51 protein-coding genes (2 of these 51 running past the window's edge) are annotated in these 56717 nt (G+C 69.6%); 21 read left to right on the top strand and 30 right to left on the bottom strand.

The features are described from left to right. The 3 genes from ligD to ACGFNN_RS00750 all read right to left on the bottom strand — a co-directional run. Positions 1-36, bottom strand: the 5' end (the start) of a protein-coding gene (ligD, locus tag ACGFNN_RS00740; protein WP_393551575.1) for a non-homologous end-joining DNA ligase. It extends 924 nt beyond the left edge of the window; the window shows 36 of its 960 coding nt (coding positions 1-36); it begins with the start codon at positions 34-36; the stop codon falls past the left edge of the window. Between the two features lie 53 nt (positions 37-89). Continuing rightward, positions 90-1427 (bottom strand): SGNH/GDSL hydrolase family protein, encoded by a 1338-nt coding sequence (locus ACGFNN_RS00745; protein WP_393552868.1) that lies wholly within the window; start codon positions 1425-1427, stop codon positions 90-92. 174 nt (positions 1428-1601) lie between these two features. Then, entirely contained in the window at positions 1602-2186 is a 585-nt protein-coding gene (locus ACGFNN_RS00750; protein ID WP_393551577.1) for a cysteine hydrolase family protein, read from the bottom strand. Between the two features lie 130 nt (positions 2187-2316). Between ACGFNN_RS00750 and ACGFNN_RS00755 the strand changes: the two genes are divergently transcribed. Beyond that, positions 2317-2865 (top strand): DUF1707 domain-containing protein, encoded by a 549-nt coding sequence (locus ACGFNN_RS00755; protein WP_393551579.1) that lies wholly within the window; start codon positions 2317-2319, stop codon positions 2863-2865. Between the two features lie 81 nt (positions 2866-2946). On the opposite strand, the gene ACGFNN_RS00760 is transcribed toward ACGFNN_RS00755, so the two are convergent. The 3 genes from ACGFNN_RS00760 to ACGFNN_RS00770 form a co-directional block, all read right to left on the bottom strand. Further along, the gene (locus tag ACGFNN_RS00760) at positions 2947-3237 is read right to left on the bottom strand and encodes a hypothetical protein (RefSeq protein WP_393551581.1); all 291 of its coding nucleotides are present in this window, start codon (positions 3235-3237) and stop codon (positions 2947-2949) included. Positions 3238-3305: 68 nt separating this feature from the next. Then, positions 3306-4988: a cellulase family glycosylhydrolase gene (locus tag ACGFNN_RS00765; RefSeq protein ID WP_393551582.1), complete on the bottom strand. Its 1683-nt coding sequence runs from the start codon at positions 4986-4988 to the stop codon at positions 3306-3308. 244 nt (positions 4989-5232) lie between these two features. Then, positions 5233-5877: a hypothetical protein gene (locus ACGFNN_RS00770; protein WP_393551584.1), complete on the bottom strand. Its 645-nt coding sequence runs from the start codon at positions 5875-5877 to the stop codon at positions 5233-5235. A 237-nt stretch (positions 5878-6114) separates the two neighbouring features. Between ACGFNN_RS00770 and ACGFNN_RS00775 the strand changes: the two genes are divergently transcribed. Further along, positions 6115-8070 carry a protein kinase gene (locus ACGFNN_RS00775; RefSeq protein ID WP_393551586.1) on the top strand — a complete coding sequence of 652 codons (1956 nt, stop codon included), beginning with the start codon at positions 6115-6117 and terminating at the stop codon, positions 8068-8070. A 76-nt stretch (positions 8071-8146) separates the two neighbouring features. Here ACGFNN_RS00775 and ACGFNN_RS00780 read toward each other — a convergent pair whose 3' ends face one another. After that, a complete protein-coding gene (locus ACGFNN_RS00780; protein ID WP_393551588.1) occupies positions 8147-8491 on the bottom strand; it encodes a toxin-antitoxin system YwqK family antitoxin in 345 nt (114 codons plus the stop codon). Positions 8492-8523: 32 nt separating this feature from the next. Here ACGFNN_RS00780 and aac(3) point away from each other — a divergent pair, with 32 nt between their 5' ends. Further along, entirely contained in the window at positions 8524-9426 is a 903-nt protein-coding gene (aac(3), locus tag ACGFNN_RS00785; protein WP_393551590.1) for an aminoglycoside 3-N-acetyltransferase, read from the top strand. 26 nt (positions 9427-9452) lie between these two features. Here the strand turns inward: aac(3) and ACGFNN_RS00790 are convergent, their stop codons facing one another. The 3 genes from ACGFNN_RS00790 to ACGFNN_RS00800 all read right to left on the bottom strand — a co-directional run bounded on the left by ACGFNN_RS00790 (position 9453) and on the right by ACGFNN_RS00800 (position 12391). Next, on the bottom strand, positions 9453-10526 hold the full coding sequence (locus ACGFNN_RS00790; protein WP_393551592.1) for a hypothetical protein: 1074 nt from the start codon (positions 10524-10526) through the stop codon (positions 9453-9455). Between the two features lie 110 nt (positions 10527-10636). Further along, complete coding sequence (locus ACGFNN_RS00795; RefSeq protein ID WP_393551594.1) at positions 10637-11707, bottom strand: HEAT repeat domain-containing protein; 1071 nt, start codon at positions 11705-11707, stop codon at positions 10637-10639. A 6-nt stretch (positions 11708-11713) separates the two neighbouring features. Next, positions 11714-12391, bottom strand: a complete 678-nt coding sequence (locus tag ACGFNN_RS00800; protein WP_393551596.1) for a HEAT repeat domain-containing protein — start codon at positions 12389-12391, stop codon at positions 11714-11716. A 159-nt stretch (positions 12392-12550) separates the two neighbouring features. Between ACGFNN_RS00800 and ACGFNN_RS00805 the strand changes: the two genes are divergently transcribed. Then, positions 12551-13633 carry a tyrosine-protein phosphatase gene (locus tag ACGFNN_RS00805; protein WP_393551598.1) on the top strand — a complete coding sequence of 361 codons (1083 nt, stop codon included), beginning with the start codon at positions 12551-12553 and terminating at the stop codon, positions 13631-13633. An 85-nt stretch (positions 13634-13718) separates the two neighbouring features. Here the strand turns inward: ACGFNN_RS00805 and ACGFNN_RS00810 are convergent, their stop codons facing one another. The 5 genes from ACGFNN_RS00810 to ACGFNN_RS00830 all read right to left on the bottom strand — a co-directional run bounded on the left by ACGFNN_RS00810 (position 13719) and on the right by ACGFNN_RS00830 (position 19526). Then, complete coding sequence (locus ACGFNN_RS00810) at positions 13719-13946, bottom strand: hypothetical protein (RefSeq protein ID WP_362670124.1); 228 nt, start codon at positions 13944-13946, stop codon at positions 13719-13721. 108 nt (positions 13947-14054) lie between these two features. Next, positions 14055-15158, bottom strand: coding sequence for a MarR family transcriptional regulator (locus ACGFNN_RS00815; RefSeq protein WP_393552871.1), 1104 nt, complete (start codon positions 15156-15158; stop codon positions 14055-14057). 517 nt (positions 15159-15675) lie between these two features. Then, on the bottom strand, positions 15676-17886 hold the full coding sequence (locus tag ACGFNN_RS00820) for a HelD family protein (protein ID WP_393552873.1): 2211 nt from the start codon (positions 17884-17886) through the stop codon (positions 15676-15678). A 155-nt stretch (positions 17887-18041) separates the two neighbouring features. After that, on the bottom strand, positions 18042-18845 hold the full coding sequence (locus tag ACGFNN_RS00825; protein ID WP_393551600.1) for a DUF1963 domain-containing protein: 804 nt from the start codon (positions 18843-18845) through the stop codon (positions 18042-18044). A gap of 102 nt (positions 18846-18947) precedes the next feature. Beyond that, positions 18948-19526, bottom strand: a complete 579-nt coding sequence (locus ACGFNN_RS00830) for a TetR/AcrR family transcriptional regulator (protein ID WP_393551602.1) — start codon at positions 19524-19526, stop codon at positions 18948-18950. A gap of 91 nt (positions 19527-19617) precedes the next feature. On the opposite strand from ACGFNN_RS00830, the gene ACGFNN_RS00835 reads away from it, so the two are divergent. After that, the gene (locus tag ACGFNN_RS00835) at positions 19618-20064 is read left to right on the top strand and encodes an anthrone oxygenase family protein (protein ID WP_393551604.1); all 447 of its coding nucleotides are present in this window, start codon (positions 19618-19620) and stop codon (positions 20062-20064) included. 69 nt (positions 20065-20133) lie between these two features. After that, a complete protein-coding gene (locus tag ACGFNN_RS00840; protein ID WP_393551606.1) occupies positions 20134-20562 on the top strand; it encodes a DUF4267 domain-containing protein in 429 nt (142 codons plus the stop codon). A gap of 121 nt (positions 20563-20683) precedes the next feature. On the opposite strand, the gene ACGFNN_RS00845 is transcribed toward ACGFNN_RS00840, so the two are convergent. Beyond that, a complete protein-coding gene (locus ACGFNN_RS00845; RefSeq protein ID WP_393551608.1) occupies positions 20684-21481 on the bottom strand; it encodes a VOC family protein in 798 nt (265 codons plus the stop codon). A gap of 250 nt (positions 21482-21731) precedes the next feature. Here ACGFNN_RS00845 and ACGFNN_RS00850 point away from each other — a divergent pair, with 250 nt between their 5' ends. Then, positions 21732-22676 carry an SDR family oxidoreductase gene (locus ACGFNN_RS00850; RefSeq protein WP_393551610.1) on the top strand — a complete coding sequence of 315 codons (945 nt, stop codon included), beginning with the start codon at positions 21732-21734 and terminating at the stop codon, positions 22674-22676. 381 nt (positions 22677-23057) lie between these two features. Here ACGFNN_RS00850 and ACGFNN_RS00855 read toward each other — a convergent pair whose 3' ends face one another. Continuing rightward, positions 23058-23756: a hypothetical protein gene (locus ACGFNN_RS00855; protein ID WP_393551612.1), complete on the bottom strand. Its 699-nt coding sequence runs from the start codon at positions 23754-23756 to the stop codon at positions 23058-23060. Positions 23757-24121: 365 nt separating this feature from the next. On the opposite strand from ACGFNN_RS00855, the gene ACGFNN_RS00860 reads away from it, so the two are divergent. After that, positions 24122-25438 carry an MFS transporter gene (locus ACGFNN_RS00860; RefSeq protein ID WP_393551614.1) on the top strand — a complete coding sequence of 439 codons (1317 nt, stop codon included), beginning with the start codon at positions 24122-24124 and terminating at the stop codon, positions 25436-25438. A 50-nt stretch (positions 25439-25488) separates the two neighbouring features. Here the strand turns inward: ACGFNN_RS00860 and ACGFNN_RS00865 are convergent, their stop codons facing one another. Both ACGFNN_RS00865 and ACGFNN_RS00870 read right to left on the bottom strand, forming a co-directional pair. Beyond that, positions 25489-26595, bottom strand: a complete 1107-nt coding sequence (locus tag ACGFNN_RS00865) for a hypothetical protein (protein WP_393551616.1) — start codon at positions 26593-26595, stop codon at positions 25489-25491. Between the two features lie 162 nt (positions 26596-26757). Further along, positions 26758-27210 (bottom strand): ATP-binding protein, encoded by a 453-nt coding sequence (locus ACGFNN_RS00870; protein ID WP_393551618.1) that lies wholly within the window; start codon positions 27208-27210, stop codon positions 26758-26760. 167 nt (positions 27211-27377) lie between these two features. Between ACGFNN_RS00870 and ACGFNN_RS00875 the strand changes: the two genes are divergently transcribed. The 7 genes from ACGFNN_RS00875 to ACGFNN_RS00905 all read left to right on the top strand — a co-directional run bounded on the left by ACGFNN_RS00875 (position 27378) and on the right by ACGFNN_RS00905 (position 35760). Further along, positions 27378-28229, top strand: a complete 852-nt coding sequence (locus ACGFNN_RS00875) for a helix-turn-helix domain-containing protein (protein WP_393551619.1) — start codon at positions 27378-27380, stop codon at positions 28227-28229. Beyond that, positions 28226-28417: a DUF397 domain-containing protein gene (locus ACGFNN_RS00880; RefSeq protein WP_393551621.1), complete on the top strand. Its 192-nt coding sequence runs from the start codon at positions 28226-28228 to the stop codon at positions 28415-28417. Before ACGFNN_RS00875 ends, ACGFNN_RS00880 begins: the two co-directional genes overlap by 4 nt. A gap of 1063 nt (positions 28418-29480) precedes the next feature. Beyond that, positions 29481-30155 carry an HNH endonuclease gene (locus ACGFNN_RS00885; protein WP_393551623.1) on the top strand — a complete coding sequence of 225 codons (675 nt, stop codon included), beginning with the start codon at positions 29481-29483 and terminating at the stop codon, positions 30153-30155. Between the two features lie 86 nt (positions 30156-30241). After that, positions 30242-31666 (top strand): transcriptional regulator, encoded by a 1425-nt coding sequence (locus tag ACGFNN_RS00890; protein WP_393551625.1) that lies wholly within the window; start codon positions 30242-30244, stop codon positions 31664-31666. Continuing rightward, on the top strand, positions 31663-33495 hold the full coding sequence (locus ACGFNN_RS00895; RefSeq protein WP_393551627.1) for a DEAD/DEAH box helicase: 1833 nt from the start codon (positions 31663-31665) through the stop codon (positions 33493-33495). Before ACGFNN_RS00890 ends, ACGFNN_RS00895 begins: the two co-directional genes overlap by 4 nt. 151 nt (positions 33496-33646) lie before the next feature. Beyond that, entirely contained in the window at positions 33647-34360 is a 714-nt protein-coding gene (locus ACGFNN_RS00900; RefSeq protein WP_393551629.1) for a protein NO VEIN domain-containing protein, read from the top strand. Between the two features lie 146 nt (positions 34361-34506). Then, a complete protein-coding gene (locus ACGFNN_RS00905) occupies positions 34507-35760 on the top strand; it encodes a DNA cytosine methyltransferase (protein ID WP_393551631.1) in 1254 nt (417 codons plus the stop codon). Here the strand turns inward: ACGFNN_RS00905 and ACGFNN_RS00910 are convergent, their stop codons facing one another. The 3 genes from ACGFNN_RS00910 to ACGFNN_RS00920 all read right to left on the bottom strand — a co-directional run bounded on the left by ACGFNN_RS00910 (position 35761) and on the right by ACGFNN_RS00920 (position 40925). Further along, a complete protein-coding gene (locus tag ACGFNN_RS00910) occupies positions 35761-36216 on the bottom strand; it encodes a very short patch repair endonuclease (RefSeq protein WP_393551633.1) in 456 nt (151 codons plus the stop codon). Positions 36217-36414: 198 nt separating this feature from the next. Continuing rightward, positions 36415-39345: a Z1 domain-containing protein gene (locus ACGFNN_RS00915; protein WP_393551635.1), complete on the bottom strand. Its 2931-nt coding sequence runs from the start codon at positions 39343-39345 to the stop codon at positions 36415-36417. Between the two features lie 50 nt (positions 39346-39395). Continuing rightward, a complete protein-coding gene (locus ACGFNN_RS00920; RefSeq protein ID WP_393551637.1) occupies positions 39396-40925 on the bottom strand; it encodes an ATP-binding protein in 1530 nt (509 codons plus the stop codon). Positions 40926-41242: 317 nt separating this feature from the next. Between ACGFNN_RS00920 and ACGFNN_RS00925 the strand changes: the two genes are divergently transcribed. Together ACGFNN_RS00925 and ACGFNN_RS00930 are read left to right on the top strand one after the other, a co-directional pair. Beyond that, positions 41243-41407, top strand: coding sequence for a hypothetical protein (locus tag ACGFNN_RS00925; protein ID WP_393551639.1), 165 nt, complete (start codon positions 41243-41245; stop codon positions 41405-41407). 273 nt (positions 41408-41680) lie between these two features. Beyond that, a complete protein-coding gene (locus ACGFNN_RS00930) occupies positions 41681-44068 on the top strand; it encodes a SpoIIE family protein phosphatase (RefSeq protein WP_393551641.1) in 2388 nt (795 codons plus the stop codon). A 99-nt stretch (positions 44069-44167) separates the two neighbouring features. Here ACGFNN_RS00930 and ACGFNN_RS00935 read toward each other — a convergent pair whose 3' ends face one another. From ACGFNN_RS00935 to ACGFNN_RS00945, 3 genes are all read right to left on the bottom strand, one after another. Continuing rightward, on the bottom strand, positions 44168-44374 hold the full coding sequence (locus ACGFNN_RS00935) for a DUF4287 domain-containing protein (RefSeq protein ID WP_393551643.1): 207 nt from the start codon (positions 44372-44374) through the stop codon (positions 44168-44170). Positions 44375-44567: 193 nt separating this feature from the next. Further along, entirely contained in the window at positions 44568-45575 is a 1008-nt protein-coding gene (locus ACGFNN_RS00940) for an SEC-C domain-containing protein (protein WP_393551645.1), read from the bottom strand. A gap of 73 nt (positions 45576-45648) precedes the next feature. Further along, positions 45649-47052 carry an MFS transporter gene (locus tag ACGFNN_RS00945; protein ID WP_393551647.1) on the bottom strand — a complete coding sequence of 468 codons (1404 nt, stop codon included), beginning with the start codon at positions 47050-47052 and terminating at the stop codon, positions 45649-45651. A gap of 130 nt (positions 47053-47182) precedes the next feature. Between ACGFNN_RS00945 and ACGFNN_RS00950 the strand changes: the two genes are divergently transcribed. The 4 genes from ACGFNN_RS00950 to ACGFNN_RS00965 all read left to right on the top strand — a co-directional run bounded on the left by ACGFNN_RS00950 (position 47183) and on the right by ACGFNN_RS00965 (position 49936). After that, positions 47183-47716 (top strand): helix-turn-helix domain-containing protein, encoded by a 534-nt coding sequence (locus tag ACGFNN_RS00950; RefSeq protein ID WP_362547096.1) that lies wholly within the window; start codon positions 47183-47185, stop codon positions 47714-47716. Positions 47717-47758: 42 nt separating this feature from the next. Then, positions 47759-48091 (top strand): DUF6412 domain-containing protein, encoded by a 333-nt coding sequence (locus ACGFNN_RS00955; RefSeq protein ID WP_393551649.1) that lies wholly within the window; start codon positions 47759-47761, stop codon positions 48089-48091. Positions 48092-48179: 88 nt separating this feature from the next. After that, positions 48180-48950, top strand: coding sequence for a YidC/Oxa1 family membrane protein insertase (locus ACGFNN_RS00960; protein ID WP_393551651.1), 771 nt, complete (start codon positions 48180-48182; stop codon positions 48948-48950). A 125-nt stretch (positions 48951-49075) separates the two neighbouring features. After that, the gene (locus ACGFNN_RS00965) at positions 49076-49936 is read left to right on the top strand and encodes a fumarylacetoacetate hydrolase family protein (protein ID WP_393551653.1); all 861 of its coding nucleotides are present in this window, start codon (positions 49076-49078) and stop codon (positions 49934-49936) included. Between the two features lie 105 nt (positions 49937-50041). On the opposite strand, the gene ACGFNN_RS00970 is transcribed toward ACGFNN_RS00965, so the two are convergent. The 5 genes from ACGFNN_RS00970 to ACGFNN_RS00990 form a co-directional block, all read right to left on the bottom strand. Further along, positions 50042-52414, bottom strand: coding sequence for a discoidin domain-containing protein (locus tag ACGFNN_RS00970; protein ID WP_393551655.1), 2373 nt, complete (start codon positions 52412-52414; stop codon positions 50042-50044). Continuing rightward, complete coding sequence (locus tag ACGFNN_RS00975) at positions 52411-53604, bottom strand: hypothetical protein (protein WP_393551657.1); 1194 nt, start codon at positions 53602-53604, stop codon at positions 52411-52413. The genes ACGFNN_RS00970 and ACGFNN_RS00975 overlap by 4 nt, the downstream gene beginning before the upstream one ends. Continuing rightward, a complete protein-coding gene (locus ACGFNN_RS00980) occupies positions 53601-55028 on the bottom strand; it encodes an alpha-L-fucosidase (protein WP_393551658.1) in 1428 nt (475 codons plus the stop codon). Before ACGFNN_RS00980 ends, ACGFNN_RS00975 begins: the two co-directional genes overlap by 4 nt. Further along, positions 55025-55204, bottom strand: coding sequence for a DUF6903 family protein (locus ACGFNN_RS00985; RefSeq protein WP_393551660.1), 180 nt, complete (start codon positions 55202-55204; stop codon positions 55025-55027). Before ACGFNN_RS00985 ends, ACGFNN_RS00980 begins: the two co-directional genes overlap by 4 nt. 723 nt (positions 55205-55927) lie before the next feature. Next, positions 55928-56717: the 3' portion of a LacI family DNA-binding transcriptional regulator gene (locus ACGFNN_RS00990; RefSeq protein ID WP_393552876.1), read on the bottom strand. 227 nt of this gene lie beyond the right edge of the window; the window shows 790 of its 1017 coding nt (coding positions 228-1017); its start codon lies beyond the right edge, outside the window — the gene reads right to left on this strand; its stop codon occupies positions 55928-55930.

Genomic DNA, 56717 nt, shown 5'->3' on the forward strand with positions numbered 1-56717 from the left:
GGCTAGCATCGGGTCGAACCGGGGCAGAGAGGCCATACGGGCAGCCTCTCAGCCCGGCCGCTCCGCTCCGGTCCGTCACGGCCGGTGGATCAGTTCCAGCCGAACCCCTTCGGCAGCGGCGCCTGCTGGAACAGGCGGGTGGGGACGGCCTCGGCCATCACCCGGTAGCCCGCGGGATTGAGGTGGAGGTGGTCGCCGGTGTCCAGGTCGGCCCGGAGCCGCCGGGGCGCCGCGGGGTCGCGTACGGCCCGGTCGAAGTCGATCACACTGTCGAAGCGGCCGCTCGTGCGGATCCACGTGTTGACGGTCTGCCGGGCCTCCTCGCGGTGACCCTCCGGGTCGTCGTACCCGGTGTTCCCGCCCATCGGGGTGAGCGTCGCCCCGTAGACGCGGATGCCGTGGGTATGGGCGCGGGTGATGATCTGCTCGTACGCGGCGATGACGTCGGCGGCGACCTGCTTCTGGGCGGCGGGGGTGGCCTCCGCCGTACCGATGTCGTTGACGCCCTCGAAGACGACCAGCCAGTCCACGCCGCTCTGCGCCAGTACGTCGCGGTCGAGGCGGGCCAGCCCGTTGGGGCCGAGGCCGTCGTCGAGCAGCCGGTTCCCGCCGGCCGCCTGGTTGACCACCGCGGTCTTCGACGTGGCGCCTCCCGAACTCAGCCGCTCGCGCAGCAGGTCCGGCCAGCGGTCGTTCATGTTGGTGGTGGACCCCCGGCCGTCGGTGAGCGAGTCGCCGAGGACGACCGCCGCCGAGCTGGTGCTCCTGGACCAGACCTCGACGCCACTGAGGAAGTACCAGTGGTCGGTGGGCGTCGCCCCGGGCAGGTCCGTGTCCGTCACATGGTCACCCGCCCGCAGGTACGAGGTCGTACGGGAGCCGGGGTGCGAGGTGATCGAGGTGGAGGCCTGGCCGTTCGCCAGGTACACGGTGGCGGTGAGGTTCGAACCCGCCGCGAGCGTGAAGTCCAGCGGGTCGGACACGGCCTGGGCGCCCGCCGGGACCGACACCGAGGGCCGGCCCTGGAAGGTGACCGTCCGGGTGCTCCCGGCCCTCACCGCGCTCGTCCCGGCCTTCCCGTCGAGCGGGAGGGCCACGGACACCTTGGTGATGGGCAGTACGGCGCCCCCGAAAGCATTCGAGAAGCGCAGCCTGATGTGCTCCCCGCCCGTGGAGACGTGGACGGTCTGACGCAGGGTCGCGTCGGTGAGCACGGAGTCCTCGGCGGTGAACGGCGCCGGGGGCATGTTGCCGGGCTCCGTCAGCTGCGGCATGGACGTCCAGGTGCTCACCCAGCGGGCGTTGCGCTCGCCGGGCGACGGCGAACTGCCCGGCCCGTGGCCGTCCCCGGCCCCGGTAGCGGGGGAGACGGCCACGACGGCGAGGGCCGCGGCGGCGAACAGGCTGAGGACGGTCGTTCTTCGGATCACGGTGGCGCTCCCTCTGGCTGGATGGGGGGAAGCAGGGTGAATCCATGGAGGTGGACAGCGTCTTCAGCGAGGTCCGGGGATTCGAGCGGCAGGCTAATGGCCCCGATAAATTTCGGTCAATACATCGAAACGTTCGAAAACTTTCGACGGTCCGCCCCCCGGTGGGCGTCCTCAGGCCGTGGCCGGAGCGGGCGCGGTGAAGGTGACGTCGGAGGTCCGGGCCGTGACGTCGGCGTCCCTGCTCAGCGGCCATGCCGCCACCCGGGAGACGGTCGCGGCGGGTACCGCGGCGCTGATGCCGGGCTCCGCCGGGATGTCGTGGGTCGCGTGGGCGTCCCACGGCAGCACGACGCGGTAGCCGAGCGCGACGGCCGTACGCGCGGTCGCCTGCACGCACATCTCCGACATGAGCCCGCAGACGACGAGCGACCGCACACCCGAAGCGGTCAGCAGGGCGCCGAGCGAGGTCTCCTGGAACGAGTCGTCGTGGGTCTTGCGGATCCGCACCTCGGTGGGCCCCGGCCGGACCGGGTGGTGGAGCTCCCAGCCGGGCGTGTGCGGCTCGTCCTCACCGCCGGCCGGCCCGTCGTTCTGGACGTGGACGACGTACGCCCCGGCCGCCCTGGCCCGCGCTATGAGCTCCGCCGTCCGGTCCACCAGGCGTGCCGCATCCGGCAGCGCACCGGCTCCCCTGACGAACGCTCGCTGGACGTCGACGACGACGAGGGCCTCCGCGGGGTTCACCCGTATGTTCATGCCGGACATCAGATCACGGCGGTCGTACGCGTCGTCGGGATCAACCACCGCTGGGTGAGCCTCACTTCACGGAGAAATCGTCTCCGGGTGTACGCGGCCGGTCGGGCGGGTCCCGGACTACAGTGAGCGGGTGACCTCTCCACGGGAAGACCGGCTGCCACTGCTCGGTGAGGACGACCGTGAGGCCGCCGTCCGGCGACTGCAGGAGGCGTACGCGTCCGAGCACCTCTCGCACGAGGAGATGGACCTGCGGCTCGGCCAGGCACTCGCGGCGAGGACGCGCGAGGAGCTGGCCACGGCCACGGAGTCGCTCCCGGAACCGGCGAAGGCCCCGGAGACCACGGCGACGATCGCGGCCGCCGGCGGTCGGATCCGCCGTGGCGGAGCGTGGCGGGTGCCCCGGTTCCTCAAGGTGCATTCGGCGTTCGGGAAGGTGAGGCTCGACCTGTCCCGTGCGGTCTTCGAGCACGGAGCCGTCGACATCGAACTGCAACTCGGCTCCGGCGGGGCCAGGATCACCGTCCCCCGCGACGCGGTGGTCGATGTCGAAGGGCTCAGCACGGGGTGGAAGGACCTGCGCTACAAGCCCCGGCGGGCCTCCCGGCCGGGCGGGCCGGAGATCCGTGTGACCGGGGCCTTGGGGTACGGACGGCTGAAGATCCGTCACGCGCGCCGCTGAGGCCGGGCCTCCGCCGTCAGGGGGTCGTTGCGTGCCCGGGCCTCCGCCGTCAGGAGGTAGTGCGTGCCCGGGCCCCCGCCGTCAGGAGGTCAGTGCGTGCCCGGGCAGCGACAGCCGCATCGCGCACTCGTCCTCGGCCTCGACCGTCACCGGGATCCCCCAGTGCTCGCCGAGCATCCGTCCGACGTCCACGAGGCGCCGGCGCTCCTCGGGGGTGTACGCGGGGAAGCGTGTCCAGCCCCGGTCGGCGATCGCGTTGCCCAACTCGGTGAACAGGGTCGCCCTGGCCCGCCGTTCCTCATCGGGTGTCAGCGGGGACGGTCCGGGGGCGGGCCCCACGGGGCGCACGTTGTAGAGGTCGCGATTCGTCACGCCACCATCATCGCGAACGTGCGCGGCCGGCAGGGGCGCGGACCCCTGCCGGCCGGTGACGGGCCCGGTCAGGCCGTGGTGCAGGAGGTGCCGTTGAGCGTGAACGCCTTGGGGGCGGTGTTGGTGGTGCCGGTCGTGGTACCGGTGAAGCCGACCGTCACGGACGCGTTCGCCGCGATGGACGCGGTGTAGCCGGCCGGGGCGACGCTGACCGTGGAGCCGCTCTGCGTGGGGGTCCCGCCCCACATGTTGGAGACGGTCTGGCCGTCGGCGAACGAGAAGCCGAGGTTCCAGCCGTTGATCACGGCGGTTCCGGTGTTGCGGAGGGTGATCTCACCCTGGAAGCCGCCCGGCCACTGGCCGATCACCTTGTAGCCGACGGAGCAGCCCACGCCCGGCGTGGGCGCGTTCTCGTCGGTGGTGACGGCCGCGGTCGCGGAGCGCGCCGAGCGGTTGCCGGCCGCGTCGCGGGCGTACACGGCGAAGGTGTACGCGGTGTCGGCGGTCAGGCCGGTCACCGTGACGCTGTTGCCGGTCGCGGAGGCGACGGTGGTCTCGGTGGAGCCGCTGACACGGACGACGTCGTAGCCGGTGACGGCGACGTTGTCGGTGGACGCGGCCCAGGTGAGGTTCGCGGAGGTGGCCGTCACCGCGGACGCGGCGGGGGTGCCGGGGGCGGTGGGTGCCTGGGTGTCGTCGGGGTCACCGCCGCCGCCGAAGACCGTGGCCTCCTTCGACGTCTGCGCGATGCCGTCGGCACCGTGGAAGATGCGCTCGCCCCAGGAACTCAGCCGGCTCGGGTCGAAGTCGATCGCCAGGTCGAGGATCGGGTCGGTGTTGCCGCTCCACGACCATGCCAGGTATCCGAGGCCGAGCTCCTCGGCCGTGGCCATCATGGTGTCCTCGTCCGGGTCGCCCCACTGGTCGGCGGGACCACCGAACTCGCCGATGAGCAGCGGGAGTCCGGCGTCGACGAAGGCGTTGAGGTAGTCGGTGACCGCCTGCGCCGTGTTGTAGACGCTGTACATGTGGATCGAGAAGATCAGGTTGCCGGTGGTGTCGGCGTCGTACACCGCCTGCGCGTTGGCGCGCATGACGCCCTGCCAGTCCTGACCCCAGTTGGGCGCGTCCACCATGATCGTGTGGGCGAATCCGGCACCGCGCAGCTTCTGGACGGCGGCGGTGGTCGGCGCGGTCCAGCCGGCCGGGTCGGTGTTGCCCCAGGGCTCGTTGCCGATGTTGATGATGACGTAGTCCTCCTGGCCCGCGAGGACGTCCTTCAGGCTGATCCAGTAGTCGGCCGCGTGGTCGAGCGTGCCCGCGGCGGCGTCCTCCCCGTAGCCGGTGGTGTCGTGCACCTCCAGTACGCAGATCAGGCGGTTCTTCTTGCAGTCGGCGATGATCCCGGCGACCTCGTCGGGGCCGTTCCTCGTCCAGCGGTGGCCGTCGGAGAGGACGACGCGGACGGTGTTCGCGCCGAAGGACTTGATGTCGGCCAGCGACTGCGTCTCACCTGGGTACCAGGTGTGCGCGTGGTTCACGCCGCGCATGATGAAGTCGTTGCCGTTGCCCTCGACCAGCCGGCCGTCGCTGATGTGCAGACCGGTGGCGGCGGCTTCCGCCCGTGCGGGGGCGGCCTGTGCCGCGGCGGGGCCCAGCGCGCCCAGGAGGGCGACGCCGAGAAGGGCGGCCAGACCTTTCATCAGGACGGCCAGGGGGCTCTTTCGCGCCGTGCTCGTTGCTGATCTCACTGCGACTCCAGAAGGTGGGTGCCGGGTGACGCAAACATCGGATGGGTCGTGGGAGCGCTCCCATAAAGCCACCTGGGCAGGGGCACGTCAAGACATCGCGCAGACTTCGCTGCATCGGCGGGCAGGGGTGTCCCCTTTGCCGCACCGGTGGCACGCCATCGGGGCCCGCGCGCGTGGCGACGAGCCCCGATGGGCGATCAGGTCAGACCTGATCAAACGTCAGATGTGTTGCGTGTAGCGCTTGTCATGCCTTCTTGGTGCAGATCGCGTTGTAGGGGCGGCCCGGGCTCGGGAAGAGCTCGATGGGGTTGTCGGCGTCCGCCGGGCATTCCTCGGGTGTCTTGGTCAGCGCCAGGACCTTGCTGCCTCCGCTCGCGCAGGCCACTTCCTTGGCCTGGTCGTCCACGCAGTCGCCGACCACGAGCTGTCCGCCGCCCGCACCCGCGTCACCGGGGTGGTCGCCCGAGAGGTTGCGCCCGCAGATCGTCTTGCTGGGGAGGCCCTTGCTCGCGTCGCCTCCGCCGATGGCCACCTTCACCGAGATGATCTCGTCGGTGCCTGCGGGGCATTCGACTGCCCCGGCGAAGAACTCCCCGTCCTTGACCTCCAGCGCCTTGATCGTCGCCTTGGGGTCGTCGCAGTCGAGCGCCTTGAACCCGTCCTTCGACTGGCTGGTGTCCGGCCCCGCGCAGTCGCCGACCTTCCACTCCTTGGCGGGCTGGTTGCCGCCGTTCGACGAGCCGCCGATGTCCGGGCCGCAAGCCGTGGCGCCGCCGAGCGCCAGCGCGAGGACCAGGGCCCCCTTCGCGTACCCGAGCCGCAGGGGCCGGGTGCGGCGGGTGTTCTCCGGGCGGCTGCCGGATGGTCGCGTGGTGCTGTACGTGTTCATGCTGCTCCTCGGTCACATGCGGTGTCCCGCACGACACCTTCTGTGAGCCGCGCGGTGGTTCGGCCGTGAGGACGGCAGGACCGGGTGGGGCGGTTCCCGGAGCGGCGGGTGAGGTGCACGGGGGCGGTGCGCCGATGCCTGCTTCGATCAACTCTGTTACGTCACCATGAAGTTGCTCTGGCAGACTGCGGACGGTCCAGCACGACCACGGCTGGACCGGCGACGGGGGTGGACACCATGCGGCGGGGCACGGTGCTGGGCGGGCGTTACGCCCTGACGGAACGGATCGGCAGCGGCGCCATGGGCGAGGTCTGGCGTGCGGACGACGCGGTGCTCTCCAGACAGGTCGCAGTGAAGATCCTTCGCACCGAACTGGCTTCCGAGGCAGCCTTCCTGGATCGCTTCCGACGCGAGGCGAAGGTCCTGGCCGCCCTCGACCATCCGGGCATCGTACGGGTCCACGACTACGGGGAAGCCGTCCCGGCCGAGCCCGCCGCTCCGGGGAGCACGAGCGACGCCGACGGCGACTCCGAACCTGTCAGGCCCGTCGCCTACTTCGCGATGGAACTCCTCGAAGGGCGCACCCTGGAGGACGTACGGGTGGAGGAGGGGCCGATGCCTCCGGAGCGGACGTTGCCCCTGGTCGCCCAGGTGCTCGACGCCCTGCACGTCGCCCACCTGCGTGACGTCGTCCACCGGGACATCAAGCCCGCGAACCTGATGCTCCGCAGCGACGGACGGATCGCCGTCACCGATTTCGGGATCGCGCGCCTTTCCGCCGGGACCAGGCTGACCGACTCGCACTCCGTGCTCGGGACCGCCCTCTACATGGCCCCTGAGCAGGCCGAGGGAGCGGGTGCCATTCCCGCGTCGGACCTCTACTCCCTCGGGGTCGTGACGTATCAACTCCTCACCGGAGAGCTGCCCTTCAACGGGGAGTCCGCCGTCGAGGTACTGCTGAAGCACATCCGTCAGCCGGCTCCGGACCTGCCCGACGACTTCCCGGAGCCGGTGCGCGTGTTCGTGGCCCGCGCCCTCGCCAAACGGCCGGAGGACCGGTTCACGGACGCCGCCACCATGGCGGTCATGGCCCGGCGTGCGGGGAAGGGCAAACCCGTCTCCGCAGGGCTCGGCGGTACGGGCGGGGGAGGGGAGAGCACCGAGCGGGACGGCGAGGAAGACAAGCGCGGCGGGGAGGCCGAGGACGGCAGGGAAGGCAAGGACGGCAAGGACGGCAGGGACCGCAAGGGTTCGGCACGGGGGGAGAAGGAGCGGAGCGGCCGACGCCGGCGCCGCCCGCTGATCGTGCCCGTCGGCATCGTGGTGGTGCTCGCCGTGGGTACGCCCGTTGTCCTCCAGATGGCACCGTGGCAGGAGGGGTCGCAGGCCGACTCACGAGGCGGAGGGCCGTCGGCCGCCGCGCCGTCCTTCCCGCCTTCGGGAGCGCCGAGTGCTCTCGGAACCACCGGGCCGACGGCGTCCGTCTCCCCGTCGGGGAGCGCAGGCGGGCCCTCCGGCGGCGACAAGGGCGCCACCGGGGGTGCCACCGGGGGGAGGGACGCCGGGGAAGCGCCGGGGACCTCCGGCGGTGCGGCGGTGGCAGGTGGAGGGAGCGGCGGTACGGGGACGAGTACATCGGGCGGCTCGTCGGGCGACGGCTCCGCGGGTGGTTCCTCCGGCGGTTCCTCCGGCGGTTCCTCGGGCGGCGGTTCCTCCGGGGGTTCTTCCTCCGGAGGCGGTTCCTCGACGACCTCGGGAGGCTCGTCGAGTTCCGGCGGTTCCTCCGGCGGAGGGTCGGACACCGGTCGTCCCTCCGACTGCGGGGGTGCCGGGTGGGGGCACATCGTGAACGTCGGTGACGGGCAGAAACTGGGGCTGGCGAGCGACAACGTCAAGGCCGGCGGCGGCCTGGCCATGGGCGGGGTGACCAAGTACGGCTGGGTGCGCACGAGCAAGGCCCATGACACCTTCCAGGTGTGCAACACCGAGGGCAGCGAACTGACGCGGACGTCACTGGGAGGGACGGTCCTCTCCTACGGCTCGCCCTACTGGTCGGTGGAGAGGGCGTCCTCGGGCACGTACCGGATCAAGGGCGGCCTGGACTGTCTCACGAGCCGCGGGGCCGGTACGCAGCCCATGCTCACCGACTGCGCCTCCGGGTACGACGCGCAGCTCTGGCGGATCCCCGGCTGAGCGCCGAGCCGGTCCGGGCGGGGCCTGCGCCGTGGTGCGAGGCGTTCCGACCGGGGCGTGCGAGCGGCGGCCGGCTTCAGCGGTGGTTGGTGCGCTTCGACTCGTTGCCGTCCTTGTCGTACGTCACCCACTCGCCGGTCTTCTTCCCGTGGGCGTAGGAGCCCTCGTCCAGCAGGTTGCCGTTGCTGTGCCAGCGCCGCCACGGGCCGTGCTGCTCGCCGTCGGCGAAGGCGCCCTCCTGGAGCTGCCCGCCGCCCTCGCGATGCCACACCCAGTGGCCTTCGAGCTGCCCGGCCTCGTAGACGCCCTGCGCCTTGACCCTGCCGTTGCGGAAGTAGAAGGTCCACGGTCCCTGCCGCTCACCGTCGGCGTACTCGCCCTCGCCTGACAGCTTCCCGTCCTTGAATCGTTCCTCGCCCATGGGGGAAGCATAGGAGGCTAGCGTCTGCTCCCATGGACCATGCTCTGCTCGCACGCGCCGACGGCCCTGTCACCCGTGCCCGGATCGCCCGCGATCTGACGGCGCTCGGTCTGGCCGACGGGGACACGGTGATGTTCCATACGCGGCTGTCCTCGCTCGGGTACGTCGCGGGTGGCCCGCCGACCCTGATCGGTGCGCTCCTGGACACCGTGGGGGAGCGGGGCACGCTCATGGTCACCTGTGGCTGGAACGACGCCCCGCCCTACGACTTCACCGATTGGCCCCAGCCCTGGCAGCACGCCGTACGGTCCGGTCATCCCGCGTACGACCCGGTGCTGAGCGAGGCGGACCACGACAACGGGCGGCTCCCCGAAGCCCTCCGCCGATGGCCGGGCGCCGTCCGCAGCCGTCATCCCGATGTGAGCTGCGCGGCGCTCGGCGCGGCGGCCGGTGAGCTGATGGCGGACCACCCGTGGGACGACCCGCACGGCCCCGGCAGCCCGCTCGCCAAACTGGTCGGACTCGGCGGCAGGGTGCTGATGCTGGGCGCACCGCTGGAGACCCTCACCCTGCTGCACCACGCGGAGGCGCTCGCGCAAGCACCCGGCAAACGGTTCGTGGAGTACGAGCAGCCTGTGCTGGAGGACGGGCGCCGGGTGTGGCGCCGCTTCCGCGACATCGACTCCTCCAAGGGGGCGTTCGACTACTCCCCGCTCACTCCCGCCGGTCAGGATCCGTTCGAGACGATCGGTCAGGACATGCTGGCGGCCGGGATCGGCCGCCGGGGCAAGGTGGGCGCGGCCGACAGCCACCTCTTCGAAGCAGCCGACGTCCTCGCTTTCGGGCGCACATGGATGGAGGAGAACATCGCCGGGTCCGCCGGTGCGGGGCGTTCTCCGCAGCCGCGCCAGGCCCCCGAGAACCCTCGCCGCTGAACCGCTCGGCTCGACAGGCCGAGGGATCACTGGATCAGGTCGGTGTGCGGATGTTCCGGGGAGTCCGGGCAGACGTATATCTGCATGTTGTCCGTGCTGCCCACCTCCACCTTCGTCGGCTGCGAAGGGTCCTGGCCCGCGTAGTGGGACGTGGCGCGGGCGTCGGACTGGTCCTCCTGCGGCGCCCAGCTGTGCCCGTCACCGCCGTCCCACTCCCAGGAGGCGATCGTCAGCAGCGGAACCATCCGCGCCTCGCACACGGCGCAGTGCCGCGGATACGGGTCGGTGCGGCCCCAGGGGGGCCAGCCGCCGGCCTTCCAGCCGGGAGCGTTGCCCAGGTGGGTGCGGTAGAAGTCGGGCGGATACTCGTCGTAGGGGCTGTCGAGCTCGACTCCGGCCGCCCGCCAGTTGTCCGGGTCCTCCAGCATCCGCCGCAGGTCCGGGCTCAGGTCCAGGCTGTTGGGGTACTCGGTGATCGCCTCCGGCGCCAGGACGCACGGCTCCGGCACATACCCCGGATAGTCCGCCTCGTACGGTTCGGGTGGCGCGGCGAGGACGTCGCCGACCTCCGCCGCCGACCTCCAGAACAGCGCGGTCGCCGGCTTGCAGTCCGGCTCGTGCTCGTACGGGCACCACAGGACCTGAAGCAGATCTGCCTGTCCGGGTGGCCGCAGCAGCGGTACGTCACGCAGGTACAGCTGAGCGACCGGCAGCATCGGGACCGGGTGTTCGGCGGGTGGAGCCCCGGCGTCGTACCGGTCGGCGAGCTGGGCGGCGCTGCGCTCCTTGAGGGCCTCCTCCTCGGGGGTGAGGGCGGGAGGCCGTTCGCCGGGGCGCCATCGCGACGCCAGGCGTCTCTGCAGCCGTATCGCGGTGGGTGACTCGCGGAACCCGGTGTCCAGATGCAGGTGCGAGTCCTCGCAGTGCGGCCATGGTTCGTCCGCCGGCCACAACAACGGTCCACCTGCCGAGCTCTCGCCGACCGAGGGCGACCCCGGACGCGGATGCAGCCGGACGGCCGGCCGCGCGAACGCGGCCAGCTCGGGGAAGGCCGCCGCCACATCGACCGGCCGAGGCGGAGTGGTACGTACGAAACTCATGCAGCAATGCTGGCACCCGGCTCTGACACTCCCTCACCGCCCGGCCGCCGTAAGGCCCCCACCGCGGCTTCAGGACCCGTACGGGGCCGCGCGGTGTCGAGCGGCGTCGCTCACCGCTGCCGTTCTTCGCGCAGGGTGAGGACGTAGGCCGCGGTGAGGGCCACGGCGCGGTCCTCGTCCTCGGCCAGGTCCGCCAGGGCGCGGGACGCCGTGTCCCCCGGGATCTCCGCGAGGGCCTGTGCGAGCCGTCGGCGTACGGCCGGACCGGTGTCCCGGCCGGTCAGGCGCCCGGCCAGCGCAGTGGCCACGAGGTCCGCCGCATCGGCCTGTTCATCATGGCCGGGCCGGTCACCGGGCGCCGGCCGGTGAGCCAGCGCCCGGAGTGCGTCCGCCGCGTCCACGTCGTTCACCCCGTCGGCAACCATGGCGACGAGCGTGGGCACGAGCGCGGGTACGGTCTCGGCATCGGCCGCGACCCGTGTCCCGAGCGCCAGGGCGGCGCACCTGCGGACCACGATGTCGGAGTCGTCGAGGGCGCCCCGCAGCGGTGCTACCACAGCGTCGCCCGGGATTCCGGCGAGCGAGCGGGCGGCACGGCGGCGTACGGCGGCCACCGGTGAGCCGAGGCCTTCCGCCAGCAGGGCCACCCCCGTGCCGCCGGAGCCGGACTGCGCCAGCGCCCACCGGAGGGCCCCGGCCACATGGGGGTCGCTCTCGTTCAGAGCCGCCTCGACCAGTGCCTCCACCGGCACCGGCGCTTCCTCCGCGGAGGACAGGGCCGCCCGCTGGCGCGTACCCGCACTCTCCGATCCAAGGCCGTGGAGGAGCGCGACGGTCTGCAGCACCTCCTCCCAGCCGGCCGGCTCCGCCGACCCGATCCGCCGCAACTTGGTGAGCAGCGCCGTCTCGGCGGCGATGCGCTCCTGTGTCCGTCGTACGAGGTCGTCGACGAGTCCGGCGGGCGTGAACGCGGGGTCGTCCAGCGCCCGTCCGACCTCGCGCAGCGACAGCCCCAGCGACCGCAGGCTCTCGATGTGGAAGATCCGCCGGATGTCCTCACCGGAGTACTCCCGGTATCCCCCGCCCGTACGGTCCGCGGGTGTCACCAGGCCCAGCGACTCGTAGTGCCGCAGCATGCGGGCACTGACCCCGGACCGCCGGGCCACCTCACCGATCAGCACTGCTTCTCATCCCTTCGCACCGTCCGGGCCGAGGGCCACGATCCGCTTCGCCTCCTCGACGGCGAACTCGTATCCCGCCTCCGGGTCGCGCAGCAGCCGCTCCGTGGCGAGAGCGTGCTGCCGGACCTCGGGGTCGGGGTCCTTCGCCGCGGTACGGAGCACCGGCCCGGCCGCTTCACCGAGCGCGATCAACGCCCGGCTCAGACTCAACCGCATCTCGCGCCCGCCGCGCCCCAACTGGGTCACCAGCACACCCGTGAGGTCCTCCTCCTCACCTTCGGGCACCAGCACCGTCGCCGCGCGCCAGGCGGAGCGTGCCACCTCGTCGTCCGCGTCGGTCAGCAGCTCCCGGGTGATCGCCGGCCACGCCCGCCGGTCCCCGGTCTTGGACAGCGTGTGCAGGGCCTGGCTCCGCGCCTGCGCCGACTCCGACCGGAGCTCACCGACGAGCACGGGGACCGTCGCCGAGCGCGCGTGACGGGTGAGGGCCCAGGTGAGCAGCTCGCGCACCTGGAAGTCCGGCTCGACCGCGCACCGGTCGACGAGCGTGCCGATGTACGACGGGTCCGGTGCCGTGCCCGCCGCCATCGCCGCCCGCAGCCGTACCGACGCTTCGTCCGCTCCGAGCGCCCGGAGCACTCGTGCCGTGCCGTTCACCTGATTCGCCTGATTCGCCGTGGTCATGGGAACCACCTCCTCGCCGACCAGTGGAGACGTTGTCACCGTGTCAAGGTCAAGCAGCCCTGCCCGGGTGGCTGAGGCGATCCTGGTGTTCGAGCCGGGTTCTCGGTGCGTTCACCGTTCATTACTCGGGGGATCGTCAGGCTCCCAGACGATCCGTGCATGAACCACATGACTCGTGTCAAGGCCTCCTCCTGCGCCCTGGCCGCCGCGCTCCTCGTAGGCATCACCGCCCCCGCCGTATCGGCCCACGGCGCCCCCTCGCACGCCGGGCGTGAGTCCCACGCACGTATCCCCTTCACCCAGGCCGAGGTCACCGCCCAGGACGACGGCTCGTACACCGTCGAGTGGAAGGCGCCCGGCATACGCCACGTCGCGATCAAGGCGAACGGGCGCACGGTGGCCTCGGGCGGGTCCACCGGCAAGGTCACCGTGCGCGGACTGCGCGCCGCCGACCGGCAGTGGTTCGATCTGGTGCCCGAGCGGGGTGGCTCGCTGCACCTCGCCGACCGGCTGATCAAGCTCGAAGGGTCCGTCAACTTCCGTGACGCGGGCGGCTACCGCACCACCGACGGCCACTGGGTGAAGATGGGCGAGGTCTACCGCTCCGACGCCCTGGACAAGCTGACCGACGGCGACCTGGCGAAGCTCCGCCGGCTGTCGATCCACACGGTCTACGACCTGCGCATGGAGTCCGAGCGCGCGGCGGGCGCCGACCGCGTCCCGGCCGGTGCGACCCATGTCGTGGCCGACGTCCTCGCCGGATCGTCGTCCATGACCACCATGCCGACGACGCCCGAGGAGGGCGTCGCGATGATGGTCGAGGGCGAGAAGTTCATGGTCAGCGGTGACACCGCCAAGACCGCCTACCGCACTGTCTTCGGCGGCATCGCGGACGACTCCTCGCGCGCCGTCGTCTTCCACTGCACGGCGGGCAAGGACCGTACGGGCTGGGCGAACGCCGCTCTGCTCACGGCGCTGGGCGTGCCGCGCTCCACGGTCATGGAGGACTACCTGGCCTCCAACGACTACCGCGCCGAGGCCAACGCCGCAGCCCTCGCGTCGATGCCGGCCGAGCAGGCCGCCGTCTACAAGCCCCTCATGGACGTGCGCCCCGAGTACCTCAACTCGGGCTACGACGAGGTCGCGAAGAAGTTCGGCTCGTTCGGCGCGTACGAGCGGCGGGCCCTCAGTCTGGACGCCAAGGACATCCGCGACCTGAAGCGGGACCTGCTCGTCGGCTGAGGCCGGCCTCAACGCTCGGTCGAGCGCTCCCGCGGCGTCCGTACGGGGAACCGGACGCCGCGGGAGCGGTCCTGGGCCCGGCCCTTCACCCCAGCAGTACGTCGTCGTCGCCGAGCCGCTTGACCTCGCGGTAGAGCACGGCGAGGCCGGTGACGACCTTCGCGGCCGAGACGACCGCGTCGACCAGCCGCAGGGTGTCGTTCTCCTCGCGGGCCAGCCTGGCCTCCCTCACGACGCCGAGCGCCCCGAAGGCGGTGGTCCCGATCGATATGTACAGCCGGGACCTGGACTTCTTCTTCATCTTCGAACTCATGGTTGTGAACCCTCCTCGGACACCGGCTGCCCAGCTTTCCGGGAAGGTCACCCCCGTGATCGCCCCGTTTCCGCACACCTGCCCGAGCGCGTCATGACCGGACGGCTCTCAGGGGGACTTGAGCATCGTCCTGATCCCGGCGGCGAGCGTGCGCACGTCCTCCTCGCTGGGACGGGCGGTCGCCGACGGTGAGGTCTCGTCCCGGTCGCCCGGCTCCCGGCAGGGGCGGCAGAGGCCGTCGGGGAGGGCTTCGGGGCGGCCCGGGGTGCCGCACCTGGTGCACTCCAGCATCACCCGGTGTACGGGCCCGCCCGGCGCGGGCGGCTGTGGCGCGGTGGGGGCGTGCGGCGGGATCTTGTCGACGAGGCGGCGGCGGACGAGACCGGCCGGTGAACTGACCGTCGCGGGGAGTCCCGCTGTCAGCGCCTGGGTGAGGTACTCGGTGTCCACACCGCGCGCCAGCCACTCGGCCGCCCGTGCCTCCAGAGCCGCGCAGTCGGCGGCGGAGAGCGCAAGCCGGGAGTCGATACGGCCGAGCTCCGCCAGAGCGCGGTACGCGGGGGAGTCCTGGGCGGGCTCCACCACGGCCGCCGGTTGCCGCTGCTGAGGTACGACGGGAGCGGGGGCAGCCTGCGCCGGTGCGGGAGGCTGCGGTACGGGCGTTCGCAGGGGCTCGGCCGGGAGTTCCGCCGTGTCCACCGTGTCTGTTGCGTCCGTCGTGGGCGGCCAGGGGTCCGGTTCGTCCGGCGCGAGGTCTGCGTACTCCGGTGCGGGGGCCGCCTCGGGAGTCCGGGGCGGCTGCGGCGTGACGGGCCCGGCCACAGCGGGAGCGACGGCCGCTGCCGGGACGTGCGGGGCGGGTGCGGCACTCGGCGTCGTGACCTCGGCGGCCGCCCACCACTCGTTGTCGTGGGCCGTTCGCGACCAGAACGTCCGCGAGACCCAGCGGACTTGGCCGAGATCGCCGACGAGGCACCGCACGCGTCGCAGATATCCGGCTGCGGCCAGCGCCTTGAGGGCCGAGGCGACGGCCTGCTGGCCGTACAGCGGCAGCTGCTTGGCGAGGCTCTTGACGTCCATCGAGGCGCCGTCGGGGAGTTGGTCGATGTACCCGGCGATGTACCGCTCGCGGGCGGGCAGCAGGGCGAAGTCATCGGCCCGCCGGGGGCGTTGCCCGGGCATCGAGCGCTTGCCGTAGCCGGGCTTGGCCATCGGGCAGGCGGTGCTCGTACGCGCGGTGCGCTCGACGGGGTGTGAGGGTGCGGTTCCGCGCACGGCGGAGATAACCTGCTGGGCAGCCACGGATCGACTTTCTCTCGATCTTGGGTGAGACCCCGGCCTGGTGTTGTCGCACCTCGTCGGGGTCGTTCGTTTCCGGCACCGTAAGCAGTCGCCACTCTCCGCCGCAAGTCGGTCACGATTAGTCATACTTGCTGGCCGTGACGGGTAGGGGAGGTGGGGAGGTCTTCCTGACCAACCTTCTTTTCCACCCGGTTGAAGGCATCGCTCGGGTCTCGGCTCTCGCGTCCCGGCCCTCGAATCCCGACGCCCGGATCCCGAAGCTCAAGCTTCGGGCGGACGACGGGATTTCGTCCCTCGAAGGGGTGAACAGATCAGGCCGGAGCTCGACTCCCGGAGCTTGAGCTCCAAGCTCCGGGACCCGAGCTTCGGGACGGGAGAGGGCGGCACGGCACTCACACCCAGGCCCCCTCCGCCCGCCCGCTCCCGCTCAGCGCAGCGAGTCCGGCAGCTCCTCGCGGTGGACGATGCCCAGGTGCTGGGTCGCCCGGGTCAGGGCCACGTACAGATCGCTGGACCCGAACCGTCCCGGCTCCACGACCAGCACGTTGTCGAACTCCAGCCCCTTCGCGTCGCGCGGTCCGAGCAGCACCACCACGCGCGTCAGGTCGGGTTCCTCGCCCGCGGTGACCCCGTCGATGCGCGCCGCGATCTCCTCGTGCAACTCGCGCGGGGCGATCACCGCGAGCCGGCCCTCCCGTGGCGTCAGTTCCTCGGTCGCCCGCGCGACCGCGCCCGCCAGATCCGTACCGGACTCCCGTGTCCACGGCTTCTCGCCCGTGGACCGCACCGATCCCGGCGGCTCGAACGACGGGTCCTCGGCCTGTATCACCCTCGCCGCCAGCTCCATGATCTCGGCGGGCGTACGGTAGTTGACCCCCAGCCGCACATGCTCGAACCGGTCGCCGACGTACGGTTCGAGGATCCGCTCCCAGGAGCCGACGCCCGCCTCCTCCGAGGTCTGCGCCGGGTCGCCGACCAGCGTCAGCGAACGCGTCGGCGAACGCCGCATCAGCAGCCGCCACGCCATCGGTGACAGCTCCTGCGCCTCGTCGACGATGATGTGCCCGAACGCCCATGTCCGGTCCGCGGCGGCGCGTTCGGCCGCGCTGCGGTGGTCGCCCTCCTCATGGCGCTCGGCCATCCGGTCGGCGTCGATGATGTCGTGGGCGGCCAGGACCTCCGAGTCCTCCTCATCCTCGAACTCGTACGTCTCCGAACCCCGCGACAGGTCCAGGACCCCCTGGGCGTAGGCGACCCGCTCCTGACGTACGGCCTCGGCGGCGGCCCGCTCGGCGCTGTCGTCGGAGCCGAGCAGCTCGGCCGACTCGTCGAGCAGCGGCACATCGGCCGGGGTCCACTCCCCGCCCGGCGCGCGACGGATCGCCGCCGCGTCCTCCTCGGACACGTACACCGGCTCGGCCAGGTAGTCGGTGACGAACTCCTCCGGAGTGAGCTGGGGCCACAGCTCACCGATCGCGGCGTGCACCTCCTCGCTCGCTGCGACGGCCTTGCCGATCTGCGCGACATCGTCCGCACCCAGGAAGTTGGGGCCGCCGTACGGGTCGGCGCCGATGCGCTCGGTGAGCTGGGCGGTGAGGGCGTCGATGACGTGGAAGGCGAAGTACGGCCGCGCGAGGTTGTGCGGGAGACGGGTCTCGCGGGCCGCCTGCCTGGCCTCGTAGGCGATCTCCCAGTCCAGCACGAGGTCACCGTCGTCGTGGGAGACGATCATCGGCGCACCCGGCTCGGGCAGCGCCTGCCGGTCGCGTACGGCCAGTGCCAGCGCCTCCGCCATGTCCGCGCCGCCCTTGACCGCCGCCGCGCGGGCGGTGTCGGTGCCCTGGGCGTGCACCCCGGGGAAGAGCTCGGCCTGCGTGGCCAGCATGACCCCGGTCTCGCCCAGAGCCGGCAGCACCTCGCCGATGTAGCGCAGGAACGCCGGGTTCGGGCCCACGACCAGGACGGCGCGCTTGGCGAGCAGCTCCCGGTGTTCGTAGAGCAGGAACGCCGCGCGGTGCAGCGCGACCGCCGTCTTGCCGGTGCCAGGGCCGCCCTCCACGACGAGGACCCCCCGGTGCGGGGCGCGGATGATGCGGTCCTGCTCCGCCTGGATCGTCCGCACGATGTCGCCCATGCGGCCGGTGCGGGCGGAGCTGAGCGCCGCGAGCAGCACCGCGTCGCCGCTCGGGTCCTCGAAGCCGGTGCGTTCGTCGTCGCCCAGGTCGAGGATCTCGTCGTGCAGCTCAGTCACCGTGCGGCCCTCGGTGGTGAGGTGTCTGCGGCGGCGAAGACCCATCGGCGTATGACCGGTCGCGAGATAGAAGGGCCGGGCGACCGGTGCCCGCCAGTCGATCAGGAGAGGCGTGTGCTCGGTGTCGTCCTCACGAATTCCGATACGGCCGATATGGTGCGCGGTGCCGTTCCGGAGATCGATACGGCCGAAACAGAGGGAGCCGTCCACCGCGTTCAGAGCGGCGAGCAGCCCCGAACGCTCCGAGACCAGCACATCCCGCTCCAGCCGGGCCTGCTGGCCCGTACCCACCGGCGTCAGCGCCTCCTCGACGCGCTGAGCCGTGTCGCCACGCAGCGCGTCGACGCGGGCGTAGAGCCGGTCGACGAATTCCTGCTCCTTCTGCAATTCGACGTTTTCGCGAGTTGACAAAATCGCTCCCTGCCGGATATGGTGTTTCTAGTGGCCCCCTTTGAGGGGCCTTTTCTGTGGGCGCACAGAAACACTCAATATACGTCAGGAAATCCCCGGTCCGCAATTGCGGCCGGGGATTTCCTGCTCGCTCAGTGCACGTCGAACTCGTAACCGTGCCGTATGTCCTCCGGGCAGCTGAAGACCCGCAGGTCGCCCCATCTGCCCACGGTGATCCCGGTGGTGTCGTCGCTGGCGACGGTGAACAGCAGTCTCATGGACGCGTCGCACTCCCGGCAGCGGATGTCCCTGGGGTCGGTCAGATGCCAGGTCGGCCAGCCGCCGAACTTGCAACCCGCGATGCGGGTGATGACGTCCCCGTCCTCCTCGTCGGCGGTCTCCTCCACCAGCCTGTTCACCGCTCCCCGAAGATCTTCCGGCAGTACGTCGGGGTAGGGGAAGTCCGTCAGCGGTACCGGAGTCAGTGCGCACGGCCGAGGAGTGAAGCCCTCGTCCTCGTCCGCCTGCCGCACGGGCACCGGGCCGCAGTGGGGTTGTTGGGACAGATCGGCGGCCCGGCGCCAGCGGATCTCCACGACCGGGCTGACATCGGCCTGCGGTGCTGGTGGGTCCCAGTGGGTGTTCGGGCACCACAGGAGCTGGAACACGTCGGTGTCCTCGGGCCACCAGTCGCCGGGCGCGTCACGCCGGAAGACCTGCGCCACCGGCAGCATCGCAACCGGCGGCAGCCCGGACGGCTCGAGTTCGTCCGGGGTGGAGCAGTGCGGCCAGGGTTCGTCCGCCGGCCAGAGCATCTGGCCGGCGATCGAACTGTCTTGGGCGCACGGTGCCCCGGGCGTCGGATGCAGGACGACCGCCGGCCGGCCGTAGGGCGCGAGGCCGGGCACGGCGGCGGCTATCGTCTCGGCGGACGGCCTGTTCGAGTAGGGGAGCATGGAGGGATCCTAGGCACCGCTCACCTGAGGCATTGCTCCCTGGCGGAAGCGTCGCCGCGGGCGGGGCCCGGGGCCCGGTGCAGTGCCCTCCGGGGCGGTGCGTCAGACCACGGCGAGCCGGCTCACCAGCAGTTCCACCCTCAGGGTGGTGTCCTCCGGCAGTAGCCGCCCCGACCGGGTCAGGGTCGCGAGGCCGTGCAGGGACGCCCAGAACACCTCGGTGAACAGCCCCGGGTGGACACCGTCCCCGGCTACCTCGCCCAGGCTCTCCAGCAGCGCCGCGAAGGCGTCCTTCAGCGGCTCCGGGGTGTCCTCCTGTGCGTACGCCAGGCCGCCGTCGAGCTGGAAGAGGGCGTCGTAGACCGCAGGGTTGCGTGCGGCGAAGTCGAGGTAGGTCCGGGCCAGCGCGGCGACCCGTTCGCGCGGGCCGTCCGCGGCCGAGGTCGCGGCCCGCACCGCCGCGGCCATCTCGGCGGCGCCCTGCAGGGCGACAGCGCCGATGATCTCGCGTTTGCCGCGGAAGTGGCTGTAGAGGACGGGCTGGCTGTACTCGATGCGCTCGGCCAGTCGGCGGGTGGTGACCGCGTCCCAGCCCTGCTGCTCGGCGAGTTCACGTGCCGTCGCCACGATGAGGCGCTCGCGCTCCGCCCGTTCACGCTGCTTGCGTTCTTGTACCGACATGGTTCGACCCTAGCACTGCTAGACAAGCGAGCAGTAGAAGGGTTAGCGTTGGCCCATCATCTAGCAGCGCTAGATCCCAGGAGGGGTCATCATGCTCAACGCACTCCAGGTGTTCACCACCGTGATCGTCGGCCTGATGGTGGGGGTGGAGTTCTCGGTCCTCTTCGTCGTGAACCGGATCCTCAACGCGCTCCCCGAGGACAGCAGCCAGCTCGGCCACGCCCACGGCGGCCGGATGCTCGGCGCCCTGATGCCGTTCTGGTACATCGGCTCGCTCATCCTCAGCGCGGTCTGGGCCGTCGCCGGGTGGCACCACGACGGGACCGGTCTCGTCGTCATCGCCGCCGCCCTGTTGATCGTCAGCGTGGTGATGTCGGTGCTGCTGCTCGTCCCGATCAACAACCGGGGCAAGACCTGGACCCCCGAGAACCGGCCCGCCGACTGGAGGGAGCAGCTGGACCGCTGGACTCGCTACCACTACGTCCGCGTCGCCGTCATCATCGCCGCCTTCACCTTCCTGGTCAGCGCGCTCGTCTGAGGCCGGTCGCCGGTCGCCGAATCCTCTGTCCCTATTCCCGTTTCCCGTGTCCCGCAAGGAGAAGCAACGATGCCGCTGAAGAAGATCAACACCGTCCTGGCAGCCGCCTTCATCCTCTTCATCCTCTGGTTCGGGTCGGAGTTCATCCTGCGCCCGGAGACGGTGGCGCCGGGCTTCGGCCTGCCGAGCTGGCCGCCCGGAGACGGCGGCGGCTTCCTGATCGTCAAGGGGACCCGCGACGTCGTCATGGCCCTGGTACTGGGGTTCCTGCTGGTGGCAGGCCACCGCCGGGCGCTGGGCGGAGCGATGCTGGTGGAGGCCCTCGCCGCGTACGGGGACATGGCCAACGTGCTGGCCCACCACGGCTCCGCGGCCACCGCGCTCGGCGTCCACGGGCTGACCGCGACACTGATGGCGGTCAACGGCCTGCTGATACTGCGCGAGACCCGCAAGGTCGCAGCTGCTCCGGCGACGCGCGGCGCGCCGCAGCCCGTCTGACGGGCAGCCCGCGGATACGCGGGCCCCGTCGCCCGCCCCCGCCTTGCCCCCGCCTTGCCCCCGCCTTGCCCCCGGCGACGGAGCCGCCGGAGGCAAGGCATGCTCGTCGCCCGTCGGGGCGTCAGCTCCCCGACGCCGCGAGCACCACGAACTCCGCGCCCCACGGGTCCAGGCACACCGCGAGCCGGCCGACGCCCTCGGCGTCGTCGGGCCCCATCTGGACCTTCCCCTTGTTGCCGGTCACCGCGGCGACCGCCTCGTCGCAGTCGGTGACGGCGAACACCGGGTGCCAGTACGGACGCCCGCCCGCCTGCGCGAGTTGCTGCTCGGGCAGCTCCATCAGACCGCCGTGCATCCGCTCCTCGGGGAGCCCGGCAGGCGTGATCATGGTGTACGTGCCACCTCCGCCCGGCATCTCCGTCTCGCTGTACTGCCAGCCCAGCACGGAGCCGTAGAAGCCCTTCGCCGCAGCCGCGTCGGTGGTGTACAACTCCGTCCACGACAGCGAGCCCGGAACGTCCACCACCTCCACACCCTTGGTGCTCCCCGGCTGCCAGACCGCGAACTGGCCGCCCTGGGGGTCGGTGTACTGGGCCATCCGGCCCCACTCGTCGAGATCCGTCGGCGCCACCCGGACCGTGCCGTTCGCGGCCTCCACCGCCCGGGTGGTGCTGTCGGCGTCGGCGACGCTGTAGTAGATCATCCAGGCGGACTTCGCGCCCTGCTCGGTGAGCTTGCCGAGCCCGGCGACGATCTTTCCGTCCTTCCGGAACATGCCGCCCTCGGGCTCATCGGGTGAGCCCATCGCCTCGAAGCTCCAGCCGAGGACCGAGCCGTAGAACGCGGCGGCGCCCTGGACGTCAGGGGTGCCGAGGTCCAGCCAGCAGGGCGAGCCGGGGACGAAATCGGTGGTGATCACAGCCATTCCCTTCCGGAGACGCTTTGTCCTCACCCTGGCACCGCCCACCGGACACCGCCCGTCGAACGCCTCCTCTCCGCCCGTCCCGTCGGGCCCGCCTCCGCCCGTCCCGTCGGGCGCCGACCCGGCCCGCCCACCTGGGAGCGTCGTCAGGTTGCGGTGACCCGCTCGCGGCCGGACGGTGGTGCGGTGACCGGGGCGGCGGTACCGCTGTCCGGGATGCCCCGGGGGCGGGAAGCGAGGAGAGACCATGCGCGACGCCCCCGGCAGCACGCGAACCCGCCGCCCCTCCCACCCCCTGCGCGGGCGGGTGGCGGTGGTCACCGGCGCCGCCCGTGGTGTGGGCGAAGCCCTCTCGCGAAGCCTCTCCGAGACCGGCATGCGGGTCGCCCTGCTCGGGAGGGAGAGGGAGACGCTGGAAGAGGTCGCTGCCTCCCTGCCCGGCCCGGCGCTCTGCATCGAGTCCGACATCACCGACCCTGCGACGCTCGCCGAGGCGGCCCGCCGGGTGGAGGCCGGACTCGGTCCCGCGAGCGTGGTCGTGGCCAACGCGGGCATCGCGGTGAGCGGCTCCTTCGCCGGCACGGCCCCCGAGCTCTGGCAGCGAGTGATCGACGTCAACCTCATCGGGTCCGCCGACACCGCCCGCGCGTTCCTGCCCCAGCTGACGGCGACCCGCGGGTACTTCCTGCAAATCGCCTCCACGGCCGCGTTCGGCTCCGCGCCGATGATGAGTGCCTACTGCGCCTCCAAGGCCGGAGTGGAGTCGTTCGCACTCGCCCTGCGCGGCGAGGTCGAGCCGGACGGAGTCCAGGTCGGCATCGCCTACCTCCACTGGACCCGTACCGACATGCTCGGCGGCATCGACGAAGACCCCGTCCTGCAATCCCTGCGGCGCAATCAGCCCCGCGTGGCCCGCCGGGTGCACACCGCCGGCCAGGTCGCCGAATGGCTCACCCGGGGCATCGAGCACCGGGCCCCGAACATCTACGCCCCACCGTGGCTCCGCTTGTGCCAGCCGCTGAGACCCCTGTTCCCGGCAGTCGTCGCCCGTACGGCCAGGCGCGAGCTGCGGCGACATCCACGCGGGACGATGACCTCCTCCGGGGCCCTGGGCGCGGGCGGACGCGCCGACTGGGACTCCTACCAGGCCACTCGCCCGTCGCCCGGACACGGGACGAGGCAGGGGCGCTGAGCCCGGGGCACCCGGCCGAACCCCGCCGAGGGCTACCGCCGCGCGGGGGAGACGTCGCGTCTCCGTCCGCCGTCCTTCACCGGCGGTCCGGGCTCCGCCCACAGCGCCAAGGGCAAGTGGCAGTGGTTTCCCCCTGCTTCCCGAGTCTCCTCCTGCTTCCCCGTGTCCCGTGCTTCCCCTGCACTCCGAGGGAGTGTGCGTTCGTACGTAACCCTGGTACCGCGTACCGGGCACCGCCCGTCGAACGCCTCCGTGTCGTGCGGCCAGTGCCCCCGTGCCTGCCGTCCCGAGGGCGTACCTCTGCGGCTCTCCGGACAGCCGCAGAGGTGCGTACGGGCGATCGCGTGCGGGAGGGCGCGAGTACGCCTACCGGGCCGGGGTTCAGCAGGCCTGCTGCGGTCCGGAGTTCACGGTGCCGACGCGCCCGACGACGGTGGTGTCGGCCAGACCCGTACCGGCGGCCCTGGAGACGTAGCAGGAGTAGCGGGTCTTGTTGATGACCTCGAGGTGTATATGGGCCCCGGAGTCGCCGTTCACCTGGTAGCAGGACGAGTAGCGGAACCGGCCGGTCTCACCGAGCTTCGTCCAGGGACCGACACCGGCTCCGACCGCGATCGCGGCGGGCTTGTTGTTGACGTGCATCACGTCGGCCCGGCCCACGACGACTCCGGTGCTCGCGTCCGTCGCCTCCAGCCCGATCCGGTAGCCGCCGTCGGCGAGGTTCCCGGTGGCGCAGCCCGGACGGACGGTCACGACCGTCACGTTCACCGGGTGCCCGCTCACCGTCTTGCTCCCGAACGGGGACACGACGGTGGCGCCGGGGTTCTGGTAGATGTCCACGGCCCAGTCGTTGACGTAGCCCCAGTTCGAGAAGACACGGTGGTGCGAGGAGGCCGGGGACTGGCCGAACCTGTCCCAGGTCGAGCTCCCCTGGATCGGCGGGTACACGCCGATGGTCTCGGCGGCGGCCACCTGTTCGGCCCGGGCGGACTGCGCCTGGGCGAGCGGAGCGGTCAGGAGCAACGACGAGGCCGCGAGGGCGGAAGCGATTCCGACGCAGGCGGAAGTGACGGGTCTCATGGTGCGTCCTCCGGGTGTGTGGGGGTCAGGCCACATGCCAGGTGTGACGGTGGCCGCTGGAGTGCCGTGCGTGACGCGGCATGAGTAAACACCAAGCGGTGACCGCCGTCGGCAGCTGGACGAAAACGTGATCCGATTGCATCAACTGCCTTGTTGAAAAGTTGAGTTGAAGGTCGTGTGAGGCGGTCGTCCCGTACAGGGGGCGTGCGGTGGCCGACGTTCGGCCGTCCTGGGGGTGAGGTGCGGGACAGGCTCGGATCGAGGTGCTCTTCCGTCACCCGGCGAAGGAGTGTACGTTCGTACGTACTACCGTGGGCCACCCAGTGGGGAGCCTCGCAACGATCTTCCGAAAGAGCTCGTCCCTGATGGACCTGGCCACACGTCGCCGCCGCACGGCGCTGTTCCTCTTCTTCCTCATCCCCGGCCTGTCGATCTCCTCCTGGGTGACACGGACACCGGACATCAGGGACCAACTGGGAGCCTCCACGACACAGATGGGCCTGATCCTCTTCGGCCTGTCCGTCGGCTCCATGCTGAGCATCCTCATGTCCGGGCCCCTGGTGGCACGCTTCGGCACCAGGCCGGTGATGGGCGTGGGCACGGCGCTGTTCGTCGTCAGCATCGCCGTCATCGGTGTCGGCACCCTGCTCTCCTCGGCGCCCATCGTCACCGCCGGGCTCGTCCTCTTCGGCATCGGCATGGGCGGCGGCGAGGTCGCCGTGAACGTCGACGGGGCCGAGGTCGAGAAGATCACCGGCCGCCCCGTGCTGCCCACCCTGCACGGGTTCTTCAGCCTCGGCACTGTCGTCGGCGCCTGCGCCGGAATCCTCTGCACGGCCGTCGAGTTCCCGGTGGAGTGGCACCTGGGCATCGTGGCCCTGCTCACCGCCGCCATGTTCGGCTACGGCATCCGCGCCATCCCCTCAGGCGTGGGGAAGGCCAAGGGCCCCCGGCCCGCCGACGGCGCCACCACCGGGGCCGGGGCGGTGGCAGGGGCGCCGGCCGGCGCGGTGGCAGGCGCGCCCGTCTGGAAGGACCGGCGCCTTCTGCTCATCGGCGGCATCATCCTCGCCATGGCACTCGCCGAAGGCGCCGCCAACGACTGGCTGCCCCTCCTCATGGTCGACGGCCACGGCGTGGATCCGGCCCTGGGCTCCACCGTCTACGCGGGCTTCGCCGCCGCCATGACCGTCGGACGCTTCTGCGGGAGTTTCCTCATCGACCGCTTCGGCCGTGCCCCGGTCGTACGGGCCAGCGCGATATCCGCCGCACTCGGCCTCACCCTCGTCATCTTCGCCGACTCGGCCGTACTCGCAGGTGCCGCGGTCTGCCTCTGGGGCCTGGGCGCCTCCCTCGGCTTCCCCGTCGCCCTCTCCGCGGCCGGCGACTCCGGCCCCGACTCGGCGGCCCGCGTCAGCCTGGTCGCGATGATCGGCTACGTGGCCTTCCTCGTCGGACCGCCCAGCCTCGGCTTCCTCGGCGACCACTACGGCCTGCGCCCCGCCATGCTCGTCGTCCTCGCCTTCGTCGCCGTGGCGGTGTTCCTGGCTCCGGCCATCGGGGGGCGCCGGGCGGGGGGTCAAGCCGGGACTCCGGCCGGTGTGCCTGTCGCCGGCCAAGCCGCTATTACCGACACCGACCGTGACGAGGGCCGCGCACCGGGGGTCGGACAGCGGCCCTGATCTCCTTGAGGTGTCGTCGACGACTTGGTTTCACAGCCGACGGCGGAGCGTCATCGGAGGGCTCCGCTCTTCCGGTCGAGTATCCACACGTAGCGCCATGTCCCGTTGTGCGCGCCGTGGGGCCCGCTCTCGACGCGTTCCCTGATCGATTGCCAGAACGTCTCGGGTGAAGCCGGACCCAGGGATCTCAACACGGGGTCTGCCACCGAACTCGCCACCGCGACGAGGAGAGCGGCGGTGGAGGTGGCCCTGGCGCCGGCCGCCGCCAAGGGGCCGCTCCTCACGGCGGAATCGATGTCAACTCGAAGCGCGCTGATCCGATCGTCAAACCCCGGACGCAGCTTGTTGATCTCGGACTGCGACTGCTCGGCGTTCAGCGCCGCGCTCATCGACAAGAGGAACGAGCGCAGGAAGTATTTGAACTGTTTGTGGCCTCTGAATTCTTCGGACATGATGCTGCTGAAATCTCTCGGATTGACACCTTGAACGGATGGCAGGTCGACCTGCAGTGCGGTCCTGACCAGGGGGTGCTGTGATGGCTCGGACCCCGACGAATCGATCAGCCTCCCGCCTCGCAGCACGTAGTCGACCACCGTGATCTGTTCCATCGGAGCACGATCAAAGGATGACCGGTTCGTCTGCCCTTTGTATTGCGACGAAAATTCTGATCGGGTCGAATAGCGTGGAAGATACCAGCAGAGCCCCGCGCGGATCATCGGTTCGTGTTCGATGACCCATGATCCGAGTGCGGAAAGATCTGGGCAATGCATCCCGTAGTGCACGGTCCGTTCGTCGCTGCCGTCACACTGCAAGGTGTCAGGATCCGTGTAGACGGTTTGTGTGTGAACCTTACCGAGGTGGCGATAGGGGGCATTCGTGCCGTGTGAGAGTATCAAGCTCTCCGATATCCAGGCGGATCGTTGCACCAAACCCCCGAAGTCGCCTTCTCCCATGGCGACGTCGAAATGTTTGCCCCTGAGATTCCGTTCCGCGAGAAACCGGGGGCGGCGTCGCTGTGCACCCGAGAACATCAACTGTCCGTACATCTCGGCGACCGCGACAGGATTACGGCGGACATCCGCAGGCAGGCGCTTCAGGGCCCTTCCCATCTGGCGGGCGACATCCTGATCACCGGGTACGTCCGGGCGTCTCCACATGGACGAAGTGTCAGGGATGCCTATCCGGCGTTCAAGGCCCCGGAGCGACGGCTGCGCCAAGTATGGAAACCCTTGGGGATGTTGCGGCGAGAGCGTCAGAATGGACAGGAGTGGAATCGGTGTGCGTCCGCGAAGCCACGATTCCTGCGCGGTGTGCACACCTCAGTGCGCCGCCCCGGCCCGGTCGGCCAACGAGCACTCGGCCCAGACCGTCTTGCCCGGTCCGGAGCGATCTCGTACGCCCCACCGCACGGCGAACGCGTCGACAAGCATCAGCCCGCGCCCTCCGTCCGTGTCATCCGCCGGCCTGCCGAGAACCGGGCGCGCATCATGGGTGTCCGCGACCTCGACGCGGACCACCTCCCGCACCCCGTCGTAGGTGAGCCGCAGTGCGAAGTCCCTGCCCGGGACCCGGCCGTGCAGCACGGCGTTGGAGGTCAGCTCGGCGACGACGGCCGTGGCCGCCTCATGGCCGTCGGCCCCCCGCACGAGCCCCCACTCGGCGAAGTGGAGCGCGGCGAGCAGCCGTGCGAGACGCGCCCCGCGGCGCGTGGACGAGAAGCGCTGGTCGAACGCGCTGAAGGTGCGACCCGGTTGGGAGTACAGCTCTGACATGGCGTCAGCGTGCACGGCAGCGAGGCCCCTGCGGCAGACACGGCACCCATACAGATCGGCTTGTACCGGTTCACCGAACGGACCGGGTCGGTCGCGGCCCGTAACCATCGGGGTGGCCCGACCGGTTACGGGTTATGGGCTGCGGCACGGAGAGATACGGGCGCGACATGGCAACGGAGTACGGCGGCGGGAACCACGGGGGCGGCGACCCTTCCCCCTCGGACGGTCTCAAGGCGTTCGGCGCGGTGCTGAAGGCTCTCCGGGAGGAATCGCAGCTCACGCAGGAACAGTTTGCGGCCCGGGTGCAGTACTCGGTGGCATACGTCGCCAAGATCGAGCAGGGCAAACGCTTCCCGCCCAGGGATCTGCTGACCCGCTCGGAGGACGTCCTCGGCGCGACCGCATCCCGGGTGCTCACCGCCGCAGCCGGCAGCCTGACCCGCAGGGCGGGCTTGGCCTCGTGGTTCCTGCAGTGGGCGGCGATCGAGGAGGAGGCGATCACGCTGTGCGCTTACGAGTGCCGGGCGATTCCCGGACTTCTGCAGCCCGAGGCGTACATCCGCGCAGTCTTCGAACGGCGACTGCCCCCGCTGTCGAGCGAGCAGATCGAGCGGCAGGTGTCCGCGCGGTTGGAACGTCAACATCTGCTCACTGAGCGGCCGAACACAGCCTTCAGCTTCGTCATCGAACAGGCTTTGCTGGAGAGGCACATGGGCGGGCCCGAAGTTACTCGAACGCTGATGGGGCATCTGTTGGAGCAGGGCGAGCGCCGGAACGTGGAGATCCAGGTGATGCCATTGCGTCAGTACGACCACGCCGGCATCGACGGGTTGATGTACCTCGCGGAGAGCCGTCAGCATGAATGGGTGGGTTACTCCGAGGGGCAGCAGTCCAGCGTCCTCATCACCTCGCCTCACGACGTGAGCGCGATGCTTCAGCGCTATGGCAAGCTGCGCTCGCAGGCCTTCGGGAGTGAGGCCACGGCAAGCCTGCTGGACCAGATGCGAGGAGCGCTATGACGACCACGGAACCGGTTTGGTTCAAGAGCAGCTACAGCGGCAGCTCCGGTGACAACTGCGTCGAGGTGGCATTCCGTCACGGGTCTGTGCTGGTCAGGGACTCCAAGGTCGTCCGCGGGCCCACGCTGGAGATTTCCCCCTGCGTCTGGGCTGCCTTTACGAGGCGGACCGCTGAGGCGCAGTCCTGAAGCAGCGGGGCGTGAAGGGTTCCGACCAGGGACGGTTCTTGATGGCGTCAGCTGGCGGCCCCGACGGCTGACCCCAGAAGGAAGGCGACGTCCTCGTGCCGGCCGGCACTGCTGAAGGTGGCGGCGATATTGAGAACCGCCTGCCTGTCTGGGCGTTCAGCCGCGTTAATCAGTATCGTCTCGGCCGCTGAGTCCAAGCCTGCCAAGCGGCAGGACCTCACTGCTTCCAGGACACCTTCGGCGGTGTAGGAAGTCCCTGCCCGCCAGAGCACAAGATCAGCCTCACGACCGCTTCCCGAGGCGAGAAGATCTTTTACCAGGACTGTCTCCGGCCAGGTGGGTCCGGGGGTTTCAGGGTGCCGGTCCCCCTTCGTCGGGGGGACCGGCACCCTGGTCCGCTCCCGCCGCGTTGATAGAGCGTGCAGGTGAGTGAGGCGGCGAAGGTGACGTGCTCGCGGCAGGGGCGTGCGTGAAGCCGGCTGCTCACGGACCGCCGGACCGGCAGCTGAGCTGGGCGGACGCGGAAAGCCGACGCTGCAGCAGTCGCAATGCTTCAACTGGGCATGGGCGCGCATGGCCAGCAGAGCGTCCAGGGTGTGCGGCAGGGGGCCAGTGGACCGGGCGTCCTTCTCGATGACGAGGTAGAAGTCCCGTAAGAGCGCCTCTTCAGGGATACGGCCGCCATTGAGATGGTTCGACAGGGTTGTGGGGGCCTGGTGCGCATCTCTTGCGATATCAGCTTGATTGCGGTGGCTGCAGCTCCGGATGTCTCGGAGAGCGGTCACAAAGCCTCGGTGAGCTGCGGAGATGTTGTTGGGCAACTCTTTCCATTTCCTCGGCCTGACTGCCACAGATGTCTCCTGGTGTCGCGTCGGTCCTGCTGGTTCCTCAATTGTCGTTGCTGTGACAGCTCCTGACAGCACCTCATAGTTTTCCGTCTCCCCTCGAAACTCCTCTGCGGCTGGCCTGTGGTGGACCAGAAGGCCAGACTGGCATCGCTGACCTTCGGCTGCCTGACGACGTCGTCGCAGGTCGTCGTGAACCAGATGTGAGGGGGAACGGGATGACGCTGCCTTCTTGGCAGGACACGAAGTTCGGAACCATGAAGCGCGCTGCTCTGTGGCTGGTGACGGTGGTGGGGGAAGGGAACGTCTTCACTAAGGAACAGATCAAGGCCGCGTTTCCCGGTGTCAGTCAGGCTGACCGAAGGGTGCGAGACCTGCGCGATTACGGTTGGCGGATCGACACACACAGGGATGACAGCCAGCTCGATCAGAGCGAACAACGGTTCGTCGCGCAGGGGCAGCCTGTCTGGGTGAAGGCCACACGGCAGAGTTCCTCCATTACCGAGACGGAGCGGCGGAAGGTTCTGTCCCGGGACGGAAATCGCTGTCGATCCTGCGGGATCTCGCCTGGTCAGGCCTATGAGAACTCTTTCGAGACGGCACAGATCGACATCGCGCGGCGCAAGGTGAAGCACGGTGGAAGTACCAGGGTCGAGCTGGTCAGTGAGTGCAACCGGTGCCGTGTGGGGGGGCGTGGTCTTGAGGCCGACCTGGATGACGTGCTTCAACGGGTAACGAGGCTCGGCGGACTTCAGCGCCAGCTGCTGGCGGACTGGGTTGCCGCAGATGAGAGGGAGTTCGGGGCCGTGGAAGTCCTCTGGGGGCACTTCCGGACCTTGCCGGCGGAGTCCAGGGACAAGGTCCGGGCGGCACTGGGACTGCCGCCGGCCTAGCGAGTTGTCGGGCCCTACGGGGATCACTCTGGCGAGCGATCCCCGTAGGGGTAGCACGCTCATCGTGAACCAGAAGAGGACGTATCGTGATCAGGACCGCTGAAGATTTTGGACTCCCGCCGTACGCGGCCAAGAACCGTGACCTTGTGGAGCAACGCCTCCGTGAAGTTGCCGCCGGCGAGGGGTTGCAGGAGACGCTGACTATTGAGTGGCGGACCAAGCCACAGGTGGTGCAGGTCATCGACATGCCAGTGGACTCGCTCTACTACAACCCCGGTACTCATCGGATTCGCGCACAGCGCAGCTTCGACATCCAGCGGGATCGCCGGCTGGACGAGGATCCGTGGAGCGATGAGAGCCAGTCCTATCTGGACCACCTCCTCAAGGCCGAGCCTTCGGACCCGTCCAAGAGGGACAAGGACTTTGATGAACTGCAGCAGAGCCTCAAGGACTTTCGACAGAACGAGCCGGGCCTGATCACCCGGGAGGGAATCCTGGTCAACGGCAACACCAGAGCGGCTGCGCTGCGCGAGCTGGGTGTCACAGACATCCGGGTGGCCGTGCTGCCCGACTCCTGTACCTGGGCCGACATCAACAAGGTCGAGCTCTCTCTGCAGCTTCGCCATGACACCCGGCGCCCGTATTCGTACATCAACAGGCTGCTCACGATCGACGAGCAGGTGGAGGCCGGGCGGCCGCTGAAAGAAGTGGCCAGGGACTTCCGCATCAGGGAGTCGACGGCAGAGCAGGACCTCTGGGTGCTCTCCTGCCTGCGCGACCTGAGCGACAGGTCGGCTACGGGGGACGTTCATCTCCGGCTGCTGGACTTTGAGGACGCTCAGGAGAAGCTCCGAGAAGTGCACCGTGCTTACGGGAAGGAAGTGAAGGCTGACCCCAGGAAGGCGGAGCTCCTGAAAGAGAGTCGGCTGGCTGCCATCGTCATGGACTTCTCCAAGACCGACGTGCGCCTGATCGAGGCCAACTTCCGTTCGCGGTATCTGGAGCAGCGCCTCCCGGACGAACTGAAGCCGGCTCCTGCCGAGACATCCGGCCGCGTGATTCCAGGCATCAATCGTCCAGTCAAGGCCGAGGCGCCAGAGGTGTCGGCGGCCCGCGCCTTCACCGACTCGGTCCTGCGTGCGAAGGCGGTCGTCCGCGCGAAGGAGAAGGTTCCCGCGGAACAGTCCGAACGAGCAACAGCGGTCTTCGATGCCGCCCACCGGGCCGTCGAGGACGCCCTTGAGCCGGCGGGTAAGGATGCCCGTGTACGCAAGAGGAAGCAAGCCGCTCCGGACCGGCTCAACGACGCATGCCAGGACGTTGAGCAGTGCATCACGGACATGATGCTGGCGAGTGCGTCCCGCAGCCTGGATGAGGAGGCGCTGGACGAAGCGGTGCTGAAGCTCCGAACCACGCTGACAAAGTTCGCCCGGGCCACGTCCGGATGCATCGCGGTTCCAGGCGAGGGGATCGAGTGGCTTCGCGACGCGGTCCGGCAGGAGCAGCCGTGACATCGACGGCGGAGGAATCGTCTCTGCACATTGGTTTTGATGTGACGCGCACGAAGGCTGTGCTGCGGGCCAGCGAGCCTTGCCGAAGTGACCTCAACCGCCTGGCAGCAAGGTTTCCTGGGGGCGGCCTGCGTGGTCGTCTCCACCTGGAACTGTCACTCGACGACTTTCTCGTCGGTCTTGATGTCCTTGCTGATTGGCCCCATCCGGAATCGGTGGTCTGGGCGGACGAGCTCAGTGCCCTAGTCGGCGACGTTCTCGATGACGCTGACCAGGCCGAGCATCAACTCCAGGCTCCCGCAACTTCTTCAGCTTGGGACGATGCGGCAGTCGAGGCCACTCTGGGCGTCAACTGGAGGGCTGAGCTTACGGACTTCCAGAAGCGTGACATCGCGCGTCTGCTCTCGCTTCAGCACGGGGCCAACTTCAGCGTCCCTGGCGCGGGGAAGACGCGGGTGGGGCTAGCCGTGTACGCGGCGATGCGCGAGCGCAGTGGAGTGCGGCGGCTCCTGGTCGTGAGCCCGAAGTCGGCGTACGAGTCCTGGCTGACAGAGAGCGAGGTCTGCTTTAAAGCTCCGCCTGTGATTACCGTCATGGGCAAGGAGCCGGACTTCCGGGCAGAGATTCTCGTTGTCAATTACGAGCGTCTCGACAAGTATCTGGCGGCGCTGGCCTCCTGGCTGCGGGGTTCGCCCTCAATGATCATCCTTGACGAAGCGCATCGAATGAAGCTGGGCGCTCAGGGCACCTATGGCAGTGCCTGCATGGCCTTGGGCCCGCTCAGCCGCCGCAGGCTGATCCTTACCGGCACTCCGGCGCCGAATGGGGCGCGGGACCTGGAGAATCTGCTGTCATTCGTATGGCCTGGGCATGGCCGGAGAGTAGTCACACAGGCAGTCGCTGGTGGTGACCTTGCCCATGCCAGCTCCGTCCTGCGTCCACTGTTCACACGGACGACAAAGAGTGAACTGGGGCTTCCCCCCTTCGAGACGCGGATCCGGCGACTGCAGATGCCTGATCTGCACCGAGAGGTGTATGACGCACTCGTCGGACGATTCACCCCCAGAGCTGAGGCATCGCGTGCTGACTTCGACGGGCTGGGCAAGGCGATGCTGCGCTTGCTCATGGCTGCTACAAGCCCGGCCCTGCTCATCGAAGGAGAAAGCAGATTCGAGCCGCTGGACTACCAGGTTCCGCCGCTCGCTGTTCCGCACGATGAATCCCTCTACACGCTCATGCAGAACCTGCCGGCGCACGAGCTGTCGCCGAAGTACAAGGAAGCTCTTGAGATCGTCGCTTCCAATACGTCCCTGGGCAGGAAAACTCTGGTCTGGACGACCTTCGTCCGCAGCATCACCACGATGGAGCGACTATTCGCCGCGTATCAACCTGCGGTCGTTCATGGTGGCACCCCAGACCGTGAGGAACAGCTCAGGAGGTTCCGTGAGGACCCTGACTGCCACGTACTTCTCTCTAACCCGGCGACCTTGGGCGAAGGCATCAGCCTGCACCATGTCTGCCATGACGCCGTCTACGTCGACAGGGATTTCATGGCGGGACGCTTCCTTCAGAGCCTGGACCGCATCCATCGCCTGGGGCTTGCCCCTGGTACTCAGACACGTGTGACGGTGCTGGCCGTCGAGGGAACGATCGACGAGGTGGTGGCTCTGAGACTGGAGGAGAAGCTCGAATTCATGGGGCGAATCCTGGACGACCCCTCGGTTCAGCAGTTGGCAGGCCTGGAGGAAGAGCCATCTGGATCCGCCGGTATGGACATGGCCGACGTTCGCGCACTCCTCAGGCACGTCGATGCCGTCGCCGCTCACTGAAGCTATGCGCCGGGCGGCGCTTCGCTGGCTGGACGAGCTGCGCTTCGCCGGCGTCCCACGGGTGCGATCCCTCCTCACTCACCATCCACGCTACGCCGACCTCACACCGGCGCAGTATGCGGAAGCCTTCCGGTGGCTCAGACGGTCAGGGATGCTGACCGATGCCGGCCGCCCTCTCGTCGATATCAACGAGGCAGAGTTCACCGCTGTGGATTCCGCGAACGCGGTCCCCATGCTTCGGTGGAGCGCGGACGCGGAGGAGGCGAGAAGAGCGGTCGGCCGAGCCGGGGAACAAGCCCTTATCCGGCTTCTGCGGGAATGCGGTGTATCGCAGGTCAGGCACGTGTCTGCGGAGTCGGACGCATACGGATATGACATAGCCGCGTCGGGGGACCTGGCTGAGAAGGCGCATGTTGAGGTCAAATCGACCACCGACCCCACCAGGCTGGTTATCCACCTCTCACGGCACGAGTACGAGGTCATGACGGCCGATGCCCAATGGTGTCTGGCCGCGGTGCTGGTGGGCCGCGATGGGGAGGCACTGAGCGTCGCCACCGTGGACAGGGGCTGGCTCTGCTCGGCAGCCCCAGTGGACCAGGTGCAGCGCGGGCGCTGGGAATCTGTCCGGTTGGAGGTCCCGTCGGAGGCCATTCAACCGGGGCTCGTCATGGATACGTGGCGGCTGATCTCGCCATCGCTGTTTCTGTCTCCGTTCGCGTGGGCCTGCAGACAGCCGCCTGGAAGGTTTACGGACGGCTCATTGGCGCTCCAACTGCCGTCTCCCCCAGGTAGGCTCCAGCCGGGGAACAAGGCCGGTTTCGGTCCCCTGGACGACAGACAGTGCTGCCAGCGAGCCGGAGTGTGAACGCGTTGGAACGTCGCGGCACTCACTAGGACTGCCGAAGCCCGGCCGGGTGGCTGTGGCGGTGAGGGGTAAGAGCGGGGCTGGCTGTCGTATGAGGGTGCGACACTTACCTGTCCCGCCAGGCCTACGAAGAGGAGTCGAAGCCGATGGCCGCGCAGCCCCGCCCAGAGGATCCGAAGGGTCCTAGCGACCACGTGCTTACCTCGATCGAGATCTGTGCGGGCGCGGGGGGCCAGGCCATCGGCCTCCACCAGGCGGGCTTCAAGCACTTGGCGCTGGTGGAGATCGACCCGCATGCGGTGCAGACCCTGAGGGAGAACATCAGGCTCCTGGAAGGGTGGAGCTGGGAGCGAGAGTACTGCGACGTTATCTCCGGCGACGTGAATGACTTCCTTCCGCTCCCTGATAAGAGGAACCCGCTGTCCGGCCTGAACAAGCCGGTGAAATTCCTGGGCGGCCCTCTCGCGAAGGGGAGGCTTGATCTACTCGCTGGAGGAGTCCCGTGCCCCCCGTTTTCGCATGCGGGCAAGCAGCTGGGCAAGGACGACGAGAGAGACCTCTTTCCGCGCATGTTGGCGCTTGTCGAAGAGCTGCACCCAAAAGCCGTGATGATTGAAAATGTGCGCGGTATCAAGGATTCGAAATTTGAGGAATACCGCACTTATATTCAGGCTCGCCTGAAGGGTGGGCTGGCCCGGCGTCCTGAGACCGGAGTCGAGGAACATTTCCCCGGTCTGGGTTATGAGGTGTGCGAGTGGGACGTTCTTGAAGCCAGCGATTTTGGGGTCCCACAGTTGAGGCCTCGTGCAATCCTTGTTGCGATCAAAAAAGATGTTCTGGGTGATATTAAATTCGTTTGGCCCACGCCTGTCAGTGCTCCCAGGAGTGTTTTTGATGCACTCAAGGCTTCGATGGAAGAGCGCTATAAGCCGTATTTGAACGCCGATGAAGGGTTGGCGGACACTGCACGGCGGTGTCTTGACAGGTGGAAAGAGTATGCGTCTTCAGCTGCTATGACGAAAAAAGATGGTGGGATTGCACCCACGCTCGTCGGCGGGTCCAAGAAGCATGGAGGAGCGGACCTCGGGCCGAGTCGTGCAAAGGCTGCCTGGAAGCAGCTGGGTGTGTCGGGTATGGGTGTGGCCAACGGCTACGAAGAGGGTAAGAAAAAGAAAAGTCAAGGGCGTGACCTGTTTGGCGAAGACGGGCCAATGCTGACGGTTGAACAAGCGGCCATTATTCAAGGTTTTCCGCCTGAATGGAATTTTACTGGCGGCAAGACGGCAAAGTATCGTCAGGTAGGAAATGCCTTTCCCCCGCCCGTTGCGGAGGCGGTCGGTAGAGCAATTGCCGATGTGCTCAGTGCTGCCCACGAGCGTGATGATCCGACACAGGCATAGCTATGTGGGAATTGCTCGCCGTGCCCGGACGGTATTGACGATCGTCTGCGCGCAGGCGCCCGAGTCCTCGTGTTCCCAGAAGCGCATGACGAGCCAGCCAGCTTCCTTGAGGCGTTGGTCAGTGTCACGGTCGCGGGCCATGTTCCGGGCGACTTTGTCGGACCAGTAACCGGGGTTCGTCTTGGGCGAGACGTAATGCTCGGGGCAGCCGTGCCAGTAGCAGCCGTCTATGAACACCGCTACCTTTGCCGGGCGAAATACCAGGTCAGCAGTGCGACGAAGGTCTGGGAGCGGCTTCGCGGCAACGCGGTAGCGCAAGCCGCTGGCGTGGACGAGTCGACGGATCGACTGCTCCGGCTTTGTGTCGCGGCTCCGGATCGCCTGCATATTCCGACGTCTGGCAGCGGAGGAAGCCCATGAACCCTCAGGTGGGACCCAGGGCTCGGGTTCCGGCATTGTCGCCTCCTCCTTGACACCTGCGGACTTTCGGGGATGCTCACCCGGCCGCCCGACTCGCGTCGGTCAGTACTGCGATTGTCGCGCAGGCCATCAGGCTGATGCAGCGTGCCCTTTGTCTGCCCGATCGGGGCTCCTGGCTGCCACCACGTGTGGTGGTGGCGGGCCAGGAGCCAGGAGCGTCCTCGCGGGCGAACGCTACTTCGATTCTGTAGTCGGCTCTTCACGGCGCGTCGAATCGATTGCCCGGAAGCGGAGGCAGGGCACGGGCTTGTCCCGCGGGTCAGAGGCAGGGATGAATGCAGCCGCCAAGACGACCTTTGCGGGATCGATGCTCCCTGCGGCCAGAAGGTCTGATGGATTGCCCAGCTCAGGATCGACGACGGGGTAGAGAAGCACAGCCCCGCGTCGCGGTTGGCGGAGCCGCGAAGCGTAGGGGTCGTCTTCGCTCTGTGCACGGAGTCCGGCGATACGTTCTGCGGACTGTCGGTGAGAGACACCGGAGATGCGGTTGAAGACTCCACGAGTATTCCGGCCACGCTGTACCAGGGTGAGCGGCTGGGAGCCGAGAATGCCCGCCGCCGTGCTGGTCACTCCAGATGTCTGCGGCAGGATGAGCACCCAGTCGTCTGTTGCACAGCCTGATTCGCTCTTGTCCTTGAGGTACGTGAGGTGGGGCTCGATGAGCTCCGGACGCCCCCAGACCAGGGTGCTCATGATGCCGAGCAGCTGATCGTGCGCAAGCACCGCGGTCTTTGCCTGGTATCGGATGTAGCTGCCCCGGTCGTCCTCGGAGAGGGTAACGAAGACGGAATTGTCCTGCTCCAAAGCGTTCAGAGCGGGCAGCCACACCTCCGCGTTGTGCCGCAGATCCGCCGCGCTCGTCGGGTAGGCCGTCGGCTCCACCCACTGCCCCGGCGAGCGGATCTCCACCAGCTCGGCGTTGAACATCTTGTTGCGGGCCGCCGGCCTGAGCCAGGACAGGTGCTGCGAGACCAGCGGCGGGATCTGGGCCGGGGTGACCTGGGGTTTGCCGTCGACCAGCGCGGAGTAGCGGGTGAGCTGGGTGCGGAAGGTCTCCTCGTCGCGGCAGATCGCCTCGAAGGCCTCGTACAGGTCGACGGTCTTCTTCTTGCCCATGGGCACCTCGCGCCCGATGTACAGGCGGACCAGGTCGCGGTAGTTCGGGCGGAAGCCGAACCAGCGGCCCATCTGCATCATGGTGTCGGCCTGCTGGGCGGGGCGGCGGTAGTAGGTGATGGTGAGGCCCTCGACGGTGAAGCCGCGGGCGAGCTTGGTGCCGCCGACGAGGATCTTCCACACGTGTGGGGTGCGGTCGAAATCGAGCTCGGGCTGCTCGTAGTCGCGCTCGGTGGCCCCGTTGACGATGATCACCGGCTCGCCGCCGGAGTTGATCAGCTGCCGAGCCCGGGAGACGTACGGCTTCAGCTCCTCGTACGAGGAGGGCACGGGCAGGTCCTCGTCCGCGTACTTCCGGAAGTCCGCCTCCAGGAGCGCCGCGAGCCGCCTGTGGCCTTCCTGTCCGGTGTAGGCCGACCGGTGCCACATGGAGTTGATACGGAGGGCCAGGGCAGCGTGTTCACTCTGGAGCACCGATTCGTGGACCAGCATCGTGTGATGGCGGAACGCGCCCTCCGGCACGCCGTGGTCCACCCGGTACAGCTTCAGCGCACCGGTGAGGACGAAGGAGTCCAGAGCCTCCTGGAGGCGGTCGCCGGTGCTGTCGTAGATGCCGCGTACGTGGGTCTCCTCGGCCGTCCCTTCGGACTCGAGGTCGTGGAAGTCCTGGACACCCATGTAGCCGGTCGGCCGAGGGAGGGAGATCAGGAAGTCACGGGGGAAGATGTCCTCCTCGTCCCCCGGATCGACGAAGACGTTGGCGAACGGGGTCGCTGTGTAACCGACGTACTGGGCCCGGGGGAGGAGCCCGAGGAGCTGGCTTATCAGACCGTTGATGGCCTTGCGCTCGACCTTGCCGTCCTCCCACTTCTTCGGGTTGGTCGTGTTCACCGAAGCCTGGTCGGACTCGTCGTCGATGATCAGCGTCGGAATCTCGGCCAGGATCGGCCCGATCTTCTTGAGGTCCTTGATCAGTTTTTCCAGTACGGACTTGTTCTTCTTCACCACCATCAGGCGCGCCGCGGCGTGGTGGAGGTTGGCCGGATCGTGCAGTGGCCGGGTGCGGTCCTGCTTCTCGAACTCCAGGGCGCGGATGCCGCTCTGGAGTCCCAGGTAGTCCGTGCCGCGCGTGGTGAAGCGCTCGATGTCGAAGAAGCCCAGCGTCGAGGGCCTGGCCCCGTGGCTGACGAACTTCCCCGGCCAGTCCTCGTCGTCCTGGTAGTCGACGCCGACCAGTGCGTCGGTGTCCGACGGGTCGACGCCGCGCAGGATGTTCTCCTGGCCTATCAGCTCCATGTCCAGACGGCGCTGGGTCTGGTCGCGCAGCAGGTTCAGGGTGCCGCCGAGCACGATCACCAGGCGGTAGCCGGCATCGATCGCCTTTGCCGTGACACCGGTGAAGTTGGCCGTCTTGCCCGACTGGACGTAGCCCACGACCAGGCCCCGCGCACCGTACGCCTCGGGGCGCGTCGGGTCGGAGAGGCGTTCCACCACCGAGTGGCTCGCCTCGTCGAGGCTCGCGACCGCCGAGTCGGACCAGCCCTTCCTGCGGAGCATCTGCTCGTACGAGTTCCAGTAGAAGGCCCGGGCCGCCGCCGTGTCCCGGGAGTACCAGGAGGTGAACTCCTTGCTGATGACCGTCGCTCCGGGCTCCTTGAAGACCGGTACCGCCTCGTCGAGCGCCTTGCGCAGGTCCGGACCGAAGCCGAGGCGGTCGTAGATGTCGGCACGGCGGGCGTCCGTGCGGGCCGGGGCGTCCGACCAGTCGGCCTGCTCGGCCAGGTCCCAGGCGGTCAGGGTGCGGTGCCAGAGCGCGGTGAGTTCGTCCCCCGGTCCGGCGCCGACGATCCGGTCGTGGAAATGGCCGACATAGGTGTCCGCGGGTTCGTCGGCGTCGGAGAGGACGAAGGCCAGTTTCGCGAACGCCTTCGGGCCACGTCGCATGGCGGCGAGCACATCGCCGTGCAGGTTGAACAGGTGGTCGGTCATGGCGGAGCGGCTTTCTCGGAGGTGGGGCGGGTAAAGGGATGCCGAGGGTGTCAGCGGGACATCTCGCACTGCGCGGCAGTCACCAGGACGCTGTTCCACAGCGCGATCTTGTCCGTGCGTACGGCCGTGACCCGGGACTTCTGGAAGATCTCCTCGACCATGAGGTAGAGCATGCTCTTCACGACCGGAGCGTCGTTGAGCCCGCCTCTGCGCCCGCCGTTGAAGGCTGTCCGGTACTGCTTGTTGAGCCTGATCTCGCGCGTCTCGCGGTCGAGTTCGAAGAACAGCTCCGGCGCGAGGGACGCCCATCGGAAAGTGATGGGGTCCTCGCCCTTGAGCTCGGGCAGCTCGTCCCGCAGGGTCCGGCGCAGCTTCGGGTCCACGCCCTTGCCGGCCGGGATGACAGCCTCGCGGGTCACCTCGGTGACTCGCTTCGCGGCCTCCCGATACGTCGTCTGCGCCTCCTGGACGTACTCGGCGAACGTGTGGCCCGCCGGGTCCTCGGCCTGCTCCAGTCCACGGGCGAAGGCCGGGGTGACCGTCACGCCGTCCTTCTTGACCGTGAGGCTGAAGACGTCGTTCGGCTTGCCCGGCAGGTCGATGGCGATACGGGCCAGCGCCAGGTGTCCCTCGGGACTGCGGGTGCTGTTCCAGCCGCCCGCCTGCACGAGCCTGTTGTTGCGGTAGATGTAGAAGCCCTGCCGCTCGGCGAGCGACCCGATCCCTCGGAAGCTGACCAACGGGGACTTGGGCTGCCAGATGTGCGCGGTCAGTTCCACCTTGCCGACGCCCTCGACCGGGGCGTGGTACGTGCGCGGATAGCCGGCGCGACCGGGCACCCGGTAGCCGAACGGGTCGATCGGCTCGACTCCCCGGTGGTCGAGCTCCTCCTTGGTGGTGACGTCCTCGACGACGATGTCGACGTTGAAGGAGTCCCCCGCCAGGAAGCGGTGGAGATGGAGCCCGAGGTGGGTCTCCAACTTCTCGATCGCGTCGTCGAGATAGCGGTCCGTCTGGCCGGTGGTGATGGTGTCGAAGGCACGGACGTTGTCCCAGCGGACGATGGTGCCGTGCCACTCGATCAGGCCGTCGTACCGGTCGACGAGCTTCTGGCAGTAGCCGGGGTCCACGATGTCGCAGGTGAAATCGGCCTGGGCACGGGCCGTCAGCCACCTGCGGCCGGTGGACGGGCTGCGCTTGGTCCGGCTGATCACCGTCAGCGAATCAGCGTGGGAGAGGGAGGCCGCCTTCAGTCCGGCCCCGAAGTGACCCAGCGCGTTGTCCCCGTACTCCTGACGGCCACCCACGGTCATCGCCGTGTCGAGCGTCGCGTCGTCCATGCCCCGGCCGTCGTCGACCACGAGCAGGCCGACCAGACGGTCCTCGTCCCGCAGGAAGCTGATGACGACGTTGCGGGCACCCGCGTCGATGGAGTTGTCGACCAGGTCGGCGATCGCCGCCTCGAACCCGTATCCCTGGTGCGTCAGCGACTCGACGTAACGAGCCGCGGGTGGCAGCCGCTTGCTGCCGGTCGTCGGGATCTCGTACTGCCAGTCCGAGGACGGCTGATAGGGCGGCATGAGGGCCTCCTCGCGCTGAGGAACGGGGCCTGCGTGGGGGTGAGTTGGCCCGGAAGCTGACTTGTTGAATGTGATGGTATTGCAAAGGTGCGACATGAAACTGAATCCGGTGCGAATTCGGCCAGGGCTGTTACAGGGATGGGACGGATCGGGTTCCTCGGTCCGGCGCGGATCCGCTTGGGGCCGGGCCGGCAGCCGCCTTGGTCGGGGCCCGGGTAGCGCCTCGAGTCCGTCAAAACGCTTGCCGGGCAACCGGGTTGGGCACGGATGGGTGGGTAGTCCTCTACGGGAGAGATGAGTCGATGTCACCTGTGAGCGTGCATTTGAAACCCAGGAGCGGCAAGGAGATCACCCTCGACGACCTGCGTGAGCTCGTCAAGAAGTCCGACGGGGTGCCGGGCAAGAGCCCGATCCTCGTCACTGTCAGTGGTTCCGGCCGACCGGCGAAGGTCAGTGTTCTGGACATCGAGATCGGGGACTGAGGCCGGCCGGGGCGGTCCAGCCCGGCCCGGTGAGGGTAGTCACCGCCGGCGCGGCCGGTGGGGCCCCTCTCGGACGGTGTCCGGGGCCGACCTCGGCGCTCCTTCGTGAGCGGCGGTCCGATGCCACCGCCGAGCACCCAGGCCGGCCCCGGCCACCACCGCCCCCTCCGGTCGCGCCCACCCCGCCCCCGGGCGATGCTGGTCTGCGTACGTGTCGTCGTGGGCGGTGGCTCGGTCCCGGGTGCCGTGGTGGGGGGCGAAGGAGCTGGGTTCATGGCTGATGCGCCGCTGATGGTGGTGGACGCCGCCGGGCTGGTCACCGGGTGGAGCCGGGAGGCCGAGCAGCGCTTCGGGGTGGCCACGGCCGATGTGGTGGGCATGCGCGTGATGGACGTGCTGGCCCTGGACGGCGCGCGGTCGTCGCAGGAGGGGGAGGGGCCGGTCGCCGCCGGGATGCGGCTGGAACCCGTGGGAGCGGCCGACTGGGCGTTCCGGGCGGCCGCGGAGGGGGACGCCGGCACGCTGGACGGTGTCCTGCTGGATGTGCTGTTCACGCAGGTGCGTGTGAACACCTACGTACTGGATCCGGAGTTCCGGATCCTGCGGGTCAGCGACTCCTCCGCCGACCGTGACGTCGACGAGTCCGCGCGGCTGCGCGGGCAGCCGTTCCGCGACGTGTGCCCCTTCGAGGACCCGGACGCCGCGGAGGGGGTTCTGAGGGAACTCCTGCGCACCGGTGTGGCGATCATGGACCAGGTGTTCGAGGCGCGCCCGCACGCCTACGCCGGGGCGCGGCACGCCTTCGAGGTGACGGCGTTCCGGCTGGAGGTGAACCGCGGGGCGGGCCCGAACGACGAGAATTCGGTGCTGGGGCTGCTCGTCTTCGTGCGTGACGTCACCGCACGGGCACGGACCCAGGACCGGGGACGTGCGCTGGAAGCGGTGCGTGGCACGGTGGGCCGCACCCTGGACATCGAGGCAACCTGCCGTGATCTCGTCGACGCGCTGGTGCCGGACTACGCCGACGTCGGGGCCGTCGAGGTCGTCGACACCGTCCTGAGGGGCGACACACAGCCGCCGGGCCCACTCGGCAGGAGCGTTCCGCTGCACCGCGCCGCGTACGCGGGGAGCAATGTGCCCGCCCACCCGGTCGGTGACGTGCGGGCGGTGCCTTACGGTACGCCGTTCCAGCGGACCCTGACCGACCTGCGGCCCCGTGTCGTACCGCTGGACGGTGCCACCTGGCTGGGCTCCGACCCCGCGAGGGCGCGCTCGATCCGGGAGATCGGGGCGCACACGCTCCTGCTGGCACCGATCACACTGCGCGGATCGGTGCTCGGGCTGCTGACGCTGTACCGCTGCGGCGAATCCGATCCGTACACCGAGGAGGACATTCCGGTGGTGGAGGCGATGGCTTCCCGCACCGCGCTCGGCATCGACAACGCCCGCCGCTACATCCACGAGTACACCATCGCCAGCGCGCTCCAGCGCAGGCTGATGCCGCAGCGGACCGTGCCCCAGCCGGCCGTGGAGACGGACAGCCTGGTGCTGCCGGGTGTGGGGCCGGCCGTCTGGTTCGACACGATCGCGCTCTCGGGGGCCCGGACCGCGCTGGTGATCGGCGAGGTGTACGAACGCGGCATCCAGGGAGCCACCGCCATGGGGCAGCTGCGCACGGTCGTCCACGCCCTCGCCGCGCTCGATCTGGAACCGGACGAACTGCTGGCGCGCGTCTACGACACCGCGGCCCGGCTGGCGGAGGAGCGGATGCAGCTGCCGGAGAGTGATCCGCTGCACCGGGAGCGGCTGGAAGGCAGTTGTACGTACGCCGTGTACGACCCGTTCGCCGGCACCTGCACCCTCGCCTCGGCGGGCCACACCGCGCCGCTGGTCGTCGAGCCGGACGGTTCCGTGCAGGTCATCGAGGTCGTCGCGGGACCCTTGCTCGGAGCGACGGATCGTGGACCCGTCGCAGCGGTCTCCTTCCCGCTCGCGGAAGGCAGCATGGTCGCGCTTCACACCAGCGCCGTCGACCGGTACGCGGTGCCCGGTGAGGCGATGAGCCGGGCGCTGAGCAGCCCGGAGCGGTCGCTCCAGGAGATCTGCGACGCGATCGCGTACGCGCTTCCCGACACCCCGGAGCTGCGTGGCGCCGCCGTACTCCTCGCCCGTGCCCGCGCCATGCCCTCGGACCGCTACGCCACCTGGGAGCTCCCCTACGACAAGACGGCGCCGGCGACCGCGCGCCGCCTGACCTCCAAGACGCTCGCCGACTGGCAGGTCGGCGCCGACACCGGTGAGGCGACGGAGCTGATCGTGAGCGAGCTGGTGACAAACGCCGTGCGCTACGGCAGCCCGCCGGTGAAGCTGCGCCTGATCCTGGATCGCGGGCTGACCTGCGAGATCCGGGACAGCAGCAGTACCGCCCCGTACATGAAGTACGCCGGGGCGGTGGACGAGGGCGGACGGGGCCTGTTCATCATTTCCCAGCTCGCCTCCCTGTGGGGCACCCGGTTCGCCTCCGAGGGCAAGATCGTCTGGTCGGAGCAGACCATCCCGCGCGGCGAGGGCCCGGCCGGCGAAGCCGTCGGGGAGGGGGAGGAGGACGGCGAGGGTGAGACGGGCGAAGACCAACCCGGTGAGGCGGGCAGCCCCGGCTGATCGCGCCCCGCACCGGTCTTCCGCCCGCAGCCGCAGCCCGCACCCGGACCCGTCCGCCTGCCCGGCCCGGAATCACGGAACACGGATCACCGACAGACCTTACGAGCCCTCCGCCAGGGTGTGGGCGACCAGGGCGTTGGCGTGGCCGTGGCCCATTCCGTGTTCCGTCTTGAGCCAGGCGACCAGCTCCATGTGGCGGGTCAGGTCCGAGGATCGGATGAGGTCCTTCCACTCCGCGACCGGACGGCCGTACTTCTTCTCGATCGAGGGAAAGTAGCTGGCGGGTCCCTTGACTGCTGCGGCCATGTCTCGTGTCCGTCCCATCATCCGTCGGTCGGTCCTGGAGCGCCGGACGCCGGCGTCCCCTGGTCACCCGGGGAACACCGGCCGTTCCCGGCGCCGTCAGGTTGTTGGACCGGTGGTGGGAGCGGAACTCATCGGCCGCCGGGGGATTCCGGCAGCCTCATTCCGGCGGCCGGGTTCCAGGCCGGGGCCCGACTCAGTCCGTCCCGTGGCACTCGCGGTACTGCTGACCCGAGCCGCACCAGCAGGCCGCGTTGCGCGCGGGGGGCCACGGGACGGCCCTGCCGCGGGCCGCCAGCGTCGTCGCGTACTGGGGGAGCAGGTTCGGGTCGGACGGGGACGAGGCCTCCGACGCGGCGAACGCCTCGTAGGAGGGGACCGTGCCCGCGACGATGCCGAGATTGGGGGTGCCCGCCGCGTGCAGGTCCCGCAACGCGGCCTCCAGGGAAGCCAGGTGGTCCGCGTACGAGACGTACTCCTGGGAGAGCCCGGGGTAGGCCGTCAGGAGCTCGCGCAGCTCCTCCTCGGGCCAGAGCAGCACGGCGACCGGGAACGGCCGTGACAACGCCGTGCGGTAGCTGCCCAGTTCGGCACGGAGCCTGGTGATCTCGGCCCGCAGCTCGCCCGGGTCGGAGGAGCCGAGGGACCAGAGCCGCTTCGGGTCGTGCAGCTCGTCGAGGGGTACGGCTGCGGTGTGCAGGGCGCCGGCCAGTTCGTCCCAGGCGTCGTGCTCGACGCCCATCAGCCTGCGCACCCGGTGCCGACCGGTCAGCAGGGACTGCGTCGCATAGGGGACCTCCTCGCCGGGGGCGAGCAGGAGCGTCAGCGCCGTCGAGAAGAAGTCGTGGGCCGCCTCCAGCTCGTCGTGCGCCTCCAGGGTCTCGGCGGCGACCTCCCACGGAGCCGCGTCGAGGGGGCCCGCGGCACGGATGCCGTCGATGATCGCGCGGGCCTCCGCCTCGTGGCCGTACTCCCACAGGTTGGACGCCTTCAGCGCCTTCACCAGATGCGGGTGTTCGACGGGGATCTCGGCGGAGGTCAGCAGCTCGTCGTAGAGGGTGCTCGCGCGGGCGCGCTCACCGGCGAGTTCCAGATGGGCCGCTGCCTGCAGGAACAGCGGCTCGTGGTCATCGGGGTACTGCGCCGCGGCGCGGAGCAGGCGCTCGGCTTCGGTGATGTGGTCGGCAGGCGTGTCGGGGCGCATGGACCACACCGTACTGCGGGACGGGCGGGAGGTGAGAGGGAGTGGGCCGGAGCGCCGGTGGAGGCGAGGGCACTCAGCGCTCCCGCAGCAACAGCACCCCCACCGTGGCCAGCAGCCCCATGGCCGCCGACAGCAGGAGCGCCCCGTCGACTCCCGCGGGGGTCGCCGCCACCGAGATGGTCAGGGCCACCCCGGCCGACGAACCGAGATACCTGGCCGTGTTGTTCGCTCCCGACCCCATCGCCGCCCGCTCCGGAGGTACGGAGTCGACGGCGAGGCGGGGCAGTGCCGCGTTGATCAGACCGCTGCCCGCGCCCGCCACGACCAGGGCGGGGACGAGCCGCCACCACACCGAGGCGCCCGTACCGCCGGGCGCGCCGGTCAGCGTTCCGAGCATCGGCAGCACCGCCACCGCGTGGAGCGCGAAACCGGCCGCCAGCTGATGCCGCGCCGCCACCCGGCCGGCCAGCCGCCGTGACTGCAGGGCCACGACGAACGACGTACCGGACCAGAGCAGGAACAGCCATGCCGAGTCGAGCGCCGAGAGGGCCAGGGAGTGCTGGAGCAGGGTCGGCAGATAGCTGAACAGGCCGATCACCGAGAGCCCGGTGAAGAGACCGCCCGCCGACGCCGCGAGGAAGGCACGGCTGCGGAACAGCGACAGGGCGATCAGCGGGGCGGCGGCCCTGCGCTCCACGGCGGCGAACACGGCGGTCAGGACGAGCGTGGCGAGCAGCAGCAGTACGACCGGTGTACGCAGCCACCCGTCCCGGCCGAGGGTGAGGGCGGTGAGCAGGGCGACCATCGCGAGGCCGAGCACCGCGGCGCCGGCCAGGTCGGGGCGGCCCGGGCGTGGCGCGCGGGACTCGGTGAGCGTGCGGCGGGCGAACGCCGCTGTCACGAGTGCGCCGAGGCCGAGGGCCAGGTACGTCAGGCGCCAGTCGACGGCGCCGAGCGAGCCGGCCAGGAGGGGGCCGAGGGCGATCCCGGCACTCACGAAGGCCCCCCACACGCCCATCGCCCTGATCCGTGTGTGACCCGCCGGGTATGCGCCGACCAGCAGGCCGAGGCTGGTGGCCAGGATCGCGGCGCTCGCCGCACCCTGCCCGGCGCGGGCGAGGGTGAAGCCGAGGGTGCCGGTGGTGAGGGAGCCGAGCGCGGCGGTGACGCCCAGCCCGAGGACGCCGACGAGGAAGAGCCTGCGGCGCCCGAAGTCGTCGCCGAGGCTGCCCGCGACGAGCAGCAGCACCGCGAGACCGAGCGGCGCCCCGTTGAGGAGCCAGGCCTGGGCGGACGGCGGGGTGGCGAAGGCCGCGGAGAGCGCGGGCAGCGCCGCCATGGGCGCCGTGTAGTTCATCAGGGCGATCGTCGTGGCGGCGCTGGTCACCGCGAGCGTCGCGCCGGGCCGGTGCGCGGGGGCGGGACCTGCCGGCCGTCGCACGGGGGGAGCGACGGTCCGCACGGGCTGCTGGGTCATGGAGTCCCTCCGGGGGCGGCCCGGCCCGGGTACGGACCGGAGGTGAAGGTTCGATGAACGAACTCACTGTGTGGCTCACGCTAGCACGAGTGAGTTCGTTCATCGAACTGACAGAGGTAAAGTGGTGCCCATGGCTCTCGGCAAGGACTACGCGGCCCAGCAGTGCTCCATCGCCCGCGCACTCGAGGTGGTGGGGGAGCGCTGGACGCTGCTGGTGGTGCGGGACGCCTTCTACGGCGTGCGCCGCTACAACGACTTCCTCGTCCACCTCGGCGTCCCCCGCGCGGTCCTCGCCACCCGCCTCCAGGCGCTCACCGAGGCCGGGGTCCTGGCCAGGCGGCGCTACCAGGAGGCACCCCCGCGCGACGAGTACGTCCTGACCGAGAGCGGAAAAGCACTCTGGCCGACCGTGCGCTCCCTCGGGCTCTGGGGCCGTGAGCACATCGAGGGCACCCGCCCCATGCGCCTCTTCGTCCACGCGGAGTGCGGCACCGAACTCGGGGCCTACGGGCAGTGCCCGGCCTGCGCCCGCGCCGCTGTGCCGCTGGAGGACATCGAGATGCGCCCCGGCGACGGACTCGACCTCGACCCCGACGACCCGGTCAGCCGCGCGCTCCTCGCTCCCCGCCGTCTCCTGCAGCCACTGGACGCCGATCGTGTATAACGAATGAAGGAGACATTCGAACGCGAAAGGTGAGGAGGGCCGGTGAACGACGCCATGAACCGTGTGCGCCGCGCCGTCGTCCGCCTCTTCCGTCCGGCCGCCTTCCTCGTCCTCTTCCTGACCGAGGTCCTGCTCGCCGAGGGCGGCAGCCTCTCCGCCGCCGTCGCGCTCGCCGCCACCGCGGCCGCCGGCTCGGCGCTCCTCGTCTGCTCCGTCATCAGCGCCCGCTGCGCCGCCCCCGTACCCCGTACGAGGGTGCGCACCGCCATGCGCGACCGGGAGAAGCGCACCGCCTTCCTCCCGCAGCGCGACCCCGACGCCCGGGGCCGCACCAGGCCCCGAGCTCCCGGGGCCGCCCTCCTGACGGCCGCGTAGAGGGCACACCTTTCCACCGCCTTCCGCGCGGGTCGTCCTGCCGAGTCATTCACTCCCCGGCACGACGAGACCCCCGGAGGGCTCACCCATGTCCGCAATCATGTCCGCGTTCGCCAGCCTGGTCGGCGCCTTCGCCGACCTGCTCGAACCGCTGTTCCAGCACGCCTCCACGGCCGCCGCGATCGTCCTGTTCACCGCCCTCGTGCGGCTCGCCGTGCACCCGCTCTCCCGGGCCGCCGCGCGCGGCCAGAAGGCGCGCACCAAGCTCCAGCCCCAGATCGCCGAACTGCGCAAGAAGCACGCCAAGAACCCCGAGCGGATGCAGAAGGCGCTCATGGAGCTCCACGCGAAGGAGAAGGTCTCCCCGCTCTCCGGCTGCCTGCCGAGCCTGCTGCAGATGCCCGCCTTCTTCCTGCTCTACCACCTGTTCTCCAGCGGGCGGATCGGCGGCGAACCCAACGCGCTGCTCGGCCACGAGCTCTTCGGCGCCCCGCTCGGTGAGCGCTGGCACGACGCTCTCGCCCACGGCGGCCCCTTCGGCGGGCAGGGGCTGGTCTACCTCGCGCTGTTCGCGATCGTCGCCGCGGTGGCCACCTTCAACTACGGCCGCACCAAGAAGCAGATGGCCGCGAACCCGGTGACGCCCACCACAGGGCCGGACGGACAGCCCGTACCCGGCATGGGGGCCATGACCAAGGTGATGCCGCTGATGTCCTTCCTCACCCTGTTCTCGGTGGCCTTCGTCCCCCTCGCGGCCGCCCTCTACATCGTCACCAGCACCACCTGGACGGCGGTCGAGCGCGCCTTCCTCTACCGGCTGAGTCCCGCCCCCGAGGTCGCGGTCGCACCTGCCGTCTGAGCCGGCTCGGTCCAGTGTGTGAACAGGGTCTTGCGGATTGATCCGATGTCTTGGAGGATCGACCAAGCCTTTCGCTGGCCGCAACCCACCGACGGGCTCGACCTCGACCAAGGGGAGATGGACCGTTGAAGCTTCTCCGAGTGGGCACGGCCGGCGCCGAGCGCCCCGCACTGCTGGACCGTAACGGGACTTTGCGTGATCTGTCGGGCCTTGTCGCCGACATCGACGGCGACCTCCTCGCCGACGCGTCGGCGCTGGCCCGGGTGCGCGAGGCGGCACAGACGCCCGACGTCCTGCCCCCGCTCGACGCGAGCGGCCTCCGGGTCGGTCCGCCCGTGGGGCGGATCGGCAAGATCGTGTGCATCGGGCTGAACTACCACGACCACGCCGCCGAGACCGGGGCGTCGATCCCCGAGGAGCCGATCCTCTTCTTCAAGGCCCCCGACACCGTCGTGGGCCCCGAGGACACCGTGCTCGTACCGCGGGGCAGCCGGAAGACCGACTGGGAGGTCGAGCTGGCCGTCGTCATCGGCCGGACCGCCCGCTACCTCGACTCCGCCGAGGAGGCACTCGGACACGTCGCCGGATACGCCACCGCGCACGACGTCTCCGAGCGGGAGTTCCAGATCGAGCGGGGCGGCACCTGGGACAAGGGCAAGAACTGCGAGACCTTCAACCCGCTCGGCCCCTGGCTCGTCACCGCGGACGAGATCCCGGACCCGCAGGCGCTCCCGCTCAAGCTGTGGGTGAACGGCGAGCTCAAGCAGGACGGCACCACCGCCGACCAGATCTTCCCGGTCGGTGAGGTCGTGCGGTACCTGAGCCACTTCATGACGCTCTACCCCGGCGATGTCATCAACACCGGCACCCCGGCGGGCGTGGCCATGGGCCACCCCGACCCCAAGCCCTTCCTCCGGGCCGGCGACGTCGTCGAGCTCGAGGTCGAGGGCCTGGGCCGTCAGCGCCAGGAGCTCAAGGACGCGTAGGCGGGAGCACGCCGCCCCCGGGGACCCGGGGACGGGACGCGTGAACACTGCCCATGAGAAAGCCGCCCCTGGTGCGTACCGGGGGCGGCTTTCTCGTCCGTGTCGTTACGCGCCCGCGCGGTAGACCGAGATCTCGGTCAGGCTCGGGGTGTACTGCTCCGTGGCGATCTGGCTGGTGAGGGCCACCCGCAGCTTGGAGCTGGTGACGGTGCCGAAGCCCGTCACCGTGAGGTCGTGCCCGACACCCGCGTCACGGGTGGCGAAGGTGACCCAGGTGCCGGTGGCGGCGTCCCAGCGCTGCAGCTCGAAGGACCGTACCCGGAGGTTGGTGCCCGAGTCGGTGTACTCGTCCAGGTAGACCTGGTCGAACGTGGTGTCCGCGCCGAAGTCGACATCGAGCGTGATCGGGTAGGACGCGTCGTCGGCGGCGGCCCAGCGGGTCGACAGGTTGCCGTCGGTCAGCTTCTCCGCGCCGAGCGAGCCGTTCGCCCCGGGGTGGGTCGAGCCGGCGGTGACGGACTTGCCGAGGGCGAGGTTCACCCTGTTGTCCGTCTCCTCCTCGATCGGGTCGGTGTCGACCGGGTGGGCCACCTTGCGGCCGTGCTTGTACTCGGCGATGCCGATGTCCGGGGCGTCGCCGTAGTAGAGGTGCGTGCCGAGGAAGTCCTCGGTGCCCATGTGCGCGTTGTACCGGCCCGCGTCGATCAGGGGTGAATCCTTGCGCAGCGCGAAGGGCGCGGCGGCCTTGCGGATCTTGTCGACGCCTGCACCGGTGACGTGGTGGGCGGGGTCACCGACGAACTTCGGGTCGGCCCGCAGCCCCTCCGGGTCGGCCGGCTCCTGCGCGGAGTGGGTGCCGGACGCCTCGTAGTAGTCGTTGTTGGAGAACACGGCCTGCCGCAGTGCGCCTGTGCGGCGGTACCACGGAGTCGGGGTGGTCTCCGAGGTGTTGTAGAAGATGTTGTTGAGGAAGTAGACGCGGCTGAGGAACGTCTCGTCGTGCACGGTGTTCAGGTCGGCGCCGTCGTAGACGAAGGTGTTGTTGGTGAAGTACGTCGGCGTGTAGTTCGTCGACAGCATGTTCTTCACGAGCACGCCGTTGTCGTTGACGCTGAGGTTGTAACGCGCCACCGAGTTGGCGCTGTTGCCCATGTAGGCCATCCAGCCCGCGGCGTTGTCGTGCGAGTAGTTGTACTGGTAAGTGACGTTGAAGTTGGTGTATTCCAGGTCCCAGGGGGTGCCGTCGTACTCGTTGTCCGGACCGCCGTAGACCTCGTTGTACTGCATGGTCGAGTCGGCGCCTGCCCACAGGTAGAGCCCGCAGGAGACCGCGTCGTAGCGCTCCAGGAAGCCGTTGACCTCGTTGTACTCGACCGTCATGCGCTGCGAGTCGGCGAGCTGGAAGGCGCCCTGACCGATGCTCTTGGCGTAGTTGTGGCCGATGTAGACGTCACGGCTGTACAGGTCGCGGGTGCGCACCCACAGCTGCTCCCAGCCCTCGTGCCACTTGCCGGCCTCGTCGTACTGCCCGGAGTCGGCGCTGTCGGCGGCGAACCAGTTGAACGCGAACTGCACGGCGTGGAGTTCGACGTTCTCGAAGGTGTTGTTCTCGATCCGGACGTCGCTGAAGTGGTATCCGCCTGCCGGGTACGCCTTGTAACTCTTGCTGCCGAAGACCTGGAAGTCGACCGCACCGTAGTGGATCTTCTGCCAGTTGCTCGGGCCGTCGAGATCGTGGACGTAGACGTCGGATATCCGGAAGTGGTCCATGACGGTGTCCGCGCCGGCCGGGAACAGATCGGCGTTGATCGAGACCATGATTCCGTCGCGGACGTAACTGCCCTTGGTGATGTCCGTCGCGAAGTCGTCGTCGTTGGACAGCTCGACGTTGTCGATGTTCCAGTACTGCTGGTTTCGCAGCACGATGGCGCCGGTCAGACCGACGGTCTGCGGGTTCTTCGTGCCGTCCGCGTCGAACGGGCTGGGCACATTGCCGTTCGTCGCGATGTAGGGCCGGCCGGCGCGCTTGTCGCCGTACGCGGAGATGGTGATCGGCTTGCCCGCGCTGCCGGAGCCCTTCGGCCACAGCTGCTGGTCCTGCCACTGCTCGCCGGCCTTGAGCAGGATGCGGTCGCCGGGGGCGAACGTCGTCGCGTTCGCCTTGGCCAGGCTGCGCCAGGCGCTCTTCGGCGAGGTTCCGGCCGCCGTGTCGTGGCCGAGCGTGGCGTCGATGTAGTAGTCCTTGCCACCCGTCGCGTTGTGCTTGTTGCCGGGCCAGGACTTGCCGGCTGCGGAGGCCTTGGTGGCGGGGGCGGCGGTTCTCCCCGGTCCGGCCACGGCGTGCGCGGCCGGGGCGATCGACCCCACCAGCAGTGCGGCGAGCACGGAGGCGAGGCCGGTGCGAACCGACCGGGTGGTGAACCACGGGCGCTTCACCGACGCCTCGTCGGCGGGCGGGCCGATGTCGGCAGGTCTCATTGCTGCACGTCCTTCGCGTTGATGGCGGCCAACGCCGAGCTGTCGACGTGCATCGAGGCGTCGTCGGCCCGGCGCTGGAGGTAGGTGGCGTACTTCTTCTCGACGAGCGACTGGCGAATTCGCCGGGAGTACTCGGTGAACGCCTTTTCCTTGTCGGTTCTCACGCTGTCGAGCTGGTAGTACGTGATCTGGCCGGTGCCCTTGACCGGCGCCGAGACCTGCCCCCCGTCGAGCTGGCCGAGCACGGAGACGAGGTCCTGGTGGTGGGTGCTCAGCCCGGTCGAGCCATTGCCGCCGTAGGTGGCGGTGGTGAGCTTCGCGCCGGCCACTCCGGTGACGTCCGGGAGGCGGCCCGCGGCCTTCACCCGGCGCTGCAGGTCGGCCGCGAAGCCGGCGGGTGCGCCTTTGGGTACCTGGACCACGAGTCGGGTGTACGCGTACGTGGTCGCGTTGGCGCTCCAGGAGTCGGGGTCCGCGTCGAAGGCCTTGCGGACCTCGGCGTCGGTGACGTGGAGCGGGTCGCCGGAGTTCTTGCTGAGCAGGTCCTTGAGGCCGGTGGAGAGTTCGGTCAGCCGGTGGGTGTAGTACTCCTCCGGGGAGAAGTCCGTGACCCCGTAGACCGTCCGGCCGGCCGCGACCGCCTGGGCGCGGGACTCGTTCTCGGCCGTGCGTTCGGCGGCGAGGTCCGCGAAGTCCACGGAGTCGACGAGCCCCTGCTCCTGTGCGAGGACGAGGACGGCCCTGTCCTGGCGGATCTCGTCCAGTGCGCTGGTCTCCAGGCGCTGGAGCGCGGTCTTGATCCCCGTCTTCGAGTCCCAGCGGAACGGGGAGGTCAGGTGGTAGGTGATGGTCAGCTCGTTCTGCACGGCGGGGGCGAGCCGCCCCATGTGGAAGAGCAGTTCCTCGCGGGTGACCGGGCGCCCGTCGAGGGTGGCGACCTCGTCGCCGTCGCCGCCGAGGGTGTTCACCGCGACGACGACCACCGCGATCAGGGCGAGTACGGCTCCGGTCAGGACGGCGAGGGTCCGCCGCTCCGGCCGCCGGGAGGCAGCCGTCGGCCGCCCCGCGGCACCGGTGGGGCAGGGGGCTGCCGGTTTGCGGGCGCCTGGCTTGCGGGAACCCTTGGGACCCTGCTTCCCGGAGCCCCCCGGTCGGCGCGGCGCCCGGGGGGCGGGCGCCGCGCCCTTCACGAACCCGCTCCGATCGCCGCCACCCGGGCGACGACGGGGGTGTCCCGGGTCGCGGTGATCTCGAAGACGACCGTGTCGGCCTCGGTGGGCGGGAAGGTGAGGATGCGCTGGTAGCCCACCGCGCTCGTCTCGGCGAGCGTGGTCCACTCGCCTTCCAGACCGGCCCGGACGACGACGTGCTCGATGCGCTGGCCCTCGGTGATGTCCTCGCCCAGGACGACCGCCTCGATCCTGCGGGAGCCGTCGAAGGCCAGGGTCACCGCGGGGCGGGTGTCGGTGTCGGCCGGGCGCCAGGGTGTCTCCGCCCTGCCGGGCCACGCGGCGGCGACATCTCCGGGTGTGCCGGTCGTGACCATCGCGGTGGCCTCGATCCGGCGCGAGCGGAAGTCCTCGATGCGCTGTCCGAGGCCACTCAGCGCCGCCACGTCGGCATCACGCAGCCGTCCGTCGGCGGCCGGGGGGACGTTGAGCAGGAAGCAGGAGTTGCCGCCGACCGCCCGCCGGTAGATGGTGAACAGCTCGTCCACGGAGCGGACCTGGTCGTCCTCGGCGGTGTGGTGGAACCAGCCGGGGCGGATCGAGGTGTTGACCTCGGCCGGGTACCAGACCAGGTCCGACTCGTGTCCGGCGAGTGCGGCCCGGCTGCCCAGGTCGCGGTCGTCGCTGCGGACGAGGCGGGAGAAGACCCCGTCGTCGGCCTGCTGCGAGACGGAAGCGGTCCGTTCGGCGTCCTGGAGGGCGCGCGGGACGACGCTCCACTCGTCGGGGCGGGTCTCGCCGGCCTCGTTGCCGCACCAGCGGACATCGGGGCCGCACACATTGATCACCGCGTCGGGCTGGAGCTCGCGGACGACCGCGTAGTAGCGCTCCCAGTCGTACGTCTGGCGCTTGCCGTTGGGGCCCTCGCCGTTGGCGCCGTCCAGCCATACGGAGAACACCGGGCCGTAGCGGGTGAGCAGTTCGGTCAGCTGGACGACGTAGAAGTCGTCGTACGCGCCGCCGGAACCGTAGGACGCCTCGGTGCGGTCCCACGGGGACAGGTAGACGCCGAACTTCAGGCCGTGCCGGCGGGCCGCATCGGCGACCTCGGCGACCACGTCACCCTTGCCGCCGCGCCACGGGGAGGACGCGACCGAGTAGTCCGTCGCGTCGCTCGGCCACATGCAGAAGCCGTCGTGGTGCTTGCAGGTGAGGATGACGCCGGTCATCCCGGCGCTCTTGAGCGAGGCCACCCACTGGTCGGCGTCGAGGTCTGCCGGGTCGAAGAGGGCCGGGGCGTCGTGCCCCTCGCCCCACTCCCGGCCCGTCATGGTGTTCATGCCGAAGTGGATGAAGCCGTAGAACTCCATCTCCTGCCAAGCGAGTTGTCGCGCGCTGGGCCGGATCTCGGCGAGCGCCCGGGCGGACGCCGCCGCGGCTGTCACTGGTACCTCCGGTTGTACGAGGCGAGCAGGGCCATCAGCCCGGCCGGCGCGATGAGCATGATGCCGAGGTGTCCCCACCCGATCGTCCTGCGCTCCACCACGACGAGCGTCACGCAGGCCGCCGCGGCGAGCGTGCGTACGCCGACGAGCAGCGCCGTACGCGTCGAGTCCTTCATCTTCGATTTCCTTCCGCTGAGGCCGTGGGCCGTGGGTTTGAGGGCTCTGGCGCGCGGTGCTGGTGCACCGGTGCCTGAGCCCGTCAGCCCTTGACTCCGCCGGATGCCATGCCCTCGATGAGCCGCTTCTGGATGAAGGCGTAGACGATCAGGACGGGGACGATGACGATGACCAGGCCCGCGTACAGGCGTCCGTAGTCCGCCGCCGCCTGGCCCGTTCAGCGCGCCGCGCCACCGCAGTGCCGGATTTGGATCTGCGATGACCCGGCGTTGTTACGGTGGCACCGATAACATGGCGGCGCAAGGGTCGGATGCGGTCGATTCGCCGAAGGGCTCGCTCCGGGGCCGTCCCGCCCGCCGCGACGGACCGACGGGCGGCCCCCGGGCGCAAGGTCCGCAGGGCGCGATGAGCCGTCAGTCCTGCTTGATCACAAGGGTGTCGGTGTATCGCTGCCGGCGTGGGCGGACGCGGTCGCGCGCCCCTCGGGCCGCGTGACGGCTACCGAGTGGCTTTTCGCGCGGATCTTGCCCACATGGCTCCGGGTCGGCGTCGGACCGGCGCGAATCGCGTGTGAGTGGGACGAAAGGGAGCACTCGAGGCGGGCGTCTGGTGCGCCCCGGGTGATCGCGATGAACGCGACCGCCTGGTGGCCGTTCCTGGAAAATGGGACGAAGTCACCGTGCGAGTGAACGCGGTTCTCCAGAAGGACTGGTGACCTGGTCTCACCCCTGGCGGGGCGGTGCGGTGGAGCCGCGCACCGACAGGGAGGCGGTCGCGACCGACTCCTCGACCGCAGCCTCCCCCTGGAGCAGCAGTGTGACGGCCGCCGCGCCGTAGCTGTAGAAGTCCTGCCGGACGGTGGTCAGCGGCGGCGCGCAGTGGGCCGCCAGGGCGATGTCGTCGACGCTCACGATGGAGACGTCGTCGGGCACCGACCGGCCGCGCTCGCGCAGGGCCCTGATCACCCCGAACGCCATCTCGTCGCTCGCGACGAAGACCGCGGTGATCTCCGGGATCATCGCGATGATCTGCCCCTGCCGGTAACCGGAGTCGGGCGACCAGTCCCCCTCCAGGGGTGTCGGCGCCTCGATCCCGGCCGCGTCCAGGCATTCCTGCCATCCCTGACGGCGCTGGCGCGCCTCGATCCACTCGTCCGGCCCCGCGATGTGCCAGATCTGGCGGTGTCCCAGGTCGAGCAGGTGCCGCGTGGCCAGTCGGCCCGCCTCCGCCTGGTCGATCCCGAGTACCCGGGCGCCCTCCGTCCGCGACCCGTCGAGGGTGACGGTCGGGACCTCGCGGGTGAGGTCCTCGATCTTCTGGGTCACCGAGATGAGCGGCACGGCGATCACCAGGCCGTCGACGCCCTGGTCGGTGAGTTTGGCCAGGGACCGTTCCATCAGGCCGGCGTCCAGGCCGGCGATGGTCGCGATGCTCACCGCGTACCCCGCCGCACCGGCCGCCGACTCGACACCGGCGGTGACCGCCGAGCGTGAGTAGTACCCGCCGGACTCC

The organism is Streptomyces sp. NPDC048590 (genome assembly GCF_043199535.1).
Taxonomy (GTDB): domain Bacteria; phylum Actinomycetota; class Actinomycetes; order Streptomycetales; family Streptomycetaceae; genus Streptomyces.

Excerpts from the sequence above, each read along its gene's own strand:
- ACGFNN_RS00750 (WP_393551577.1), bottom strand. The coding sequence starts at position 2,186 with ATGAACATACGGGTGAACCCCGCGGAGGCCCTCGTCGTCGTCGACGTC.
- ACGFNN_RS00770 (WP_393551584.1), bottom strand. The coding sequence starts at position 5,877 with ATGAACACGTACAGCACCACGCGACCATCCGGCAGCCGCCCGGAGAAC.
- ACGFNN_RS00775 (WP_393551586.1), top strand. The coding sequence starts at position 6,115 with ATGCGGCGGGGCACGGTGCTGGGCGGGCGTTACGCCCTGACGGAACGG.
- ACGFNN_RS00780 (WP_393551588.1), bottom strand. The coding sequence starts at position 8,491 with ATGGGCGAGGAACGATTCAAGGACGGGAAGCTGTCAGGCGAGGGCGAG.
- ACGFNN_RS00790 (WP_393551592.1), bottom strand. The coding sequence starts at position 10,526 with ATGAGTTTCGTACGTACCACTCCGCCTCGGCCGGTCGATGTGGCGGCG.
- ACGFNN_RS00800 (WP_393551596.1), bottom strand. The coding sequence starts at position 12,391 with ATGACCACGGCGAATCAGGCGAATCAGGTGAACGGCACGGCACGAGTG.
- ACGFNN_RS00805 (WP_393551598.1), top strand. The coding sequence starts at position 12,551 with ATGAACCACATGACTCGTGTCAAGGCCTCCTCCTGCGCCCTGGCCGCC.
- ACGFNN_RS00810 (WP_362670124.1), bottom strand. The coding sequence starts at position 13,946 with ATGAGTTCGAAGATGAAGAAGAAGTCCAGGTCCCGGCTGTACATATCG.
- ACGFNN_RS00815 (WP_393552871.1), bottom strand. The coding sequence starts at position 15,158 with ATGGCCAAGCCCGGCTACGGCAAGCGCTCGATGCCCGGGCAACGCCCC.
- ACGFNN_RS00825 (WP_393551600.1), bottom strand. The coding sequence starts at position 18,845 with ATGCTCCCCTACTCGAACAGGCCGTCCGCCGAGACGATAGCCGCCGCC.
- ACGFNN_RS00830 (WP_393551602.1), bottom strand. The coding sequence starts at position 19,526 with ATGTCGGTACAAGAACGCAAGCAGCGTGAACGGGCGGAGCGCGAGCGC.
- ACGFNN_RS00835 (WP_393551604.1), top strand. The coding sequence starts at position 19,618 with ATGCTCAACGCACTCCAGGTGTTCACCACCGTGATCGTCGGCCTGATG.
- ACGFNN_RS00840 (WP_393551606.1), top strand. The coding sequence starts at position 20,134 with ATGCCGCTGAAGAAGATCAACACCGTCCTGGCAGCCGCCTTCATCCTC.
- ACGFNN_RS00850 (WP_393551610.1), top strand. The coding sequence starts at position 21,732 with ATGCGCGACGCCCCCGGCAGCACGCGAACCCGCCGCCCCTCCCACCCC.
- ACGFNN_RS00855 (WP_393551612.1), bottom strand. The coding sequence starts at position 23,756 with ATGAGACCCGTCACTTCCGCCTGCGTCGGAATCGCTTCCGCCCTCGCG.
- ACGFNN_RS00860 (WP_393551614.1), top strand. The coding sequence starts at position 24,122 with ATGGACCTGGCCACACGTCGCCGCCGCACGGCGCTGTTCCTCTTCTTC.
- ACGFNN_RS00865 (WP_393551616.1), bottom strand. The coding sequence starts at position 26,595 with ATGTGGAGACGCCCGGACGTACCCGGTGATCAGGATGTCGCCCGCCAG.
- ACGFNN_RS00870 (WP_393551618.1), bottom strand. The coding sequence starts at position 27,210 with ATGTCAGAGCTGTACTCCCAACCGGGTCGCACCTTCAGCGCGTTCGAC.
- ACGFNN_RS00875 (WP_393551619.1), top strand. The coding sequence starts at position 27,378 with ATGGCAACGGAGTACGGCGGCGGGAACCACGGGGGCGGCGACCCTTCC.
- ACGFNN_RS00880 (WP_393551621.1), top strand. The coding sequence starts at position 28,226 with ATGACGACCACGGAACCGGTTTGGTTCAAGAGCAGCTACAGCGGCAGC.
- ACGFNN_RS00885 (WP_393551623.1), top strand. The coding sequence starts at position 29,481 with ATGACGCTGCCTTCTTGGCAGGACACGAAGTTCGGAACCATGAAGCGC.
- ACGFNN_RS00900 (WP_393551629.1), top strand. The coding sequence starts at position 33,647 with ATGCTGACCGATGCCGGCCGCCCTCTCGTCGATATCAACGAGGCAGAG.
- ACGFNN_RS00905 (WP_393551631.1), top strand. The coding sequence starts at position 34,507 with ATGGCCGCGCAGCCCCGCCCAGAGGATCCGAAGGGTCCTAGCGACCAC.
- ACGFNN_RS00910 (WP_393551633.1), bottom strand. The coding sequence starts at position 36,216 with ATGCCGGAACCCGAGCCCTGGGTCCCACCTGAGGGTTCATGGGCTTCC.
- ACGFNN_RS00915 (WP_393551635.1), bottom strand. The coding sequence starts at position 39,345 with ATGACCGACCACCTGTTCAACCTGCACGGCGATGTGCTCGCCGCCATG.
- ACGFNN_RS00920 (WP_393551637.1), bottom strand. The coding sequence starts at position 40,925 with ATGCCGCCCTATCAGCCGTCCTCGGACTGGCAGTACGAGATCCCGACG.
- ACGFNN_RS00930 (WP_393551641.1), top strand. The coding sequence starts at position 41,681 with ATGGCTGATGCGCCGCTGATGGTGGTGGACGCCGCCGGGCTGGTCACC.
- ACGFNN_RS00935 (WP_393551643.1), bottom strand. The coding sequence starts at position 44,374 with ATGGCCGCAGCAGTCAAGGGACCCGCCAGCTACTTTCCCTCGATCGAG.
- ACGFNN_RS00940 (WP_393551645.1), bottom strand. The coding sequence starts at position 45,575 with ATGCGCCCCGACACGCCTGCCGACCACATCACCGAAGCCGAGCGCCTG.
- ACGFNN_RS00945 (WP_393551647.1), bottom strand. The coding sequence starts at position 47,052 with ATGACCCAGCAGCCCGTGCGGACCGTCGCTCCCCCCGTGCGACGGCCG.
- ACGFNN_RS00950 (WP_362547096.1), top strand. The coding sequence starts at position 47,183 with ATGGCTCTCGGCAAGGACTACGCGGCCCAGCAGTGCTCCATCGCCCGC.
- ACGFNN_RS00960 (WP_393551651.1), top strand. The coding sequence starts at position 48,180 with ATGTCCGCAATCATGTCCGCGTTCGCCAGCCTGGTCGGCGCCTTCGCC.
- ACGFNN_RS00970 (WP_393551655.1), bottom strand. The coding sequence starts at position 52,414 with ATGAGACCTGCCGACATCGGCCCGCCCGCCGACGAGGCGTCGGTGAAG.
- ACGFNN_RS00985 (WP_393551660.1), bottom strand. The coding sequence starts at position 55,204 with ATGAAGGACTCGACGCGTACGGCGCTGCTCGTCGGCGTACGCACGCTC.